This is a genomic window from Mesorhizobium humile (assembly GCF_033977215.1).
In the GTDB taxonomy this organism is placed as follows: Bacteria; Pseudomonadota; Alphaproteobacteria; order Rhizobiales; family Rhizobiaceae; genus Mesorhizobium; species Mesorhizobium humile.
Genome location: NZ_JAVIIV010000001.1, coordinates 279,060 through 335,504, shown reverse-complemented (window position 1 = coordinate 335,504; position 56,445 = coordinate 279,060). Strand labels below are relative to the sequence as shown.

Genomic DNA, 56,445 nt, shown 5'->3' with positions numbered 1-56,445 from the left:
GGTCAGGTTCCGGCGTGCTCCCTGCACACTGCCAAGCGGTAAGCTCTTGTGTCCGGAATTTATTAGTATACAAATGATCTCCAGGTCAAGATGGCAGCGTAAAACGCCTTTCCAAACCAAGGCATATCCGTAGTCCTGGCATTTCGGGTTTCGGCAATGAATGAGAAATTTTCGGCATCGGCGGGAAGTGTCGTTGCCGGCATCGATGTCGGCGGAACCTTCACCGATCTGTTGCTGATAGACGGCAAGGCGGGCGGAAAAGTCCATATCGCCAAGACGCCGACCACGATCGAAAACCAGGCTTTTGGCGTGGTCTCAGCACTTGGCGCGACAGGCTTTCCGATCGACGGCATCGACCTCATCGTGCACGGCACCACGACCACCACCAACGCCGTGCTGGAGCGCCGGCTGGCAAGGACCGGCATGATCACCACGCGCGGCTTTCGCGACGTGATCGAGCTTGGCCGGCGCACAAGGCCGCAGGCCTATGGCATGACGGGCACTTTTGTCCCCGTCATTCCCCGCGACCTTCGGCTCGAAGTATCGGAGCGGGTAGAGGCTTCGGGCGCGGTGCGCATTCAGCTCGACGAAGCCGAAATGCGCGACGCGGTGAAAAAGCTGCTCGACGCCGGTTGCGAGTCGCTGGTCATCCACTTCCTGCATTCCTACGCCAACCCCGCGCATGAGCGGCGCGCAGCCGAGATCGCGGCGGAGCTCTGGCCGAACGGCCACATCACCACTGGACATGCGCTGCTTTCGGAAGCGCGCGAGTTCGAGCGCGGCGTGACGGCGGCCGTCAACGCCTCGGTGCAGCCGATCCTGGAGCGCTATGTCGAACGGCTGCGCAAGGAACTCGGCGCGAAAGGCTACGCGCGCGACTTCCTGATCATGAACGGCAATGGCGGCATGATCTCGGCCCGCTTCGTCACGCTGGAATCGGCCAAGACCGTGATGTCCGGCCCGGCGTCCGGCGTGATCGCCGCCGCCTACACGGGCAAGCGCGCCGGCTTCGGCAATCTCGTCACCTACGACATGGGCGGCACCTCGACTGACGTGGCGCTGATCCGCAATGCGGAGCCCGCGGTGTCGAACGAGATCGAGATCGAATATGCGATGCCGATCCATGTGCCTATGGTGGCGGTGCACACGGTCGGCGCCGGCGGCGGCTCGATCGCGCGCGTCGATGCGGCCGGGCTGATCCAGATCGGCCCCGAAAGCGCCGGCGCCAATCCGGGTCCGATCTGCTACGGGCGCGGCGGCCTGGAGCCGACCATCACCGACGCCAATCTGGTGCTTGGCCGGCTGGCGCCGAAGAAACTGCTCGCGGTCGACAACCCTGTGACCGTTGAACGCGTGACCGGCATTTTCGAGGACAAGATCGGCAAGCGTACCGGCCTTTCCGGCGTCGAGGCCGCGGGTGCCGTGCTTCGGCTCGGCAACATGAAGATGGCGGGCGCCATCCGCATGGTGTCGGTGTCGCGCGGCCACGACCCGCGTGATTTCGCGCTGTTCGCCTTCGGCGGCGCCGGGCCGCTGCATGCGACGGCGCTCGCCCGCGAGCTCGGCCTGCCCCGGGTGCTGGTGCCGGCGCGCCCCGGCATCACCAACGCGCTCGGCTGCGTCGTCGCGGATTTACGCCACGACTTCGTCAACACAATCAACCAGCCGGTCAAGTTGCTCGATGAAGCTGCGCTTCGCGAGGTGTTGGAACGGCACCGAAACGAAGGCGAGGCGCTGATCGCCAAGGAAGCGGTGAAGCCGGACGCGATCCGCGTGACGCATTCCGCCGACATGCAGTTCGTCGGCCAGACACACATCATCAACGTGCCGCTGCCCTCCTCATCGGTTTCACGAGAAACGCTGCAGCTTCTGTTCGAAAAAGCCTATTTCGCGCGCTTCAAGGTCGAGCTGCCGGAGATCCGCGCCAATCTCGTCAACCTCAACACATCGGTCACCGGCGTGCGGCCGCAGATCGACCTGTCGAAGCTGATCGACCCGGCTGGCCGCACGGCGACGCTCGAGGAGGCGCGGCGCGAGATCCGGCCGGTCTGGTATCACGGCACATGGCACGACACGCCGGTCTATGCCCGCGAAAAGCTGCCGCTCGACGCCGTGATCGAGGGACCGGCGATCCTGGAGCAGATGGACGCCACCACCGTGCTCGAACCGGGCGACCGGGCGCGCTCGGACGCCGACGGCAACATCATCATCGACATCGGCGAGGCCTAAGATGGCGAAGCTCGACACGATCACGCTTTCGGTGCTGCAGGCGGCCCTGCAGCAGGTCTGCGACGAGATGGACCTGACCTTTTCCCGCGCGGCCTTCTCGCCGGTCATCGCGGAAGCCAACGACCGCTCGGACGGCATCTATTCGGCGGTCGACGGCTCGCTGATTGCGCAAGGCAGCCAGGGCCTGCCGGTGTTCGTCGGTGTGATGCAGTATTCGACCAAGACCGTGATCGAGATGATCGCCGACGGCCGATGCCTCGCTCCTGAGCCGGGCGACATCTACATCGTCAACGACCCCTATCTCGGCGGCACGCATCTGATGGATGTGCGCTTCGTCATGCCGGTCTACCGGAACGGCAAGATCTTTTGCTGGCTTTCCAACACCGGACACTGGCCGGACATCGGCGGCTCGGTGCCAGGCGGCTTCTCGGCCTCGGCCACCGCGGTCGAACAGGAAGGCTTGCGGCTGCCGCCGGTGAAACTTTTCAAGAAAGGCGTGCTCGACGCGGAAATCTACGCCATCATCTGTTCCAACATTCGGGTCGCCGATCAGCGCATCGGCGACATCCGCGCGCAGGCCGCCGCATTGCTGATCGGTCAGGACAGGCTCAATGAAATCCTGGATCGTTACGGTGACGAAACCGTTGTCGAGGCGATCGCGGAACTGCGCCGCCGCGCGGCGGAGCAGATGCGCGCCTCGATCGCTGCCATTCCGGACGGCGTCTATCGCTCGCAGGCTTTCGTCGATTCCGACGGGGTGGTGAACGAGCCGCTGACCATCGATCTTGCCGTCGAGAAGAAGGGCGATACGCTGACCTTCGACTTTGCTGGCTCGTCGAAACCCTGCGCCGGGCCGATGAACAGCGTGCTGGCGACCACGCTGTCGTCGGTCTACCTCGCCATGCGCCACATCTTCCCGGAAGTGCCGATCAGTGCCGGCGCTTTCGAGCCGCTGAACGTCAAACGGCCGGAAGGCACGTTCCTCGACGCCAAATATCCGCGACCGGTGTCGGGCTGCGCGGCCGAGGTGTCGCAGCGCATCGCCGAAGCGGTGTTCGCAGCGATGGTGCAGGCACTACCGGAAAAGGTGACGGCGGCGCCCGCCGGCTCCAGCGGCAATTTCGCGCTTGGCGGCAACGATCCGGCGCGCGGCCGCGACTATGTCATGTACCAGATCTCCGGCGGCGGCTATGGCGGTAATGCCGACCACGACGGACTAAGCAATGGCTGCTCGACGATCGGCATTTCGAAGTCGCCGCCGGTCGAGATCATGGAGCAGGCTTTTCCGGTGCTCTACCGGCATTATGCGCTGCGCGAAGGCTCCGGCGGCGCGGGCAAGCATCGCGGCGGCTTCGGGCTCGCCTATGAGGTCGAGATATTGCGCGGCGAGGCGCGCGCGTCCTTCGTCATGGATCATGGCCGCTTCGGGCCGCAGGGCGCGTTGGGCGGCCGGGACGGCGCGCCGAACAGCGTGACCGTGTTCCGGGGCGGCGAAGCGCATGTGCCGCCGCATCTTTCGAAAGAGCAGGACATCGCGCTCAAGGCTGGCGACCGCGTGCGCGTCGGCACGCCGGGCGGCGGCGGCTATGGCGATCCGCGACAGCGCGATGCGAAGCTAGTCGCGGAGGATGTCAGGCTCGGCTACTATACGGCCGAGCAGGCCAGGGAGATGTTTGGGGTGGAGGTGTAGGCGACGCGCTGGCGAACATGCCTGCGCCGCTGGATCCGCCTGTTTCGAGGTTAGCTGCAACGCGCATCGCGTCGTCATTCTATGGCGCAGCAAGGAGCGAAGCGACGCGCGCAGACCATAGAATCCATGCCGTTACGCAGAAGCGCCGCTCACGGTGCAGAATTCTGCTCCGCTGCTTTCTTCGGCTGAGGTAACGGCATGGATTCCAGGGTCTTCGCGACGGAGCTTCGCTCCTGCTTCGCCCTGGAATGACGAAGTTGGGGGCTAAGCAAGCTTCGCCAGCAACCTGAGAAAAGTCGCGGCTTCCTTGGCCGTGAGCGGCGCCAGCGTTTCCTCGGTGATGGTGCGGGCTAAAGGGATCAGCCGCTCGATCGCTGCGCGGCCTTCCGGCGTCAGATTGACCAGCAGCCGCCTTTTGTCGACCTCGTGCTTGGAGACTTCGACGAGACCGCGCGCCTTCAGCCGGTCGATGACGCCCTTCACGGTGGCCGCGTCCATCGCGATCAGCGTGCCCAACTGGTTCTGCGAGGTCTCGCCAATATCGTGAAGCTTGGCCAGAGCGGCGAATTGCGGCGGCGTCAGGTCGCCGATCTGCGAGGCGAAGATCGCGACATGGCGCTGATGAGCCTTGCGCAGGATGAAGCCGACCTGGTCCTGCAGATGGTAGTTGTTCTCGTCGCCGTCTTCGGCCTCCACCAGCCGCAGCAGATTGTCCTCGCCGCTCATCTCAGGCCGTCCCATGCCTTGATGTCCTCGGCCGCCAGGCCACCCATGCGGTCGTGGACGCGCGGGCCGCAGGTCATGGCGAGGCAAAACAGGATCTCGTCGGGGCGCGGGCCGTCGCTGATGCCCACTTCCATGGCATCGAAATGGCTGCGCACATAGGCGGCATTGATGTGGCCGAGCGGCACGTCGAGCCGCGAGCCGAAGGCGCCGACCTTCTTCGCCGACGGCACGATCGCCTTGGCGTCACCCAGGCGCTCGCGCATGGCGTAGCCGCCGGGCACATGCCACAGCGCGCCGTGCTCCAGTTCGCCGGCGGAGCCAACGATGGCGCCCTTGCCGTAGCCGTCGATCTTCTTCACATCGCCGCCGAGCGCCGCGATCAGCCTGTCGGAGAGCAGCAGCCCGAGCGGCTTCAAGTCCTCCATCGCGCTCTGCAAATCCTCGACATAGCGGCCGGCGAAGGGATTTTTCACCACAGCCATGGCTGCGGCACGCAAGCGCGGCTCTTTAGCCACGGGGCCGCCATCATGAAAAATCTCCTCGGTCAGGACCGCGACCTTGCGGATCGGAAAGTCAGGCATGGGCAGTTTCCTTCGCTTTATGTTTGTTGGGCGCGGCGAGCGCCACCGAACCACTGATGCGGGCCTCGCCCGCCAGGAACAGCGCCGATGCGGCGATCAGGCCGCGCCGGCGAAAATCTTCGGCGACGGCAAGGCCGTTGTCCAGCGCCCGCGCAATCTCGCCGGGCGTGAGCGCGCCGACGCTCTGCGTCACCAGCATCTCACCGAGATCGCTGTCGGGCGCCAGGTCGCGCGCCGCGGCGCGGGCGATGGCGGGATGTCCAGGCAGGTCGACGGCGTTGGCGATCAGCGTCGCCGCCGCGTCGGCCTCCGCGCCGGTGCGCGCCAGCACCGTGACGGCGTCGGCGATGCCCAGCGAAAACGAGCGCCCGCGCCAGCCGCTGGTGGCTACGCCGCTCACGCCATCCTGAGCACGAATGGTGACACGATCGGCCATGCCATTGCCGGTGCCGGCAATCGCGACCGTCATCGACTGACTTCCACCGAGATGGAGGGCGCAATCGCCGCCATTGTTGACGTAGGCGCGATCGAGCCGGCGGCCGGCGAGCAGGGCCCCAAGAATTTCGTCGGCTACCGAACCGGCAACGGCGGCCATCGGCGTGATGAAGCATTCCGCCAGCGACGTGACGGCCGCTTCCATGCGGCGCGCCGTAGGGCCGGCAAAACTGCGCGGCGCCAGGAAGAAGGCGGGAAGCCGCAGTTCGGGCAGCTCTTCGACCACCTCGATCAGGATCGTCTGAAAGCGGGCGACTGCCTGTTCGTAAGCGGCGCGGCATTCATCCGCATCGCCAAAGGCCTCGACGATCAGGTCGATCGGCCCGTGGTTGAGATGAAGCCGCCTGCCGTCGGCAAGCCAATGCGCCTGCGGGCCGTTCATCAGCCGGCACCATTCGCCGCTGAACGCCGCAGTTGCGCCAGCGGCGGCCAGGGATTGCCGGCCGGCGCGCCGGTGTTGCTGCGCGGGTTGAGATACTCGCCGCCCTTGGCGAGGATATCCTCGACGCTGCGTATCTCGTTTTCGTAGCCGCCGAGCCGGACATAGTCGTCGCGGCGCATGGTGAACTCGATCGGCGCCACCAGCGCCGGCGTCGGCACATAGCCGAAAGCGCCTTCCGGCACGCGGGTGACGTCGACCATCAGCGTGATGCCGCCGCCCGGCCAGACATAGACCGGCGCGCCGCCGACCGTCACATAGGTCTTCAGGCCCTGCACCGAGCGGGTGAGGTTGACCGGGTTTTCGGTTACGCCGGCGCGCAGCGAGCCGCCGGCGCCGCCGATGAAGAGAACCGTGCACAAAGCGGGCTCGCAATTGTCCTCGATCAGGCCGACGGACTTTTGCAGCCGCTCGGGAAATGGCTTTTGGACCGGCTTCAACTGGTCGTCCAGCTCGTAATAGGCGAACTGCTCGCCGGTGGTCGACACCATCAGCATGGACAGGCCGGGACGCGCGCCCTTCTTGGCGTTCCAGTCGCCGAGGATCGACAGCGGGTCGGAGATCGTCGTCCCACCCCAGCCGAGGCCGGGTTCCGAGACCTTGAAATAGCGGCCGGGGGTCGAGCGGCGGCCGACGATCTTTATCCCCGTATCCTCCCAGCCCAGCACCTTGCCGGCCTGGTGCTCGGAAACGACGCCGGTGATGTGGTCGTCGACCACCACCACCTCGTCGACCAGCCCGCGCCATTGCGTGGCGAACATGCCGATGGTGGCCGAGCCGCAGCCGACGCGCATGCGGTGCTCGACCTTGCCGTCGATGACCGGAGCCTTGCCTGCCTCGACGATGACCGTCGCGCCACCGTCGATGGTGAGCTCGACCGGCTTGCGATTGCACAGGTTGAGCAGCGCGTCGCAGGTGGCGCGTCCCTCCGCCTTGGAACCGCCGGTGAGGTGATGAACGCCGCCGAGCGACAGCATCTGCGAGCCATATTCGCCGGTCGTCACATGGCCGATCGCCTCGCCTTGCGAGCGCACGATCGCCGTCTCGTCGCCGATATGGCGATCGGTGTCGATCTTCACCTTGACGCCGCAATAGGAGAAGATGCCCTCGGTGACGACGGTGACGAGATCGACGCCCTCGACCTCCTGGCTGACGATGAAGGGCGCCGGCTTATAGTCCGGATAGGTGGTGCCGGCGCCGATGGCAGTGACGAAGCGACGGCCGGTGTTGACCAGCTCGCCGTTCCAGGCTTCGCCCTCGGCGACGAAAGGCACGACGGCGCCGCCGGTTTCGGCCGCGTGATCGAGGATGGTCAGCGGATCCATACGCACGATGCGGCCGCCGACATTGCCATAGCGGTCGCAGGCGCCGGTGCGGCCATCGGCGATGTAGCACATGACCGGACAGGCATCGCAGCGGATCTTTTCCGCCACCTGCTTCTCGCCAGGATCGTGGGTTTCGAAACGTTCGGCAAGCTCGCTCATCGGCGCGCCTCCTTCTCGCGGATCGCCGCCAGGATGCGGCTCGGCGTCGCCGGCACCTTGGTGACAAGGACGCCGGTGGCGTGGCGGATGGCGTTGAGGATCGCCGGCGCCGTCGGGATCAGCACATGTTCGCCCAGGCCCTTGGCGCCGAAGGGCCCTTCCGGATCCGGAACCTCGACCAGAATATGCTCGACCGGCGGCACGTCGCCGATGGTCGGGATAAGGTAATCGTGCAGGTTCTCGGTGCGGCCGGGGATGTATTCCTCCATCAGCGCCATGCCGATGCCCTGGGCGATGCCGCCTTCGATCTGACCTTCGACCAGCACCGGGTTGATCGCCTTGCCGACATCATGCGCGGCGGTGATCCTGATCAGCTTCACCGTGCCCAGCTTGAGGTCGACCTCGAGCTCGGCGATCTGCGCGCCATAGCCATAGACGGCATAGGGTTTGCCTTGCCCCTTGGCGTCGAGCGGCAGCGTGGGCGGGTCGTAGGTTTCTTCCGCGACGAACACCAGGCCGTCGGCATCGGCCTTTAGCGCCGCAAGATCGATGCGCCGCGCGGCATCGCCTTCGCGGATGGATAGGTTCGCGCCGTCGAGCGTGATCGTCGCTTCGCCAGAGACATTGGCGTAGCGCAGGATCTTTTCGCGCAAGGCGCGACCAGCCTTTTCCGCCGCCTTGCCGGTTACAAAGGTCTGCCGAGAGGCGGATGTTTTGCCGGCGTCGGGCGTGATGGCGGTGTCGGCGCTCTTCAGCCTGAACCTGTCCAGCGGCAGGCCGAGCGCGTCGGCGCAGATCTGGGAGATGACCGTGTTGGAGCCCTGGCCGATATCGACGGCGCCCTGGTGCAGGACAACGTCGCCGAGGGCCGAGATGCCGACCTTGATGGTCGAGGGATTGGGCAGCGAGGTGTTGCCGCAGCCATACCAGCAGGAGGCGACGCCGACGCCGCGCTTGCTTGCCGTGTTGGTGGCGTTGAAGGCCTCCGCCTCGGCCAGTGCACGGGTCCAATGCGGCTGAAGCTGCTCCAGGCACTCGCCGATGCCGACACCGGACTCCAGAAGCTGGCCGGTGACCGTTTCACAGCCGTCGCGCAGGCAGTTCTTCAGGCGGAAATCCAGCCGGTCGATGCCCAGCTTGCCGGCGAGCTCGTCATAGAGCGTTTCCTGCATGATGGTCGCCTGCGGCACGCCGAAGCCGCGGAAGGCGCCGGCGATCGGGCCGTTGGTGTGGATGGCGTAACCGGTGGCGCGGTAGTTCGGCGTCAGATAGGGGCCGGAGGCATGCACCGGCACGCGGTTGGCGACGGTCGGTCCCCAGCTGGCATAGGCGCCTGTGTTGAAATCGCCCTCGAAGACCATGCCGGTGACGCGGCCTTCGGCATCGGCGCCGATGGTCGCCTTCATCTCGGCCGGGTGGCGCTTGGTGGTCGACATCATCGATTCGTTGCGCGTGTAGGCAAGTGCCGCCGGCCGCCCGGTCTTCATCGCCACGAGGCCGATGAGCGGCTGCAGCGAGACATCGAGCTTCGAGCCGAAGCCACCGCCGGTGGCGGTCGGCACGATGCGCACCTTGTCGACGGCAAGGTCCAACACCTTCGCCGTCTCGTCGCGGTCCATGTAAGGCGCCTGGGTGCAGGCAACGACGACCAGCGTGTCGCCATCCATATAAGCGTAGCCGGCTTCCGGCTCGATATAGGCGTGCTCGACGAAAGAGGTCTCGATGGCCCCCGACACGGTGGCGGCCGCGGCTGCGAGCGCTCCTTCAGGATCGCCGCGCTCGACATAGCCGGAGGTGAGCAGGTTCGCCGGGCGGTGGCTGTGGATCAGCTCGGCCCCCTCGGCCTTCGCCTCGCCAGGCTGCAGAATATGCGGCAGTTCCGTCCATGAGATCGGAAAATCCGTCAGGTCGAGATCGACGATCGCCTCGCGTTCGCCCGCCACCAGCGCCACCGCCTCGCCACGCAGACGGGCAAAGCCCTCGGCCAGCGCCGGCTGGTCGGCAAAGGGGCCGATGACGCCGAAGCAATTCTTGCCAGGAATGTCGGTGGCGGTGAAGACGCCGGCGATGCCGGGATGCGCCTTGGTCCAGGCGTCAAGGTCGCCGAAGCTGAAGCGGGCATGATAATGCGGCGAGCGGACGACAAGCACCGCCAGGGCATCGGCCGGAAAGGAATCGCCGCCGAACATCTCGTCGCCCGTGACTTTCGGCACGCCGTCGAGACGGATGGGAGAGGCGCCAACCGCACGCCCGGCTTCGGGCAGACGATGATCGATGCCGTTCATATGCCGCGAGGCGCCCATCACCGCCGCGACGATCTTCCTGTAGCCGGTGCAGCGGCAGAGCACGCCACCCAGCGCGTCCTGCGTCTCGGCCTCGCTCGGCGTGGGGTTGCGTTGCAAAAGCGCGGTGGCCGCGACCAGCAGGCCAGGCGTGCAGATGCCGCATTGCGCGGCGCCATGTTCGAGGAACGAGGCCTGCAGGGCGGACAGTCGGCCATTGGCAAGGCCTTCGACGGTGGTGACGGAAGCGCCGGACACCGAGGCCGCCGGCATCAGGCAGGCGCAGACCGGATTGCCGTCGACCAGCACGGTGCAGGCACCGCAATCGCCAGCATCGCAGCCGACCTTGGTGCCGGTCAGCCGCAGCTCGTCGCGCAAAACCTGCGACAGGCGGCGCACCGGCGGCACCGACACGTTGACAGCAGCGCCGTTGACCTCGAAGGCAATGTCGGCGCGTTCCATGCCGGACTGGGCCATGCCGGATTGGGCCATGCCGGACTGGGCCACCCCGGACTGGGCCACGCCGGATCGGGTCATGCCGGACTGGGCAATGCTCATGCGGCCACCTTGCCTTCACCGGGGTCGATTGCGGCGCGCACCGCGCGAGCGACGATCTCGCGCGCCGCTTGCTCCCGGTACTCGGCGCTGCCGCGCACATCGGCGATCGGCGACAGTTCGTCGATCGGCGCGGACAGCGCCGCTTCGGCGAGTGCCTCATCGATCGGGCGCCCGCGCAGGGCCGCCTCGACGCCGGCGAGACGGCGGGCGACCGCCGAGCAGGAGCCGACGGCGATCGCCGCTTCGGCGACGACGCCATTCTCGACCACGAGCCGCGCCGCGGCCATGGCGATCGAGATGACGAGATAGCGGCGGGCGCCGAGCTTGACGAAGGCTGAGGCGCCGATGCCGGAACGCTTCGGCACGCGAATGGCGGTGACCATCTCGCCGGGCTGCAGCGCCGTGCGACGATTGCCGAGGATGAACGCGCCGAGCGGCAGATGGCGGATGGCTTTCGCCGAGCGCAATTCGATATCGGCGTCGAGCGTCAGCAGCGCCGGTACGCCGTCGGCAGCGGGCGAGGCATTGCAGAGATTGCCGGCAACGGAAGCGACATTCTGGATCTGGACCGAGCCGACCTCGCGTGCGGCCGATTTCAACGCGTCGAATGACGCCGGCAAGGAGTGGCGCACGATGTCGGTCCAGGTCGTGCGGGCGCCGATCCGCCAATGATCGCCCGTCTCGGCGATGCCGCGCAGTTCGGCGAGACCGTTGATGTCGAGGATGTTGTCGCGGAAGGGTTTGGCGCCCTGCGCCGGATAGAAATCCGTGCCGCCGGCCAGAATGCGCCAGCGATCCTCGCCAAGCAAAGCGAGCGCCTCGTCGACCGTGGTGGGTTTCGCGTAACGGATCACGCTTTGCCTTCCCGAAAAAGGGCCTTTCCCAGAGCTTAGGCCTTCCTGTGGCCTCCCGAAGTGCCGGCTTCGGGTCTTCTTGCCGGTCTCCGGACCGGTCAAATTCATTCGTATGCAAATGATATCAGGCCGGTCGCAATTGTCAAAGCCGGAGTTTGCGCCGCCAAGACCTCAACGCGATTGTTATGGCGCCGGAGGTTGACGCCGCCGGCCATCTGGTCAAGGTTCCGTGTCCGGTCGCGTGAGCGGCTTTTTGACTGGAGCCCCAAGCCGGACGAGAGGGCTGAAACGAGAGGGAGCCGCATGGCCGAAGAAGCGCTCATCGTCATCGACCTGCAGAACGATTTTTGTCCCGGCGGCGCGCTGGCGGTTGCCGGCGGCGACGAGATCGTGCCTTTGGTCAACGACCTGATCCGGCGCAGCGAGCATGTGATCCTGACGCAGGACTGGCACCCCGCCGGCCATTCGAGCTTCGCCTCCAGCCATCCCGGCAAGCAGGCTTTCGAGACGATCGAGATGCCCTACGGGCCGCAGACGCTGTGGCCGGATCATTGCATCCAGGGCAGTCTCGGCTCCGATTTCCATTCCGGGCTTGCCTGGACCAAGGCCGAACTGGTGGTCCGCAAAGGGTTCCGCACGGCGATCGACTCCTATTCGGCCTTCTTCGAGAACGATCACACGACGCCGACCGGCCTCGGAGGCTATCTGAAGGAACGCGGCATCGACACGATCACCCTGGTCGGCCTCGCCACCGACTTCTGCGTCGCCTTCTCGGCGCTCGACGCGGTGAAGCAGGGCTTTAAGACAACGGTGCGGCTCGACGCCTGCCGCGGCATCGACCTCAACGGTTCGGTCGAGATGATGCTGAAGCGGATGGACGAAGCCGGCGTGACGCTCGAAGACCATTCGGCGGACTGACCGGGCTGTGGGGAAGGTCCCCCTCACCCGGATTGCCAGCCGAATTGCGAAGGGCAATTCGGGGCAATCCGACCTCTCCCCGAGGGGAGAGGGGATAGCGAGCGCCGGCGCCAACCTCTTCTCCCCCACGGGGAGAAGGTGGCCGCGAAGCGGCCGGATCAGGGGGCTTGTCGCCGCGATAGCGGTGCTGCTTCCAGCGCAGGCATTCGCCGCCGAAATCCACGAGCTGCCCGGCGCCGCGATGTCGCTGTGGTGGGCACTTCCCTTCGCCGGCCTGCTCTTGTCGATCGCGACCGGGCCACTGCTCTTTCATCATGTCTGGGAACATCACTACGGCAAGATCGCCGCCGCCTGGGCCGCTCTGGTGGTCGCGCCGCTGGCGGTCGCCTTCGGCCTTGCTTCGGCAGGCGAAGCGGTGCTGCACACGCTGCTCACCGAATATCTGTCCTTCATTATCCTGTTGTTCGCGCTCTACACGATTTCGGGCGGCATCCTGCTTGCCGGCAACATCCACGGCACGCCGCTCACCAATGCCGGCCTGCTGCTGATCGGCGCGCTGCTTGCCTCGGTCATCGGCACGACCGGCGCCTCGATGATCCTGATCCGGCCGATGCTGCGCGCCAACGACAACCGACCGTTCAACGCGCATGTGGTGATCTTCTTCATCTTCCTGGTCTCCAACATCGGCGGCTCGCTGACCCCGCTCGGCGACCCGCCCTTGTTCGTCGGCTTCCTGCGCGGCGTCGACTTCTTCTGGACCACCGCGAGCCTGTGGCGCGAGACGCTGTTCACCGGCGGACTGGTGCTCATCGTCTTCCTGGCGCTCGATATCGTGCTGCACCGCCGTGAGGGCGGCATGCCGAAGATCAAGGATCCGACGCCTGATTCGAAAGTGCGCCTGCGCGGCCTGGCCAACCTGCCCCTGCTCGCCGGCGTCATCGGCGCGATCCTGCTTTCGGCGAGCTGGAAGCCGGGCATCGGCATCCCGATCCTCGGCGTCAGCCTCGAGCTGCAGAACCTGGTGCGCGACGCCATCATCCTGGCGCTGGCCTTCCTGTCGCTAAAAGTCTCGTACAAGAGCCATCGCGAAGCGAATGGCTTCACCTGGGGGCCGATCGCCGAGGTGGCGAAACTCTTTGCCGGCATTTTCGTCTGCATCGTGCCGGTCATCGCCATCCTGCGAGCCGGCCACGACGGTGCGCTGGCGCCGCTGGTGTCGCTGGTCACCTCCGCCGACGGCCAACCGAACAACCTCGCCTATTTCTGGCTGACCGGGGCATTGTCATCCTTCCTCGACAACGCGCCGACCTATCTGGTGTTCTTCGAGCTTGCCGGCGGCGATGCCAGGCACCTGATGACGGAGGCCGCCTCGACGCTCGCCGCAATCTCGGCCGGCGCGGTGTTCATGGGCGCCAACACCTATATCGGCAACGCGCCGAACTTCATGGTCTTTGCCATCGCCCGGCATCGCGGCTTCAAGATGCCGGGCTTCTTCGGCTATATGATGTGGTCCGGCCTGGTGCTGATCCCGACGTTCTTGATTGCCGGGTTCTTGTTTTTCAGGTGAGCTGGGAAACCATCGCCGGGGAGTGCTTATCCAAGGCAAGCCATTCGTGGGGGCGACAATGACCATTCAAGCTGAAAACCTGCCCTATCTGTCAGCCGGGTTCCTGGACCGCCTGGCGATTTCGACCTCCGACGTGGTCGACGAAATCGAGCGGCAGATCAGCGGTCAGAGGCGGGGCGAGGTGTGGTGCGCGCCGAAGGCGGTGGTGCGGCCGGGCGACGACCGCTACATCATGGCCACACTCGGTGTCGCGACCGAGCCCCGGGTGCTGGCGACCAAATCGCTGGTGGTCAACCCTCGCAATGCCGAGCGCGGACTTGCAACCCTTAACTCGATCGTCACCCTTCTCGACGCCGAGACGGGGCTGCCGCTTGCCGTGGTCGACGGCAATTGGGTGACGGAGAAGCGCACGGCCGGCCTGAGCGCCGTGGCGGCACGGCGACTGGCCCGGGCCGGCTCGACAAGCGTCGCGTTCATCGGATGCGGCGTTCAGGCGCGCGGCCATCTCGAGGTCCTGGCCGACCTTTTCCCTTTGCAGGAGATCAGGGCCTTCAGTCGGGGCAAAGCCAGCCGCGACGCATTCTGTCGTATGGCTGAGATGCGCGGCCTTACCGCGACGTCCTGCGATACCGCCAAGGCGGCGGTCGAAGCAGCAGACATCGTGGTGACGACGGTCACCCTGGTGCCTGAGCCCGCTCCATTTTTGGATGCGCGCTGGCTGAAGGCCGGCGTTTTTGTGACCATGACCGATCTGGCCCTGCCCTGGCTGCCGGAAAGCATGGCTGCCTTCGATCGCATCGTCATAGACGACCTGGCGCAAGAGGCGCAGATGAGCAAACCGATGGTGAAGCCCGAACTCATTGTGGGCGACCTGACAGGTTTGGTTGGAGGCGATGTGCCGGGTCGCCAGAGTGCAGCTGAGCGAACCGCTTTCGCGTTCCGCGGCATCGCGGTAGGCGATCTCGCAATCGCCGGCCTTGCATTTCTGCGCGCGAAATCGGTCGGCGCGCTGGGCGCCTAGAGCGGTTCAGCATTTCACAGAATCGCCGAACCGCTCTATCTCATTGTTTTTACGCAATTCCGGACGGAAAACCGTTTCACACTTTTCCTGGAACTGCTCTAGCCCACGCCGACATAGCGGCGCACGGCTGACGGGTCTGCCCGCAAAGCCTCGACATCGACCGTCTCGCGGTTGCGGCCGTTCTCGATGAAGCAAACCTTGTCGGCGACCGAGAGCACCGCGTCGACGCGCTGCTCGACCAGGATGGTTGAGACGCCTAGATCGCGCAGCTTCGCCACCGTTTCGCGGATTTTGGCGATCATCGACGGCATCAGCCCTTCGGTCGGCTCGTCGAGCAAAAGCACTTGCGGCTCGAGGCAAAGCGCGCGGGCCATCGCCAGCATCTGCTGCTCGCCGCCGGAGAGCGTGCCGGAGCGCTGCCTCAGCCGCTCCCTGAGCAGCGGGAAGAGATCGAGCACGCTCTCGCGGGTCTGCTTGCCCTTGCCACGCGCCATCAGGCCGATCTCGATGTTTTCCGCCACCGTCATCTCGGCGAACAGCCGCCTGCCCTGCGGCACATAGGCGACGCCGGCCTTCGGCACGTCATGCGCGGCGAGCCCGGTCAGCTCCTTGCCGTCCAGCCTGATCGAGCCGGCAGCCGCCGGCACCAGACCCATGATCGCCTTCAACGTCGTCGTCTTGCCGGCTCCGTTGCGACCGAACAGGCACAGCACCTCGCCCTTGTTCAGGGCCAGGTCGAGGCCGTAGAGCACCTGCACCTCGCCATAGAAGCAGTCGAGCCCGGAAATGGTGAGCAATCCGCCATCGGCTCTAACGGACTCAGCCATGGGTCGCTCCGAGATAGGCGTCCTGGACTTGGCGGTCGGCGCGGATCTGCTCCGGCGTGCCTTCGGCGAGGATCTTTCCCGAATTGAAGACGGTGATGCGGTCGGCAAGCTGCATGACCACCGGCATGTTGTGCTCGATCAGGAGCACCGTTGCGCCCTTGGCGATCTCGCGCACCAGCGTGATGAAATTGTCGATCTCGCTGTCGGCAAGACCTTGCGTCGGCTCGTCGAGGATCAGCAGGCGCGGCTTCAGCGCCAAGCCCATCGCGACTTCGAGCAGGCGCTGGTGGCCATAGGAAAGCTGCCCGGCCGGCGTGCCGGCGCGGTCGGCAAGGCCGGTGCGTTCGAGCGCCGCCATGACGCCGGTCCTGACCTGCCCCTTCGTGCGGCCGTCCGTCAGCGTGCGCTGCACCGGCAGCGCGACATTGTCGAAGGCGGTGAGATTGGCGAAGACACTGGTGATCTGGAAAGTATAGGCAACACCCAGGCGAACCCGCTTGTAAGCCGGCATCGTCGTGATGTCGGCGCCGTCGAAGGCGATCATGCCGGAGGATGGCCGGATGCGGCCGGAGAGCAGGCTGACGAAGGTGGTCTTGCCGGCGCCGTTCGGGCCGATGATGGCGCGGATTTCGCCCGGCATCAGCGTGAAGTCGACGCCGTCGACCGCGCGCAGGCCGCCGAACTGGCGCGACAGGCCTTTGGTGGTGAGCAGCGGCATCATGGCAGCCACCCCAGCCAGCGCTCACGAATGCTGCCCATGATGCCCTTCGGGGCAAACAGGACGAGCAGGATGAGCGCCACGCCGACGATCAGGAGATAGGCGGAAGTGAAGCCGCTGGTGATGTCGGTGACGTAATACATGAACAGTGTGCCGATCAGCGGCCCGAGCGTGGTCGCGGCACCGCCGAGCAGCACCCAGAGCAGCGGCAGGATGGAATACTGCACCGAGGCGAAGCTCGATCCGACATAGCCGAACAGCAAGGCATAGGCCGCGCCCGAGGCCGCGCAGATGGCGCCTGAGGCCACGACCGCCGCGAGCTTGTTGGCGACTGTGTCGTAGCCAAGCATTTTTGTCCGTTCCTCATTCTCACGGATGGCGACCAGCACACGGCCGAAGCGGGAGCGGACGATGGCTAAGGTGATGAGAAGCACGACAGAGAACAGCGCCAGCGCGCTCATATAGCGCACGGTCGAATTCGTCAGGTCGATGGAGGCGCCGCCGATCGAAATCACTCGTGACGCCTGCTGGATGACCAGGCCCTGGTCGCCGCCGGTCCAGGCGGCGAAATAGAGGATGAGCAGAAAGAAGACCTGCGCGAACATCATGGTGACGATCATGAACGCCACACCTGAGGTGCGCAGCGCCAGCACGCCGACGGCCAGAGCGAGCAGCGCGCCGCAGGCGACCCCTGCGACGAAGGCTTCCGGCACACCCCAGCCGAGGTGATAGACGGTCAAGCCCGCGCCATAGAGGCCGGCCGAGAAGAACATGGCGTGGCCGAGGCTGAGCAGGCCGACATAGCCGAAGAGCAGATTGTAGCCCATGGCAAAGACCGCCAGCGCCATGATGCGGGCGAACAGGCCCTGGTGGTAGTCCGGCAGGACGAAGTTCAGCGCGAAGAGAAGCGCGATGACGCCGATATGCAGCGCGTAGGTCTTTGCCGGCGAAGCATCCTTCATCTGGACGTGGTCCCGAACAGGCCTTGCGGCCGGAACACCAGCACCATGGCTACCACCAGCGTGGCGATGATCTTGGCCAGGGTCGGCGAGAAGAACATCGAGATGATGCCGTCGGAAAGGCCGATCAGGATGGCGGCGACCACCGTGCCGCGCAGGGAGCCGAGGCCGCCGATGATGACGACGATGAAGGACAAAAGCAGCGGGTCCTGCCCCATCAGGTAATGTGCCTGGCTGATCGGCACGATCAGCACCGCGGCGATCGCCGCCAGCATGGCGCCGATGGCGAAGACGCCGGCATAAACGCGCTCGACCGGAATGCCGAAGGCCTGCGCCGTCTCGCGGTCATATTGCGTGGCGCGCATGATCAGGCCGATCTTCGTGCGCGTCAGCACCAGCCAGGTGATGACGAGCAGAATGGCGGAAGCGGCAACCACCGACAGTTTGTAGCCGGAATAGCCGAACCACGGCAAAAGGATGCGGTAGCTGAAGGGCGGCTCCACCGGGCGCGCTTCCGGGCCGTAGAAGGTCAGCGCCAGCTGCTGGATGATGTAGAGCATGCCGATGGTGGCGACGATGGTGCTCTCGGGGTTGTAGTTGAGCCGGCGCAGCACCAGCCATTCGGCGATCAGCGCGACCAGCCCGACGAGCAAGGGCGCGATCACAAGTGCTGCCACGAAACCGATCGCCGGATGGCCCGAGATTGCCGTCGAGACTGCCCAGGCCAGCACCGCGCCCAGCATGAAGAACTCGCCATGGGCGACGTTGACGACGCGCATGACGCCGAACACCAGCGACAGGCCGAGCGCCGTCAGCGCCAATACGGCGGAGGTGACGAGGCCTTCGAGGGCGGCGAGGAGGAGATGGGGTCCGAAGTGCATGGACTATACGCCAACGGAGGCGCGAGACCCCCCTCTCTGCCCTGCCGGGCATCTCCCCCTCAAGGGGGGAGATTGGCTGTCCCTACCGCTTTCGCCAATCGCAAAGGCCGACAGATGGCCGCCTTCGCATGAGCTGCTGATCTCCCCCCTTGAGGGGGAGATGTCCGGCAGGACAGAGAGGGGGGCCTGGGCGCGCACGCTGGTTGGAATGGCCCTACAGCGCCTGCGTGGTGTAATCCCCTTCCGGCTCGTAGAGGCCGTCCTCGATCTTGGTCTTGTGCACGACCTTGAGCTTGCCGCCTTCGACCTTGGAGATGTTCTGGATGCCGAAGCACTGGTGGATCTTGCCGTTGAAGGTCTTCGGTCCCTGCGGATGTTCCGGCCCTTCGGCGAATTCCTTCAGCGCCTCGGTCGCCTCGACCAGCTTGGCGCGGTCCTCCGGTCCCTTGTAGCCGGCATCTTCCATCGCCTTCTTGACGACGTAGAGCGTCTCCCAGCAGCCAAACATATGCGAGGCGGTGGAAACGTCCTTGGCATCGCCGACGGCAGCACCATTGTCATCGATGCCGACGGCGGCGCGATAGGCTTTCTGCGCGGCGGAATCATCCGGCTGCGCATAGCGCGGCGAGCCTTCCCAGAAATGGCTGCCGTCGAGGAATTCGAGGCCGGGGCTATTGATGTCGGTGGCCTCCAGCGAATCCATGAAGCCGAAGAGCTGCGGCCGTTGCGAACCGTAGAATTCGCCGAGCTCCTTGACGAAGGTGAGCACGGCTGGGCCGACCATGACGTGGTAGATCACCTCGGTCTCGGCCGGGATCTGCGGGAAGTACTTCGTGAAGGAACTCTCTGTCGGCGGGATGGCGATCTGGGCGATCACCTCGGCGCCTTGCGCCTTCAGCGCCGGCGGCAGGTAGTCGCGGTGATCGTAGCCGAAGGCGAAGTCGGGGAAGATCTGCGTCACCTTCTTGCCGGCGTTCGCCGCGATCCACGGCGCCATCGACTGGATCTGGCTTTTCACGTCGGTGATGCCGGGCTGGAAGACGTAGCGGTTGAGCTTGGTGGAGGCGACGTGGTGGCCCTCGCTGACCACGAAATAGGGGATCTTGTTCTCGCCGGCGGCGGGCGCCGAGCCTAACACGACATGCGAGAACAAAGTGCCGAAGACGATGTCGGTCTTGTGCTGCTTGGCGAATTTCGCAACCACCTCGGCGCCGCGCGCCGGATCGGTGCCGTCATCCTCGATCACCAGCTCGACCTGGCGGCCGCTGATGCCGCCGGCATCGTTGATCGCCTTGACGGCGGCGGCGCTCGTCTTCTCATACCAGCGGCCATAGGCGGCGCCGATGCCGGTGCGGTGTGACTGGAAGCCGATCTTGATCGGCGCCGAGCTCTGCGCCTGGCTGTAGCGGACGAAGCCCGGCGCCAGCGCGAGACCGGCACCGGCGGCCATGCCCTTCAGCGCCGTGCGGCGCGACAGCGTCGTCTTGGAGAGGTCGAAAAATCCGTTCTTGTCAGCCATGTCCGTTCCCCTGTTTTTCAGTCTTGACCAGCGATAAGGCGGCTAAACCATCCCCCTTCCGAAGGATGGAAAAATTGCATGTGTACAAACTAAATCACCAAAGCCGCGACGTGGCAAGCGAGCTTACCTGACGGCACCGGAGGCGCGCCCTTGTCTCATCCGGCGGTCGGCGTGGCAAGCAACCAAAGGCCTAATATCGTGTAGGCGATCATCAACAGGGTCAGAGGGAGCTGGCTGAGCGCCGCGCGCGACGGCTGCTTGTACAGACGCCATGCAAGGCCATGCGCGACGAGCACGGCCAACACATGGCCGGCGATGATGACACCCGCCTGGACATTCCACAGCCACCAGGCGGATTCGGCGCCGGCAACGACGCCGGCCTCGACCATCCTGTTGGCCGTGCCGAACAGGTTCCAGCCAAGCGCGAAAGGATCGGACAGCGCGACCAGGGCGTACTGGCCGTCGACCAGCAGCACGGTGAGGTAATGCGCGATGTGGTAGGCAAGCGCGATCGGTACGATCGACCAGACCAGCAGGCCGGCGGCTTTTCCGAACGACTGCGCATCACCGGCGAGGCGCTGGCCGAGAATTACGGCCAACGCGAACACCACCGCGAGCAGGATGAAGGTCAGCACGAGGCCGAAGCTGCCGATGCCGATCAGCGCGGTGCGGCCGGGAAACTCCAGCGGGTTGATGCCGAAGAGACCCAGCCAGAAGAAGGTCTTCGACAGGCCGTCGAAGGATACCGAGGATAGCGCCAGGAGGAGAAAGGCCGTGCCGCTTGGCGGCAGCGCCTCGGCTGCCAGCAGCTTGGCGCCGGGCCAGCAGAGCGAGAGGCGGCCTTCGTGACGCTCAAAGGGCGCAAAGCGGGCGACCATGGCGAAGAAGACAGTCAGGAATTCGCCACGGTTGCTCCAATCGTCGTAGCCGACGACGAGCATGGCGATGAAGCTGGCCAGCCAATAGATGCCCGCAGCGTATGCCAACCGCGCGGGATCGTCGGGGGCGGGATCGATCAGCTCGAACCAGGCGAAGGCGAAGAACAGCACGAAGGCCGGCCAGAAGCCGAGCCAGTTGGGCAGGCGCGACGGCTGTGTTTCATCACCGTGTCGGCCGAAGAGCCGGCTTGCGACGCGCCACGGTCCATACCACGGGTTGAGCCACGGCCATAGGTCGCCAAAGATGCCTTGCAGCAGGGTGAAGCCGGCCCAAAGCAGCGTCCAGACCATCAGCGGCAGCGGGTTGGAAAGCGGATCCCGGCTGCCTATGAGACCGGCGGCGACGAGCAGCGCGAAGCCGGCAAAGGAAAGCAGGCTGATCAGGGTGCGCGGAGCGTCGCTGAAGGTGGACAGCGGCAGGCGCCGGCGCCAGAAATTGTCGAGGGTGGCGGGCGGCAGCAGCGCCAGGACGAGGAAGCTGACGGCGACCGCCAGCGCGCCGCCGACGAGGTAGTAGCCGGTCGGGAGAAGCAGGACGTGGCCGCGGTCCGAGGCGTGGGCGAAGGCGGGGGTGGGGAGGAGGGCGAAGAAAGCTAGAGGGAGGGCTAACCTGTGGCGACGGCGTTCTACGGCCCCCCTCTCTGTCCTGCCGGACATCTCCCCCTCAAGGGGGGAGATTGGCGGTTTCGGCGCCGGCTCCCCTTTTTCAACGTTGGCAATTGGCGAAAGCGGAGGCGACAAGATAATCTCCCCCCTTGAGGGGGAGATGTCCGGCAGGACAGAGAGGGGGGCGAAGGAACTCGACCTATCCAGCCGCGCAGTATTGCTCGACGATGCGGGATACGCACAGGTCACAGGGAATACCCTAAACCTTCACCAGCTGCTCCACCCGCCCCTTCTCGCCGAAGATCCTCAGATACCGCTTGATCTCCTTCTCATCCCCCGTTGCTTTGGCGGGGTTGTCCGACAGCTTCACCGCCGGCCGGCCATTGGCCTCGGTGACCTTGCAGACCAGCGAAATCGCATCGAGGCTGTCAGTTTCAGTCGGCGCGCAGCCTTCGAAATCGTTGGTGAGGTTGGTGCCCCAGCCGAAGGACATGCGCACCTTGCCGCGGAAATGCCTGTAGGTCGCCTCGATGGTCTCGACCTCGAGCCCGTCGGAAAAGATGAGCAGCTTCTGCTTGGGGTCCTTGCCCTTCTTGCGCCACCAGTCGATGATTTTTTCGCCGCCCTCGATCGGCGGGGCGCTGTCGGGGCGGAAGCCGGTCCAGTCGGCGACCCAGTCGGGGGCGTCGCGCAGGAAGGAATCCGTGCCGAAGGCGTCCGGCAGCACGATCAGGAGATTGCCGCCATAATAGCGCTGCCAGTCCTGCAGCACCTTGTAGGGCGCCTCGCGCAGCTCCGCCTCGGAATTGGCAAGGGCTGCAAAGACCATCGGCAGTTCATGCGCGTTGGTGCCCAAGGCTTCGAGGTCGTTGTCCATGGCCAGAAGCACGTTGGAGGTGCCGGTGAAGGCGTCGCCGATGCCTTCCTTGAGCGCCTCCACGCACCAGCGCTGCCAAAGGAAGGAATGGCGGCGTCGGGTGCCGAAATCGGAGATGCGGATACCGGGCAGCGCCTTCAGCCGCTCGGTCTTGGCCCACATCTTGGCCTTGGCGCGGGCATAGAGCACGTCGAGCGCGAACGGCCCATAAGAGCGCATGGCGGCGCGGGAGCGCAGTTCGTTGATGATGGCCAAAGCAGGGATCTCCCAGAGCGTGGTGTACATCCACGGACCCGGGAAGGAGAGCTCGTACTGGCCGTCGCGCCTGGTGAGCTCATAATTGGGCAGCCTGAAACCTTCCAGCCATGCTAGGAATTCCGGCTCGAAGATCTGCTTGCGGCCATAGAAATTGTTGCCGCCCAGCCAGATCATCTCCTTCTTGGAGAAGCGCAAGGTGCGGGCGTGGTCGAGCTGCTCGCGCAACTCTCCCTCGTCGATCTCGTCGGCGAGGCGCACTGAGGTGGTGCGGTTGATCAGCGAGAAGGTGGCGTCGACCTTGGGATACATGCCCCAGATCATCTGCAGCATCAGAAGCTTGTAGAAATCCGTGTCCAGCAGGCTGCGGACGATCGGGTCCAGCTTCCAGGTATGGTTGTAGACGCGCCGCGCTATATCGGTTTTTGCCATGCTTCCTCACCCATAAGGCACGACGCACGGAAACGCAGGCGCCACGCTTCAAGTCCTCGTTCGAGCAATCCCGGATGGAAGACCCTCGCGCGGTTTTCCTGGAATTGCCTCAGCCACCTGCCTCTTAGCACTGTATTTTCGAACGCGCTTGTCGCTTTGCAAGCTGGCCCGACAAAAAGCAGCTATGCAAGTCCAGCCTTCAAGAGGCCGTTCTGGCCCCTATCACCTTTAGTGCCGGGCGTTTTCTCCGGCTGGGCACGCGGCCGGCCACCGGGGCGTCGGCGCGGCCCTCGTCCTGCTCCTTCTCGGCGAACAGCCAGTCGATGAACAGCTGGACGATCGGCGTCGAGCGCATTTCGTTGCGGCAGACGACGTAGAAATCGTCGACCGCCGGCACCGACAATGTAAAGGGCGCGACGAGCATGCCCCTGGCCAGCAAGGCGCGCGCGGTGACGGAATCGCCGAGCGCCACGCCATGGCCGTGCACGGCGGCCTCGGTCGCCATGCGCGCATCGCCCAGATGATGGCGGCGGCCGCGCTCCAGATCGAGCGCGTCGGCGGCGGCGAGCCAGGTGTGCCACTCACGGCCGTCGTCGCCGTGCAGGAAGACGTGGTCGGCAAGGTCGCGGACGCTGCGGATCGGCCGGTTGTTGATCAGCGTCGGGCTGACCACGGGAAAAAGTTCCAGCCCGGACCATTTGCGTATCCAGCAGTCGCTCCAGCTGCCGTCGCCATAATGCACGCAGACATCGATATCCGGCGCACGGATGTCGCGGGCGTCGTTGGACGGGATCAGCGTCAGCTGGATATCCGGATATTGCGCGGTAAAGGAGCCGAGGCGCGGCGTCATCCAGAGCAGCAACAGCGCCGGCACGCAGGATACCGACAACGCGCCGGCGCTTGCCGGCCGCGTCATGCGCTGGGTCGCGGCGGCGATGCCGTCGAAGGCAGCCGAGACCGCCGGCAGGAACTCGGCGCCATGCGGCGTCAGCTTCACGCGCTGACCGGTACGCTCGAAGAGTTTCACGCCAAGCGATTGCTCGAGCGCCTTGATCTGGTGGCTGACGGCGCCATGCGTGACATTCAGCTCGCCCGCAGCCTTGGTCAGCGAGGCGTGCCGCGCCGCGGCCTCGAAGGCGCGCAACGGGTTCAGCGGCGGCAGGCGCTTGGCCATGAAGGGCTCCTACTTTGTGAGATTTTCTCACAGAAAAGACCCTAACAATATCAATTGATTTTTCAATGCGGCTGCCCGACACTTTTGCCCGGAACAGCTTCAAGAGACGTGAAATCCGCAGCGCAGCCGGCGGGCAACGATCCAGCCGGACACCAGGCTGGCTTGGCAAATCGTCCATGCGGACAGCGCTGCAAGCAGGCAAGAAGAGGAGACCGGACATGGGTTACGATCGCGGCAAGCTCGAAGCGTTGCGCCGCAAATATGGCGAGAGCCATGGCGGCGAGATGTTCGACCCGAAATTCCGCAAGGTCGCCGACAAGATCTTCAACAAATCGGGCACGAGGCTGGCGCCCTATTCCGGCATCCCGACCTTCCTCGCCGCACCCTACCGCGAAATCGCCGCCGAGAACCCGGATTTCGGCGACCTGCAGGTGGCGATGATCGGCGTGCCGATGGATCTCGGCGTCACCAATCGTCCCGGCTCGCGCTTTGGACCGCGCGCGCTGCGCGCCATCGAGCGCATCGGGCCCTACAACCATGTGCTGGAATGCGCGCCGACGCATGAGCTGCGGGTCGCCGACATCGGCGACACGCCGTTCCGCAGCCGCTACCGGCTGGAGATCAGCCATGAGGACATCGAAAAGCGCACCAACCAGATCGTCGATGCCGGCGTGCTGCCGCTCTCGGTCGGCGGCGATCACTCGATCAGCCATCCGATCCTGAAGGCGGTCGGCAGACAAGCTCCCGTCGGCATGATCCATATCGATGCCCATTGCGACACCAGCGGGCTGTTCGACATGACCAAGTTCCACCATGGCGGACCGTTCCGCAACGCCGTGCTGGACGGCGTGCTCGATCCCTCGCGCACCATCCAGATCGGTATCCGCGGCTCGGCCGAATATCTGTGGGAGTTCACCTACGAGTCCGGCATGACGGTCGTGCATGCCGAGGAGGTGACCGGGCTCGGTATTCCCGCCATCATCGAGAAAGCGCGCAAGATCGTCGGCGACGGCCCGACCTATATCTCCTTCGACGTCGACAGCATCGATCCGGCCTTCGCGCCCGGCACCGGCACGCCGGAAGTCGGCGGGCTGACGACGCGCGAGGTGCTCGAGCTGCTGCGTGGCCTGAAAGGCCTCAACATCGTCGGCGGCGACGTCGTCGAGGTGGCGCCGCAATATGACTCGACCACCAACACCGCCCATGTCGGCGCCCAGGTCCTGTTCGAGATCCTGAGCCTGATGGTGTTCAGCCCGGCAATCAAGAAGGACTGAGACTGGCATTTCTTTATTTTCACGCAATTCCGAACGGAAGCTATGGCGAAGTCGCCAAGCCTAAACCGGGTCTCACTTTTCCTGGAATTGCTCTACCAACACGGCCGCCGCGCTGGAGCCGGCGGCCGGATGCAACAACAAGCTTCCAGCAGGGGAATAACAATGACTCTTCATGCAAAGTTCAAATCATCCATTGCCGCTGCGATGATGCTCGCCACGGCAGGGTTCGGTCTCGCCACCCAAGCAGCAAAAGCCGACGCCGTCGACGACATCACCAAGGCCGGCGCCATCAATGTCGGCATCTTCTCCGACTTCCCGCCCTTCTCCTCGGCCAGCGCCGACATGAGCATCAAGGGCTATGACATCGACGTCGCGCAGGCGATCGCCGATGCCTTGAAGGTGAAGCTCAACCTGGTCAGCGTCACCGGACAGAACCGCATCCCTTATCTCACAGACAAGCGTGTCGATATATTGATGAGCGTCGGCTACTCCAAGGAACGCGAGCAGGTGATCGATTTCGCCGCCGCCTACGCGCCCTACTATATCGCCGTCATCGGCCCGGCCGCGCTTGCCGTCAAAGGCAAGGAAGACCTTGCCGACAAGTCGATCGCCGTCAATCGCGGCACGCTGGAGGATACCTCGCTCACGCAGGCAGCGCCCGCCTCGGCCGACATCCGCCGCTTCGACAACTACAACTCCGTCATCCAGGCCTTCATCTCCGGCCAGACCCAGTTGATGGTGGTCGGCAACGATGTCGGCGCCCAGGTGCTGGCCAAGCAGGACGCGCTGAAGCCGGAGCAGAAATTCCAGCTGCTCACCTCGCCCTCGCATATCGGCCTCAACAAGAACGAGGATAGGCTGAAGAAGGCGGTGAACGACGCCGTCGCCAAGATGCTGGCCGACGGCAAGCTCGACGAGAGCTCGAAGGCCTGGCTGAAGACGCCGCTCAATCCCGACAACCTCAAGGATTGATCTCTTGAGCGGTTCGGCTCGCACAAAGCGCTGAACCGCTCCGACTGTTCCAACAAGGTCAATCGCCATGGGCTACAGCCTGGACTTCGGCTGGCTTGCGGGTGCCGCGGGCGCGATCGCGCGCGGCGCGGCGACGACGGTTTTGCTGATCGCCGTCACTACGCTGGTGGGAACCGTTCTCAGCATCCTGGGCGCTGCCGGCAAAAGAAACGGCCCCAAGCCGCTTCAACTGGCGATCGCCACATATGTCGAGGTGATGCGCAACACGCCGTTCCTGGTGCAGCTTTTCTTCATCTTCTTCGGCCTGCCCAGCCTCGGCGTCCGGCTCGACCCCATCCTTGCCGCGATGCTGGCAATGACGCTCAACATGGCGGCCTATACGATCGAGATCGTCGGCGCCGGGCTCGACGCCGTGCCGCGCGGCCAGACGGAAGCCGCACTGGCGCTCGGTCTCAGGCCCCGGCAAGTGTTCATCAAGATCGTGCTGCCGCAGGCGCTGAAGGTGATCTACCCGGCGCTGACCAGCCAGATCGTCATCATGATGCTGGAATCGGCCGTGGTGTCGCAGATCGCGGTGCGCGAGCTGACCTATGAGGCCGACATGCTGCAGGCGCGCACTTTTCGCGCCTTCGAGACCTATCTCGTCGTGACCATGGTCTATCTCGGCCTGTCGATGGGACTGCGCCGGCTGCTGGTTGCCGGCGGACGCCGGGCGCTGGGGGCAGGTGTATCATGATCGAATTCACCTTCTGGGACATCGTCCGCAACCTTTTGCTCGCCGCGCGCTGGACGGTGCTGTTGTCGCTCGCCGCTTTCATCGGCGGCGCGCTGGTCGGGCTGGTGGTGCTGTTCTTCCGCATCGCCAAGAACAAATGGGTGAAGCGGATCGCCTCGGGCTACATCGCGCTGTTCCAAGGCACGCCGCTGTTGATGCAGCTCTTTTTGATGTTCTTCGGCCTGCCGATGCTGGGGCTGCGCATCGAGCCCTGGACGGCGGCGGCGCTGGGCTTGACCTTCTTCGCCAGCGCCTATCTGGCCGAGATCTGGCGCAGCGGCGTCGACGCGCTGCCGCGCGGCCAATGGGACGCCGGGGCCAGCCTCGGGTTGCATTATCTGCAGGAGCTCAGGCTGATCATCCTGCCGCAGGCCTTCGCGATCACCCGCGCGCCGACCGTCGGCTTCCTGGTACAGCTCATCAAATCGACGGCGCTGACCTCGATCATCGGCTTCGAGGAGCTGGTCAGGACCTCCAACGCCATCAACAACGCGACCTTCGAGCCGTTCAAGGTCTACGGGCTGGTGGCGCTGATCTTCTTCGCCCTGTGCTTCCCGCTGACGCAATATGCGCGGCGGCTCGAGCGTGTGGCCGCCCGCTAGACCTAGGCAATGCTCGCCAGTGCGCGGGCCATTCGCCACGCAACTGTGATTTGCAGTCCGGCCGCGATGCATTTCACTCTGAGCCTCACCGACCGCTTTCGGGGGAGCATCCGGCGATGTGGACGAAACATCTGGTCGCGCTTGCGGGCCTGTTAGCCCTTTGGACTGCACAGCCGGCCACGGCCGCCGAACCGACACCGGAAAGCGTCAGCATCCCGGCCGACGGCGAGAACCAGCCGGCGAAGCTGGACGCGATGCTGTTCAAGCCGCAGGGACAGGGGCCATTTCCGGCGATCGTCGCCATGCATGGCTGCAGCGGGCTGTGGAGCAGCAAGAACATAGGACTCAGTCCGCGCCATGCCGATTGGGGCAAACGGCTCTCCGCCCTCGGTTACGTCGTGCTCTTTCCCGACAGCTACGGCTCGCGCGACCTCGGCCCGCAATGCAAAAACGACGACCGGCGGGTCGAACCTTTTCGCGAACGCGTGGAAGATGCGAACGCCGCCCGCCGCTATCTGCAGACGCTGCCTTATGTAAAACCCGACGCGATCGCCCTGCTCGGCTGGTCGAATGGCGGCTCCAGCGTGCTCTATACGGTCCGTCCCAAGGACAGGCCCAAGGCTGGCTCGCCGGATTTTCGCGCGGCGGTCGCCTTCTATCCGGGCTGCACCGCCATGGCCGACAAGGGCGATTGGGCGACACGCGTGCCGCTGCTCATCGTGATGGGCGAAGCGGACGACTGGACGCCGGCAGCGCCGTGCAAGCAACTGGCGGACGCCAATCCCGACAAGGTAAAACTCATCCTCTATCCCGGCGCCTATCATGACTTCGACAACGAGGCGCAGAAGCTGCACGAGCTGCATGGCCTGGCCTACACGGCCAATGACAACGGCATTGCCCATGCCGGCCTAAATCCGGCCGCCCGCGCGGCCGCGCTCAAGGACGTGCCGGAATTTCTCGCCGTATTGAAGCAGTAGGCAGCGTGAACCGTCGCCGCTTCAATGCCCGAAGGAGAGCGCCGGCGTGATGCGGTCGCGCCTGAGCCAGCGCGCCAGCAGCAATGCCGCCACCACCGCCAGCCCCGAGGCCAGGCCGATCCATATGCCGACGCCGTTCAGGCCGAAATGGAAGGCGAGCGCCACGCCGAGCGGCAGGCCGACGCCCCAATAGCCGATCGCCGCATAGATCATCGGCACCTTGGTGTCGTGCAAGCCGCGCAGCATGCCGGCCGCAACCGCCTGGGCGCCGTCGAAAATCTGGAACAGCGCCGCGAACATAAGGAACGACACGGCAAGCGTGATCACCCTGGCATTGGCCGGATCGGCGAGATCGATGAAGGCGCTGATCAGCGCATGCGGCCACAGGACCATCACCAGGCCCATCAGCGCCATGAAGGAGACGCCGATGACGAAGGCTGTCCAGCCGGCGCGCGAAACGCCTTCCGGGTTGCCGGCGCCATGCGCCAGGCCGACGCGGACCGTGACCGCCTGGTTGAGCCCGAGCGGCACCATGAAGGAGATCGAGGCGATCTGGATGGCGATCGCGTGGGCTGCCAGCGAATCCGCATCGATCAGGCCCATGAGCAAAGCCGCCGCGTTGAAGATCGTCACCTCGAAGGCGAGGATGCCGGCGATCGGCATGCCGAGCCTGAGCAGGCCGCGAAAACGCGGCCAGTCGGAACGCCAGAAGCGGCCGAACAGATGGTAGCGGCGGAACTTCTTCTCCTTGATCACCACCGCCGCCATGCCGACGAACATCAGCGTGCTGGACAAAGTGGTGGCGAGGCCGGAGCCGGCGATGCCCATCGACTTGACGCCGAGATTGCCGAACATGAACACCCAGTTGAAGACGGCGTTGCAGGCGACCGCGACGAAAACGATGATCAGCGCCCAGCCCGGCCGCTCCAGCGCCGAGATGAAGGAGCGCAGCACGATATAGAAATAGAAGGGCAGCACCGCCCATTGCAGCCAGTGCAGGTAGATGCCGGCTTCCCGCGCGAGCTCCGGCTTCTGGCCCATGGTCAAAAGCACCTCTTCGCCATGCCAGAGGACGAGCCAGATCGGGATCGAGATCAGGATCGCCAGCCATAGGCCCTGGCGCACGGTGCGGCGCAGGTCGCGCACGGAATGACGGCGGCGGCCGAGCTCGGTCGCCATCATCGGCGAGGTCGCCAGCATCAGGCCGAGGCCGAAGATCAGCGGCATGAAATAGAGGTTGGCGCCGAGCGCGCCGCTGGCCAGCGTATCAGGCCCCAGGCGGCCCATCATCATGACGTCGGTCGCGGTCATGGCGGTCTGGCCGAGATTGGTCAGCACCATCGGCCAGGCGAGCGCGATCGTCGCCCTGATTTCCTGACGCCAAAGATTTTCCGGCGCGCGAGCGCCGGCTTCGATCGCAGACATTGTTCCGCTCTTTCAGAACACGGCGCGTCGGCCAAAGGGCCGGAAGCCGTACAACAACGGCGCAAAATGGCGCCATTTGCGTCGCCTTGTGAACGAAATGCGACATGTTGGCAAGGGAGGAGGTCCGGCTAGCGATTGATCCAGCCGGAGCCGGGGAATCCGCGACGCCTCTTTCATTTGCCGGCCGCAGGCTGCTACGGATGCCCTTGGCATGCGCAGCCGGCGCAGCGTGCCGGGAGGAAATGATGCCGTTCAGGCGCAGAAAGAACACCGCCGCGATCCCGCGCACCGTGCCCGCGTTCGAGCACATCGTGACCGAGGCAAGCGACAGTTTCCTGTGGCGGCTGGACGACTATCCGTGGGAGCGCAATGTCTGGAATTTCCACCCCGAATACGAAATCCATCTTCTGCGGAAATCGTCCGGCGTGGTGCTGGTCGGCGACCATATCGGCGAGTTCGGCCCGGGCTATCTGACGATCGTCGGCGGCGGCCTGCCGCATGACTGGGTGACCGCGGTGCAGCCGGGCGAGCTGATCGAAGGCCGCGATATCGTCCTGCAATTCGATCCCGAACGGCTGCGCGGCTCGTCCGGGCTGCTGCCGGAACTGCGCGAGCTGGAACCGTTCCTGGAACGGTCGCTGCGCGGCATGGTCTTCCACGGCCAGACGGCGCTCGACGGCGCCGAGCTGATGGAGCGGATGGGAGAGGTGCATGGGCTGGCGAGGTTCCGCCTGTTCCTCGAACTGCTCGACCTTCTGGCCACCACCGACGAATACGCGCTTTTGTCGTCGCCGGATTTTTCCCCGCTTCTCGACGCGGAATCGCTCGATATCATCCAGCGCTCGCTGACCTATCTGTTCCAGCACTTTGCCGAGGATTTGAAGCTGCCGGACGTGGCTGCATTGGCCGGGATGAGCGAAAGCACATTCTCACGCTTTTTCCAGAAGAACACCGGCAACTCCTTCAGCGACCATGTCGCCAAGCTCAGGCTCTGGCAGGCCTGCAAGCTGCTCGCCGACACCGAGATCCCGATCACCGACATCTGTTTCCAGGTCGGCTACATGAACATCTCGAACTTCAACCGCGCCTTCCTGCGCAAGCACAAGATGACGCCTTCCTCCTACCGCAAACTGTCGCGGCAACGGCTGACGATGCGAGCCTGATCTGGCCGGGGTCCGACCACTTCTGATGGCACTGATACTCGTGTGACGGGCAGACTCTGCCTGTGCCATTTTTTGCGCCGCACAATGCATAAAAGTACAGGTCTGCTGCAACGGGGCTTCTAGTCTCGCCCCTTCCAACTCCTCATTTTGGCGGCGGGTCGCAGTCATGCGGGCGACGGTGAGGATCGCTTAGCCCACAGACTTGCTTGTTGCTGGAGGAGAAACATCAATGAAATCAACCCGGCTCGCTGCCAGCCTCGGTGCAGCTTTCGTGCTTTCCGCTTCCGTATCAACCGCAGCACTTGCCCAGGCGCCGGCCTGCTCGGCACCGGTCAAGGTGCTGGCGCAGCCGCGCGACGGCCTGACGCTTCTGGAGGACTCCAAGGATGAGTTCAAAAAACTCTCCGGCGCCTCCTTCCAGATCGATTACCTCAACGAGAACGACCGCCGCGCCAAGTCGCGCGCCGACGCCTCCACCGTCGGCAACTACAACGTCTACTATGTCGACGAGGCCAATGTGGCGCTGTTCGCGTCTTCCGGCTGGATCGCGCCTCTGACCGATTATTACCCGGCTGACTACGACTATGCCGATTTCGACCCGGGCCGCCAGAAGGTCGCCACCTATGACGGCAAGGTGTGGTTCGCGCCGCTGACCGGCGGCGGCGACCTGATGGTCTATCGCAAGGACGTGCTGGAGGCCGCCGGCATCCAGCCGCCGAAGACAGTGGATGACCTGATTGCCGACGTGGCCAAGCTGAACGACCCCGACAAGGGCATATACGGCATCGCGCTGCGCGGCGCGCGCGGCTCGGGCGCCAATGTCTGGCGCTGGATGCCGTTCTTCAAGGCCTATGGCGGCAAGTGGTTCGACGGCGACAAGCCGGCTTTCAATTCGGACGCCGCCGTCAAGGCGACCGAGACCTATTTGAAGCTGTTCAAGGACTCGGCGCCCGGCACACAGACCGGCAGCTGGGATGAATCGACCGGCGCTTTCCTGTCCGGCCAGGTCGCCATCCTCGTCGAATCGACGCCGCTGTCGGGCATGGCGGTCGACCCGAAGACCTCGCAGGTTGTCGGCAAGGTCGGCTTCCTGCCGCCGCCCTCGCCACTGCCCGGCGGCGGCTACGGCCATGGGCTCGCCATCGGCACCAAGGCCAATGCGGATGACGCCGCGAAGAAATGCGCCGGCCTGTTCATCGCCTGGGCAACGTCCAAGGAAAATGAAAAGCGCCGGCTCGACGCGCATCAGTTCGGCGAGTTGAACCGCACCAGCATCCTCACCAGCAAGGAATTCGCCGACATCTACGGCGCCGATCTCGGCAAGGCGCTGGCCGATACCGGCAAGGTGACGGCAGTGAACTTCTGGCAGGATCCGCGCTGGCCCGATCTCGGCGACCGCTGGGGCATTATCCTCGAAGAGCTCGTCACCGGCACGCGCACCGACATCAAGGGCGGCCTCAACGAGCTCGAGGCCTATGCCAACGAGTTGGTGAAGAAGAAGTAATCCTCCCGCCCGTGGCGCGCGGTCCACGGCATTCGAAGGAATGCCGGATCTGCGCGCCGCGGGACCTTCGCCAGACAGCAGCACCAATCCGAGGATAGGCAATGCGCCGACGCTCTTCCCTGCCGGTCACATTTCTGGTTCCGACCTTAGCCATCCTGCTGGTGCTGTCGATGGTGCCGACGCTCTACGCCGTCGTCATCGCCTTGCAGAACCGCGAGCTGAGCACGACGGGCTATTCCTGGGTCTGGTTCTCGAACTTCGCCGATCTCTTCCTCGACCGCCGCTTCCTCAACGCCGTCTGGGTCTCGGTGAAATGGGAGATCGTCACCGTGGTGACGACGATGGTGGTGGCGATCGGGCTGGGCGTGCTGATGTTCGAGGTGGCCGGCCCACGCCTGCGCAATTTCTATTGCCTCTTGTTCATCATCCCGGTGCTGTTGCCGCGCGTCTCGGCCGCCTTCGTCTGGAAGTTCGCCTACCACCCGCTCTACGGCATCGCCACCTATCCCTACCGGCTGCTGACGGGCGGCCTCATCTTCGACCCGCTGTCCAAGCCCGGCACCGCGCTGTTCGCCGTCGCCTCGGTCGATGTCTGGCAATGGGGGCTGTTCTTCGCCGTCATCGTGCTGAAGCTGCTCGAAACCCTGCCGCCGCAACCGATCGAGGCGGCCCGGCTCGACCACGCCAAGCGCTGGCAGATCCACGCCTATGTCACCCTGCCGATGCTCAAGGCGCCGCTGATCAGCCTGATGTTCGTCAAGATGATCGAGTCGCTGCGCTCCTTCGACCTGATCTATGTGATGACGCGCGGCGGTCCCGGCGTCGCGACCGAGACGCTCGACATGTACGCCTTCTCGCAAGGCTTCATCGAGTCCGGCAAGGTCTCCTACGCTTCGGCGATGGCGGTGCTGATGATGATCGCAACCGTCATCACCTTCACCATGCTTTGGAAGCGGGTGCAGGCATGAAACAATATCGATTGAGACCGGGCCGCCTGATTGCGAAAACCGTCCTGGCGCTGGCCGGATTCCTGGCCGTGTTCCCGCTTGTGTGGACGGCGCTCAATGCGCTGAAGAACAATGTCGACATCATCACCCGCGTGCCGAAGGTGATCTTCACGCCGACGCTCGCCAATATCAGCTACATCCTCGGCCGCGACAGCGTGCTGACCGGGCTCTACAACTCGGTCGTCGCCTGTGGCTCGGCGGTGCTGGTCGGCATCGTGCTGGGGTTGCCGGCGGCCTATGCGGTGGCGCGCTATCCCAATCGCTTTGCCGGCGACATCCAGTTCTTCGTGCTTTCGCTGCGCTTCCTGCCGCCGGTGGCGGTGGCCATCCCGCTGATGGTGATCTGGCTGCAGGTCGGGCTCTACGACACTTTGCCGGCGCTGATCGTCACTTATTCGCTGCTGACCATCTCGGTGATCATGTGGCTGGCGATTCCTGCCTTCCAGGGCGTGCCTAAGGAGATCGAGGAAGCTGCCTTCGTCGACGGCTACGGCGCCTATTCGGTGTTCTGGCGGATCGCGCTTCCCGTGGCGGCGCGCTCGCTCATAGGCGCCATCGCCTTCAGCTTCGTGCTGGTCTGGAACGAGTTCCTGATCGCGCTGATGCTGTCGAGCTCCAACGCCAAGACGCTGCCGATCGTCGCTTCGGAACTCTCCCAGCAAGGCATGAACGTGCCGTGGGGCATCCTCAACGCCTCGGTCGTGCTGCTGTCGCTGCCACCGCTGCTGTTCCTCGGCGTCTTGAGCGGCTTCCTGAATTCCGTTTTCCGGCAAAAGAAAAGTTGAAGTGAGGCTTATCCCGATGCGAGCACTGGTGCTTGAGAAAAAAGGCGAACTGTCGCTGCGCGAGATCGCGTTGCCGCAAGATGTCGGGCCGGACGACGTCAGGATCGCCATCCATACGGTCGGCGTCTGCGGCAGCGACGTGCACTACTACACGCATGGCGCCATCGGCAGCTATATCGTGCGCCAGCCCATGGTGCTCGGCCATGAGGCGTCGGGCACGATCGTCGAGGTCGGCGCCAATGTCACGAGCCTGAAGGTTGGCGACCGCGTCTGCATGGAACCCGGCGTGCCTAACCTTTCATCACGCGCGACGAAGCTCGGCATCTACAATGTCGATCCGGACGTCCGTTTCTGGGCGACGCCGCCGGTGCATGGAGTGCTCGCGCCCTACGCCGTGCACCCCGCGGCCTTCACCTACAAACTGCCGGACAATGTCTCGTTTGCCGAAGGCGCGATGGTCGAGCCCTTCGCCATCGGCATGCAGGCGGCGGCGCGCGCCCGGATCGTGCCGGGCGATGTCGCCGTCGTCGTCGGCTGCGGCCCGATCGGCATCATGATCGCGCTCGCGGCGCTGGCGGGCGGTTGCTCCAAGGTTCTGATCTCCGATTTTTCCGCCCCCAAATTGGAGATCGCCGCACAGTATACCGGCATCGTGCCGGTCAATATCGGCGAGCAGTCCCTGGTCGAGGCGGTGCGGTCGGCGACCGACAATTGGGGCGCCGACATCGTGTTCGAGGCGAGCGGCAGCCCGAAGGCCTTCGCCAATCTGTTCGACATCGTGCGGCCGGGCGGCGCGGTGGTGCTGGTCGGGCTGCCGGTGGAAACGGTCGAGCTCAATGTGCCGGCGGCGATCTCCAAGGAAGTGCGCATCGAGACCGTGTTCCGCTACGCCAACATCTTCGATCGTGCCCTGCAGTTGATCGCCTCCGGCAAGGTCGACCTCAAGCCGCTGATCACCGGCACCTATGATTTTTCCGAGAGCATCAAGGCGTTCGAGCGCGCCGCGCAAGGCCAGCCGCAGGACGTGAAGCTGCAGATCCTGCTGACCGGCGAGAAGGATTAAGGGATGTCCGCGATCACCTGCTCCCATGTCGACAAGGCCTATGGCGCCACGTCCGTCATCCGCGACCTCAACCTCGCGATCGAGGAGCATGAATTCGTCGTGTTCCTAGGGCCCTCCGGCTGCGGCAAGTCCACGCTTCTGCGGATGCTGGCGGGTCTGGAAGACATCAGCGGCGGCGAGGTGTCGATCGGCGGCAAGGTGGTGAACGATCTCGATCCCGGTGACCGCGGCATCGCCATGGTGTTCCAGAACTATGCGCTCTATCCGCATATGACGATTTTCGACAATGTCGCCTTCGGACTGAAGCGGCAGAAGGTGCCGGCGGCCGAAATCAAGAAGCGCGTCGAAGCCGTCGCGAAGACGCTTGGCCTCGAACCCTATCTCGGCCGCAAGCCGACCGAGCTTTCCGGCGGCCAGCAGCAGCGCGTGGCGATCGCGCGCGCCATGATCAAGACGCCGAAAGTTTTTCTCTTCGACGAGCCGCTGTCCAACCTCGACGCCAAGCTGCGCAACCATATGCGGGTCGAGATCGCCAGGCTGCACCAGTCGCTGAAGACGACAACCGTCTATGTCACGCATGACCAGCTCGAGGCGATGACACTGGCCGACCGCATCGTGCTTCTGAAGGACGGCGTGATCGAGCAGATCGGCTCGCCGGCGGAGATCTATCGCCGTCCCGGCAATCTGTTCGTCGCCGGCTTCATCGGCACGCCGAACATGAATTTCATCGAGGCCATGGTCGGCCGGAAGGGCGATGGCTGGACGCTGACCGGCGCCGGGACGGTGCTATCGCTGCAAGGCGGCGACTTCCATCTGCAGCATGGCGATCGCGTGGTGCTCGGTATCCGGCCCCCGGATCTGAAGACGGCGGAAGCCGGCACAGGAAACCTGTTGCAAGGCACCGCCGACCTCATCGAGTTCCATGGCAATGACGCGCTGGTGACGTTCGGCTCCGGTGGCAAGGAGATCAGCGCACTGGTGCCGGCCCGCGAATGCCCTGAGCAGAGCGCGCCTGTCCGCTACACGTTTGACGAGGACAGCATCCATCTGTTCGCCGCCGAGACCGGCAAGTCGCTGCGCCGACAATAAGACGGCCAGAGCGTCGCTGGAAGCGCTCTACCCGATCGCGTCGAGCATCTGCCGCTGGCGGTGCATTTCGAGGAAGATCCGGTAGTCGCGGTCGAAGCGGGCGCCGGCTTCCTTGTTGGGCGCGCGGGTCTTGCCGCCCTGCTGCATGGCGACGCAGGCCGCGTTGAGGTCGCGATAGAGCCCGGCGGCGGTCGCCGCCACCATGCCGGTGCCGAGCAGCACCGCCTCGTCGGCCAGCGGCTCGACCACCGTGCAGCCGGTTGCGTCGGCATAGAGCTCCATCAAAAGCGGGTTCTTGGTGTGGCCGCCGGTGACATGCAGCGTGTCGATCAGATAGCCGTTCTCGTTCAGCGCCTCGAGCACATGGCGCACGCCGAGCGCGATGCCGACGGCGGTGCGCCAGTAGAGCTTGCACAGGCTGTCGAAGGAGGCGTCGAGCGTCAGGCCGCTGATGACGCCGACCGCGTGCGGGTCGGCGAGCGGCGAACGGTTGCCGTGGAAATCCGGCAGCACATGCAGCCTTGCAGCAAGCGCATCGCCATCCTCGGCGCGCAGCTCGGCGACACGCCGGGCGATCTTCATGTGCATGGCCGCGTCCGGCTCGCCGCCGGCGCCATGCCAGCGGATGATATGGTCGAGCAGCGCGCCGGTGGCCGACTGGCCGCCTTCCGAGAGCCACAGCGTCGGCAAGGCCGCGCCGTAATAGGGACCCCAGACGCCGGCGAAGGGCTGCGGGTCGAGCGACATCGCCATGACGCAGGACGATGTGCCGGCAATGAGCGCCAGATGCCGGCTGATGTCCTTCTCGTCGCCGGCAAAGCCGCCCAAAACGCCGAGCGCGCCGGCATAGGCATCGATGACGCCGGCGCCCACGCGGCATTTCTCGGTCAGGCCGAGCGCGGCGGCGGCTTTCGCCGTCAGCGGTCCGATATCGGCGCCGACCGGGCTTGCCTTTTCCGGCAGATTGCCGTGCTCGAAAAGATCGCCGAGGCCGACCAGCTCGAAGAAATCGTGCCGCCAGCTTTTTTCCTCGTGGGCGAGATAGGTCCACTTCGCCGTCAGCGTGCATTGCGAACGGGCGAGCGAGCCCGATGCCTTCCAGGTCAGGAAATCGGCAAGGTCGAACAGATAGCCGGCTTCATTCCATGTCTTCGGCAGATGACGCTTCAGCCACATCAGCTTCGGCGTTTCCATCTCGGGCGACATCACGCCGCCGATGTAATCGAGAACGGCGTGGCCGCTCGTCGTGCATTCGTCGGCCTCGGCGATGGCACGGTGATCGAGCCAAACCATCGTGTCCCAGCGCTTCTCGCCGCTGACCGAGACGCTGATCTGGTTGCCTTGCCTGTCGCGCGCGACCAGCGAGCAGGTCGCGTCGAAGGAGATCCCGGCGATATCGCCGGCGGCGACGCCGGATTTCTGCAGGGCGGACCGCACGGATTTGCACACCGCCGACCAGATATCTTCCGAATCATGCTCGGCATGATCGGGCTTGGGCTGATGCATGGCGATCGGATGATCGGCGCGGCCGAGCAGGTTGCCCTCGGAGTCGAGAATGCCCGCGCGAGCGCTCCCGGTGCCGACATCGACCGCGCAAACGAAACTTTTCGTCAAGATGCTTTTACTCTCGCTCCCAGGCCTGCAATCAGATCGGGCAATTGCAGCATGTCAGCGAATATAAAGTCCGGTTCCGTCGACGCAAGCCGCGCTTTGAGGGCGGGATTGGAGGCATGCGAGCCGCCGGTGAAAGCGAGGACGCGCATGCCCGCCGCGCGGGCGGCGGCAACGCCGGCGGGACTGTCCTCGATCACCAGGCACGCGCGCGGATGCGCCCGCATGCTGGCGGCGGCGTGCAGGAACAGGTCGGGCGCCGGCTTGCCGCGCTCGACCATGCTGGCGCTGAACAGATGCGGCTCCAGCAAGGGGAGCAGGCCGGTGACGTCGAGCGCGTAGCGGATGCGCTCCAGCGTGCCGGACGAGGCGACGCAGCAAGGCAGGCCGAGCTTCGGCAGCACCTCCTTGACGCCCGGGATCGGCTTCAACTCCTCGCGGAATTTGCGCATCAGGTCGACGCGCATGGCGGTCAGATGCTGGTCGTTGATCTCCAGCCCGAACTCTTGGCCGAGGATCTCGCGCACGCTCTTCATGCTCTTGCCGAGGAAATGCTCGTAGGCGGCGTCCTCGCTGACCGTGCCGCCGGCGAGCTCGATCATGCCAAGCAGCGCCGAGACCGAAAGCGCCTCGCTGTCGACCAGCACGCCGTCACAGTCGAAGATGACCAGCTCAGGCGTCATCGCGGCGTTGCTTCCAGCGCGGTTAGATCAGGATAACGCTTCGTTGGATCGTCATCCTGATCCAACTTTTTGTCGGAGCGTGATCTTTGCCGAAAACCGGTTCCCACTTTTTGGGATCACGCTCTAGAGCTTGCCGGCGAGATAGCGCGTCAGGGTTTCGCGCGCGCCGTTCGCCCACAGCGCCTTCAAGGCATGGGCGAAGGCCTCGGCGAAGACGGGCGAGCGGCCGACATCACCATAGATGTCCTCCATCGCCAGCCAGGCCTTCGGATCGCCCTTCGCCGCCTTCGCGGTGGCCTGCATGCGATCCCAGCTGGGATCATTCGGCTCGATGACGGCGCCGCTGTCGGTGGTGCCGAAACAGTAGCGGCACCAGAGTGCGGATTCCAGCGCGAGGCCGGCGACGCCCGTGCCAGCCTTCAGCCGGTCGGCGATCGTCGGGATGATGAATTTCGGCTGGCGGTTGGAGCCGTCGAGGCAAAGCCGGCGGATGGTGTCGCCGATCTTGGGGTTGGAGAAGCGGCGCTCGATGAGCTGGTAGTACTCCTCCAGATCGGTGTTAGGCACCGGCGGCACGGTCGGAATGATCTCGTCATGCTCGAGCTTCGACAGGAAGGCGCGCACCAGCGGCTCCTGCATGCCTTCATGGACGAAATGGATGTCCATCAGCCCCGCCGGATAGGCGATCGTGGCGTGGCCGCCGTTGAGGATGCGGATCTTCATCAATTCGTAGGGCGAGACGTCCTTGACGAATTGCACGCCGACCTTTTCCAGCGCCGGGCGGCCGGCGGTGAAATGATCCTCCAGCACCCATTGCTTGAACGGCTCGCAGAACACCGGCCAGTTGTCCTCCAGCCCGAAATCGTCGGCGAGGATCTTGCGCTCACGGTCGCTGGTGGCCGGCGTGATGCGGTCGACCATGCCGTTCGGGAAGGCGACCTTGTCTTCCACCCATTTGGCGAGGTCCTCGTCGATCAGCCGGGCTAGGCCGATGACGCCGTCGGAGGTGACGTGGCCGTTATGGGGGATGTTGTCGCAGGACATGACGGTGAACGGCACGATGCCGTCGGCGCGCCGGCGCAGCAGCCCGGCAAGGATGATGCCGAAGACGGTCTTCGGCACGGCCCCAGGCTGCGCGTCGGCGACGATGTCGGGATGAGCCGGGTTGAACTTGCCGGAGGCCGGGTCGATGAAATAGCCGCCTTCGGTGATGGTCAGCGACACGATCTTGATCGCCGGATCGGCAAGCCGCTCGATGATCGCAGCGGCATCGCCGGGCGTCAGGAAATCGATCATGGCGCCGGTGACACGGGCGCTCATATGACCCTGGTCCTGCTCGACGACGGTGGTCAGCCAGTCCTGTTCCTGCAGCTTGGAACGGCCGATCTTCTCGCCTTCGAACACGCCGGCGCCGATCAGCGCCCAGTCATGGCCCTCGCCGGTGCCGAACAGGTCGTCGAGGTAGACCGCCTGGTGCGAGCGGTGGAAGTTGCCGACGCCAAAATGGACGATGCCGGCCTTCAGGACGGAGCGGTCATATTTCGGGCCGGCGACCTTGGCCGGCAGCCTGGCGAGGTTCGAGGAGGAGAGTTTCACGGTCATCTCATTCACCCTTTGGCCGATCTGCAGCCCGACTGTTAACGCCTCCTTCGGGAGAGCGAGGATGAGGGGCAACACCCGGTGTTCCAGTATGCTGCCCCTCACCTGCCCCGCGGCGTCTTCTCCGGAGGAAGAAGAGAAGCGCCTCCCCCCTCAACCCATCCCCGTCAACTCATCCATTGGCCGCCATCGACATTGTAGGTCTGGGCGACAATGTATTCGGCCTCGTCGCTGGCGAGGAAAACCGCCATGCCGGCGAGATCTTCCGGCTTGCCCATGCGGCCGTAGGGAACGCCTTCGCCGACCAGGCGCTTCTTCTCGCCCTTCGGGCGGTTCTCGTATTTGGCGAACAGCGCATCGACCTGGTCCCACATGTCGCTGTCGACGACGCCGGGCGCGATGCCGTTGACGTTGATGCGATGCTTGATGAGGTCGAGACCCGCCGACTGCGTCAGCGAAATGACGGCGGCCTTGGTGGCGCAATAGACCGCGACCAATGGCTCGCCGCGGCGGCCGGCCTGGCTCGCCATGTTGATGATCCTGCCGCCCTTGCCGCGCGCGATCATCGAACGGGCCGCCGCCTGCAGCATGAACAGCGTGCCGGCAACGTTGACGGAGAACAGCTTTTCGTAGCTTGCCTTGGTGATCTCGACGATCGGCGCGAGATCGAAGATCGCAGCGTTGTTGACCAGCACGTCGAGCCCACCGGTCTTCGCTTCGACCGCCTTCACCGCCGCCTCGATCGAAGACTGATCGGTCACGTCGAGTTGGACAGCGTAAGCTTGTGGACCGATCGCTTTCGCCGTCGCTTCCGCCGCTTTGAGGTCGATGTCGGCAATCGCCACCGTCGCGCCTTCGCGCGCATAGGCCTCGGCGAAAGCCCTGCCGATGCCGCGCGCCGATCCGGTGATCAGCGCCGATTTGCCTTTCAACCTCACTGTCCCGTCCTCACTTTGCCGTCGTCACTGGGCCAGCGCCTTGCCGTCGGCGCCGAAGCGATGCAGCTTGGTCTTGTCGGGGGTCAGGTAGACGGTGTCGCCGTGCTTCACCGCGACCTCGCCGTCGGCGCGGACATTGATCGTGCCGATGCCGTCGGTCTGGACATGCAGGAAAGTGTCGGAGCCAAGATGCTCGGCAACGCCCACCGTCGCCTTCCAGTCGCCGGCCGTGGTCGAGATGTTCAAGTGTTCGGGCCGGATGCCGATGGTCTTGGCGCCGTATTTGTCCGCTGGCGCGCCTTCGATGAGGTTCATCTTGGGCGAGCCGATGAAGCCGGCGACGAAGAGGTTCTTCGGCGTCTTGTAGAGTTCCATCGGCGAGCCGACCTGCTCGATGTTGCCGGCGTTGAGCACGACGATCTTGTCAGCCATGGTCATGGCTTCGACCTGGTCGTGGGTGACGTAGATCATCGTCGTCTTCAGCTGATGGTGCAGCTCGCTGATCTCCAGCCGCATGGTGCCGCGCAGAGCCGCGTCGAGGTTGGACAGCGGCTCGTCGAACAGGAAGGCCGAGGGCTGTCGCACGATGGCGCGGCCGATGGCGACGCGCTGGCGCTGGCCGCCGGAGAGCTGGCCGGGGCGGCGCTCGAGGTAGTTGGTGAGGTTGAGCACGCGCGCGGCGTCCTTCACCTTCTTGTCGATGGTCGCCTGGTCCTCGCCGGCCATCTTCAATGGGAAGGCGATGTTCTTGGCGACCGTCATGTGCGGATAGAGCGCGTAGGACTGGAACACCATGGCAAGCTTGCGCTTGGCCGGCGCCTCGCGGGTGACGTCGCGGCCATCGATCGAGATGGTGCCGCCGCTGGTATCCTCGAGCCCGGCGATCAGCCTGAGCAGCGTGGACTTGCCGCAACCCGATGGGCCGACGAACACGACGAACTCGCCGTCCTCGATGTTGAGGTCGATGTTCGGAATGATCACCGTCGACCCGAAGGACTTGGAGACGTTCTTGAGCGTGATGTTTCCCATGGTTTCCTCCCGGGGATGGTCTTCGTCGTCCGCCGCTTGGGCGCTCTTACTTCACGGCGCCAAAGGTCAGGCCGCGCACCAACTGCTTCTGGCTGAACCAGCCCATGATCAGGATCGGCGCGATCGCCAGCGTCGAGGCCGCGGAGAGCTTGGCCCAGAACAGGCCTTGCGGACTGGAGAAAGAGCTGATGAAGGCGGTGAGCGGCGCGGCATTGGTGGTGGTGAGCCGGATGGTCCAAAACGCCTCGTTCCAGGCCAGGATGATGTTCAAGAGCATGGTCGAGGCGATGCCGGGAACAGCCATCGGCGTCAGCACATAGATGATCTCGTTCCACAGCGAGGCGCCGTCCATGCGCGCCGCTTCCAGGATCTCGCCCGGTATCTCGCGGAAATAGGTGTAGAGCATCCAGACCACGATCGGCAGGTTGATCAGCATCAGCATGACCATCAGGCCGATGCGGCTGTCGAGCAGGCCGGTGTCGCGGAAGATCAGGTAGATCGGGAAAAGCACTGCGACTGCCGGCATCATCTTGGTGGACAGCATCCACATCAGGATGTCCTTGGTGCGCTTGGTCGGCGAGAAAGCCATCGACCATGCCGCCGGGACCGCGACCAGCAAGGCCAGAATGGTCGAGCCGACCGAGAGCAGCACAGAATTGAAGAAGAACTTGAAGTAGCCGCTCTGCGCCTGCACCTCGGAATAGCTCTCGAAGGTCCCGGAGGGGATCAGGTTGAAGCCCTGGATCGCCTCCTGCTCCGACTTGAACGAGGTGATGATCGTATAAAGGATCGGAAAGAAGATCAGCAGGGCGACGATCCAGGCCGCGGCCGTGGCGATGGTCTTGTGCTGGGTGGTGACTGCGCGGGCCATCTTGTCCTCCCTATTTGTCCAGGTTCTTGCCGACGGCGCGCATGGCGAAGAAGGCAACGATGTTGGCCAGAATGACGGCGATCACGCCACCGGCGGATGCCTGACCGATTTTGAACTCCAGCAGCGCCTTCTGGTAGACGAGGAAGGGCAGATTGGTGGAGGCGTAGCCCGGGCCGCCATTGGTGGTGACCAGTATCTCGGCATAGACCGAGAGCAGGAAGATCGTCTGGATCAGGATGACGACGGTGATCGCCCGCGACATGTGCGGCAGCGTCAGATACCAGAAGCGGCTGAGGAAGCCGGCGCCGTCCATCTCGGCCGCTTCCTTCTGCTCGCCGTCGAGCGACTGCAAGGAAGTGAGCAGGATCAGCGTCGCGAAGGGCAGCCACTGCCAGGCGACGATGAGGATGATGGCGGTCAGCGGATGCTGGCCGAACCAGTCGATCGGCTCGGCGCCGAAGAAGCGCGCGATATCGGCGAAGACGCCGTATTGCGGGTGCATGATCATGTTCTTCCAGACAAGGGCCGCGACCGGCGGCATGACGAAGAACGGCGAGATAACCAGGATGCGCACGATGCCCTGGCCCCAGATCGGCTGGTCGAGCAGCATCGCCAGAAGGATGCCGCCGACAACGGTGATGACCAGCACGCTGACGACGATGGTCAGCGTGTTGAGGATCGAGGAGAGGAAGGCCGGGTTGGAGTAGAACAGCGCGTAGTTGGAGAAACCGACGAAGCCGTCACGGATCGGGTTCAGCGGATTGTACTGCTGGAACGAGAACCACAGCGTGAAGACGAGCGGCACGATCATCCAGACAAACAGCAGGATCACCGATGGCGCCATCATGAAGCGCGCAAGCGAACGGGTTTGCTGAGTAGCCATGACGGTCACCCTCCCAAGGTCAGCCGGATTAAGAGTTGTGCCAGAATTTTCCTGGTTTTGAGAAGTGGCCGCCCGAACTGGGTTTCGGGCGGCCACCTGCCGGTCATGATGCGCGACCGGCGTTCGGCACCGGGAGGAGCCTTACTTGATGTAGCCGCCTTCGGTCATCGCCGCGGTGGCTGCGTCCTGGGCCTGCTTCAGCGCATCGTCGACGCTCGACTGGCCGGCAAGCGCTGCCGAGAAGAGTTGGCCGACGGTGGTGCCGAGGCCCTGGAATTCAGGAATGGCGACGAACTGCACGCCGACATAGGGCACCGGCTTGACGGTCGGATGCGTCGGGTCGGCGGCGTTGATGGAGTCCAGCGTCATCTTCGCGAAAGGCGCTGCCTTCTGGTACTCCGGATTGGCGTAGAGCGAGGAGCGCGTGCCCGGAGGAACGTTGGCCCAGCCTTCCTTCGAAGCGACCAGCTCGGCATAATGCTTGCTGGTTGCCCAAGAGACGAACTTCTCGGCAGCGGCGGCCTTCTGGGTGCCGGCGGGGACCGCCAGCGACCATGCCCACAGCCAGTTGCCGCGCTTGCCAAGACCATTGTCGGGCGCCAGCGCATAGCCGACCTTGTCGGCGACCTTCGAGGCCTTCGGATCGGAGACGAAGGACGCGGCGACGGTGGCGTCGATCCACATGCCGCACTTGCCCTGCTGGAATAGCGCCAGGTTCTCGTTGAAGCCGTTGGACGAAGCGCCTTCCGGGCCGTCGGCCTTCATCAGGTCGACATAGAACTGCAGCGTCTTCTTCCACTCGGGCTGGTCGAACTGCGGCTTCCAGTTCTCGTCGAACCAGCGCGCGCCGAAGGAGTTCGACATGGCGGTCAGGAAAGCCATGTTCTCGCCCCAGCCGGCCTTGCCGCGCAGGCACACGCCGTTCACGCCGTTGGCGCGGTCGGTCATCTTGTCGGCGGCCTGCTTGATGAAGTCCCAGGTCGGCGCGTCGGGCATCTTGAGGCCCGCCTTCTCCATCAGGTCCTTGCGGTACATGACGAAGGAGCTTTCGCCGTAGAAGGGCGCGGCATAGAGCTTGCCGTCGACCGAAAGGCCGCCGGCAATGGCCGGGATGATGTCCTTGACGTCGTAGTCGTCGCCGAGCTTGTCGAGCGGCAGCAGCCAGCTCTGCTTAGCCCAGATCGGAACCTCGTAGGTGCCGATGGTCATGACGTCGTACTGGCCGCCCTTGGTGGCGATGTCGGTGGTGACGCGCTCGCGCAGCACGTTCTCTTCAAGCGTGACCCAGTTGAGCTGGATGTCGGGGTTGGCCTTGGTGAAGTCGTCCGTCAGCTTCTGCATGCGGACCATGTCGCCATTGTTGACGGTGGCGATGGTGATGGATTCGGCGTGCGCGGCGAAAGCGAGAGCGCTTGCCGACAACAGGCCCAGGGTGAGCGTGCGAAGTTTCATCAAATTCCTCCCATAAACCAAGATGAGCATTTGCCTTGGCTTTGAGCAATTACTCACTTGCCGTGATTTATGTCAACCCTGAATCTATGCTGCAACGCAGCAGAAATGACGCTACGTGACCCGGCCCGGCGACGCGGCCGGTCACTTTGGCGGTGGAAGGTACGGGCAGTCGGCTTAAGGGCAGGCGATCTCGGCCAGGATCCAGTCGCGGAAGGCGCGGATCTTCGGCACGTTGCGGCGTGCCGTCGGATAGACCAGCCAATAGGCATGGCCGTCGTCGCCAACCAGATCGAAGGGCTGGACCAGGCGACCGTCGGCGATCTCGTTCTTGAACAGGGCCCTGGTCAGGATCGCCACGCCATGGCCAGCCATCGCCGCGTTCGCCTCATAGGCCTGCGCGCCCATGCTTGAGCCCGGCCGTTTGGCGAGATCATGCCCGCTCACGCCGGCGGCCTCGAACCATTGCGTCCACCAGATGTCGCCGGGGTCGAGGATCGGCAATCGCAGCAGATCCGCCGGCTCCTTGACGCCGCCGATGCTCGCCGCGAGCTTGGGGCTAAGCATCGGGGTGAAATCGGCGTCGAGCAGCTTGTGCGCCTCGAGGCCCGGCCATTTGCCGCCGCCCGAGCGGATGGCGAGATCGACATCCTCGCGCGCGAAATCGGTCAGGCGGCTCGACGTGTCGAGCCGCACGGCAAGTGCCGGATGGGCGATCTGGAACGAGCCCAGATGCTGCGCCAGCCAGTTCGAGGCGAAGGTCAGCACGGTGGTGACGCAGAGCAGGCCGTCGGCGCCGCCGCGCGCCGCGGCATAGGCCTGGCCCAGGATGGCGAAGGCCTCGCTGACGGCGGGCGCCAGGCGCTGGCCCGGCTCGGTCAACTCGATCTGCCGTGGACGGCGCAGGAACAGTGGCGCGCCGATGCGCTCCTCGAGCAGCTTGATCTGGTAGCTGGCAGCCGCCTGGGTCATGCCCAATTCCTGCGCCGCCTTGGTGAACGACAGGTGCCTTGCCACCGCTTCGAACACCCGGATCGCCTGCAGTGGCGGCAGCGGCGCAAGCTGCGGAGAGCTGAGATCGGGCATAAGGCCTCCTTATGGGTCATGATCGAGGTTTAATTGGAAGCACGAACCGGCCAACCCGATATCTGGGGTCGACGATCAATTCAGTTCAAGCGCTAGAGCGCTTCGCCGTTTCACGGAAACGGCAAATCGCTCTAACTCTTTGATTTTACGCAATTCCGGACGGAAAACCGCTCACACTTTTCCTGGAATTGCTCTAACGAAGGCTGACGATCATGGTCACGGTTCAGGAAAAACTCGTTTCCACCCCGGCACGCGGCTGGCTTTTCACGCTCGTGCGGGAATTTGCACGGTTTTCGGGCCGCAGGCGCGGCTATATCGATGTTCGGGAACTATCCGAGCATCTGCAGCGCGACATGGGTTTTCTCGACGGCAACGACCCGCGCGGCCCTTCGCAATAGCCGGCTCTTTTTATGGGCAGTCAGCCGGCAAGCAAGGCTTCGGCCGTCCGTTCGTCGGTGATGAGGCCGTTGACCAGCCGCCGATTCACGGCGGCCAGGATGCCCGGCAGCTTGCGCTCGCCCATGGCCAAAGCGATGACCAGCGACCGTTCCCGCGACGGCAGCGCGGCGGAAGAGACGCGGTCGTTGGTGATGCCTTCGATCATGCGGCCTTCGCGGTCGAAGACCCACCCGACGATCTCGGCAATGCCGCCGGCCTTCTGCAGCGCCTTCAGCTCGCTTTCGGAAATGAAGCCGTCCTCGTAGAGGGGTGCCCTAGGCCCGAGATCGCCGATGCCGACAAAGGTGACGTCGGCCTCGGCCGCCAGCGCCAATGTAGGCTGGATCATCGGCTGGTTGAGCAGCATCTCGCGCTCTTCCGGCGAGGACGCGATGACCGGCAGCGGCATCGGGAAGGACCGCGCCTTGACGCGGTCGGCCATGGTGAAGATGACGTTGTAGAAAGCGGCCGAACCGTCGGGCGAGATGTTGCCGGTCAACGACACGACCTTGTGCTGCGGGCATTCCATCGGCGGCAGCTGCTCGATCGCCGCCTTCAGCGTGCGCCCGGTGCCGATCGCCATGACGATGGGCGCCTCCGAGCGCAGCCGGCGTTCGATTTCGGCCGCTGCAGCCTCGGCGATGCCGATCGTCGTCGAGTTCGATGTCGGGTCGCTCGGCACCACCTCGACAAGGTCGAGCGCGAAGCGTGACTTGAGCCGCGCGGCAAGATCCAGGCAGTTGGCGATCGGATGATCGACGCGCACCTTGATCAACCCCTCCGACATGGCGAGCGACACCAGCCGCTGCGCCGTCTGCCTGGAGATACCAAGCTTGGCCGCGATCTGGTCCTGCGTGTTGCCGGCAACATAATAAAGCCAGCCGGCGCGCGCGGCGTCGTCCAACCTGGTGCTGCCGGTTTCCTGTCGCGAATTCACGTCCTGCCTCCAGCCCGCGCGATGCTGAAACGGGCGCCATAGCTTACAGCGAATATGCCAGCGCGCAATTGTCTATCGAAAGGGCAATTGCTTGGGAGTGTCGCAGGCTGCCGAAGGACCAATCCGCCGCTTGCCCAACCATTTGCCGACTGGACGGTTTATCTCAACCGGGAAACCCATTAAGGGGATCGGCGAAGGGAGCCGCGCATGACGCCGAAAGCCGTTTTCTGGGATATGGACGGAACGCTGGTCGACAGCGAGCCGCTGCATGAGGCGGCGCTTGTGGCGGCGCTGCGCAGCGTCGGCGTCGCGCCGCCGGTCGATCTGCACGAGCGTGTGCTTGGCGTCGCCGCATGGCCGGTCTACGAGATGCTGCGCGACGAGTTCGGCCTTGGCCTGCCCTTCGACGACTGGATCGTGCGCAAATATGATCACTATCTGCCGCTGGCCGAAACGCTGAAGCCGCGCCCGGGCGCGATCGAAGTGTTCAACGAATTGCGCGCGCTCGGCGTCGAGCAGGCGGTGGTGTCCAACTCCGACCGGCTGATCGTCGATGCCAATCTGCGCGCCGTCGGCCTCATCTATCCGGGCATGATGACGGTCAGCCGCAACGACGTGATCGACGGCAAGCCGCTTCCCGAACCCTTCCTGCGCGCCGCCTATCTCGCCGGCGTCGATCCGGCGGATGCTTTTGCCGTCGACGACAGCCTGACCGGCGCCATGGCCGGGCTGGCGGCGGGCATGAAGACGATCTTCTGGCCGGAAGCGCCGATGGAAGGTCCGCCCGGCGCCATCGTCATCAACAGCGCGGCGGAATTGCGGGCGCAGCTCGGACTCTAATTCCGGGCCGCCCCGTCCGCCCTTCAGCTTGGCGCGTGCATTGTCTAATGCCGCGCTGATCGACCTCCACTCCGTCTCGGCTTCGCCGAGCCACCTCTCCCCCGATCGACGGGGTAGAGGAAAGCGCCAAGCTTTTTGCCGTCAACGCTCGTCCAGCAACGCTCCCTTCCTTTCCCTCCGGGGGGGGAAAGGTGGCGCTGCGAAGCAGCGACGGATTGGGGGAACCACGTGGCAATCAAGCCTCGGCCCCGATCAGTCGCGCCAGTCACAGAAGATGCGCATAGCGTAACTGGGGGAGAAGGAACAAGCCGAAGTCAATTCCTATAGACCGGCTCTTCCTCGTCGAGGATCGCCTTCAGCTCGGCGAGATGGCGCTCGGCCTGGCCGGGATAGTCGTCCATCTCGCGCGCGGTCTTCTCGGCGATCTCGTCGGAGAGCGTGCGCAGCGGGCGGCCGGTCCACAGCGCCTTGATGTAGGTCTCGGCGGCGCGCTCGAAATAGAACATGCGGTTGAAGGCGTCGGCAACAGTGTCGCCGATGACCATGACGCCGTGATTGCCCATGACCATCACCTTGACCTTCGGGTCGGTGAGAAGCTGCGAACAGCGCTCGCCCTCCTCCTCGAAAGCCAGGCCGCCATAATTGGCATCGACGACATGGCGATTGAAGAACATGGCAGAGTTCTGGTCGACCGGCGGCAGCGTCGAATCGGCGAGCGAGGCGAGCACTGTGGCGTGGATCGAATGGACATGCATGGCGCAGCGCGCATGCGGGACATTGCGATGGATGGCGCCATGCAGGCCCCAGGCGGTCGGGTCCGGCGCGTTGGGGCCGGACAGCGTTTCTGGATCGTTGGCGTCGATCAGAAGCAGGTCGCTCGCCTTGATGCGCGAAAAATGCACCTGGTTGGGGTTCATCAGGAATTTCGTGCCGTCCTCGTTGACGGACAGCGAGAAGTGGTTGGCCACCGCTTCATGCATGTTGAGCCGGGCGGTCCAGCGGAAGGCGGCGGCGAGATCGACCCGCTCCTCGTAATAGGGCAGGTTGCTCAGCGGTTCCTTGTGCAGGCGGGCAAGGCTCATCGAAAATCCTCCTGTTTGGGTGAGAATGCCGTGCCTGACGGCTGCCAGCAACCGCAAACTGGTAGGTCAGCGGTTCAGGCGGCAGGCCGTTCCGATTGCAGCCCGCCCTGCTCGACGATGAAGTCGACGACCTCCTTGAGACCCTTGCCCCGCGACAGATCGGTGAAGCCGAAGGGCCGCTTGCCGCGCATGCGGCCGGCATCGGACTCCATGACGTCGAGGTTGACGTTCACATAGGGCGCCAGATCGCTCTTGTTGATGACCAGGAAATCCGAACGGGTGATGGCCGGGCCGCCCTTGCGCGGGATTTCCTCGCCCTGGCAGACCGAGATGACATAGAGGGTGAGATCGGCGAGGTCGGGCGAGAAGGTGGCGGCGAGATTGTCGCCGCCGGATTCGATGAAGATGATGTCGAGGTCCGGGAACTTTTTGTTCAGCTCGGCGATCGCCCGCAAATTGATCGAGGCGTCCTCGCGGATGGCGGTGTGCGGGCAGCCGCCGGTCTCGACGCCGACAATGCGCTCTTCAGGCAATGCTTGTAGCCGCGCGAGCATCATCGCATCTTCCTTGGTGTAGATGTCGTTCGTGACGACGGCGATGGAGAAGTCGTCGCGCAACGCCTTGCAGAGCTTTTCGGTCAGCGTGGTCTTACCGGAGCCGACCGGGCCGCCGATGCCGATGCGAAGAGGACCGTTTTTCGACGTCATGCCGGGAACTCCGTGATGGCAAGGATTGCGAAGCCCAGCCCGATCAGCAGGCAGAGCGGCGAATAGAGACGCTGGTCGAGCCGCGCGAAAGGCTGCTCGGGCGCAAGCCGGCGCCACCAGAGCGTGAAGCCGGCAATGCCGCGACCGAGGAAGACGAGGCCGATCATCAGCGCCGTGGCGGCCAGGCCTTCTCTTGGAAAGGGCGTGGCAAAGACGCCGGCGAGCGCCACCGGCCAGAGCGTCGCCAATGCCAGGCAAGCGGCGACGGCGAAGCTCGCGACCGTCGAGGGCATCTCGTCGACGCCACGGAAGCCGACGACGGCGCGCGCGCAGGATGCCTGGTCCGTACCCGGCCAGATGCCGCCTATGCCCCAGTAGACATGCAAGGTGGTGATCAAGAGCAGGACGAAAGAGAGGATGACAGCAAGGACGGTCATGAGCGGAACAGCCGCGAATATTGCGTTTCGTGGCTCATCGCCGCTATGTCGGACATGAAGGCCGCGCCGCCCAGATCGTCCAGACTGGAAGCTGCGGCGCGCGATGCGGTCGCCAGCGCCAGAGGTTCGAAGCCGGCTAACAATGTGACGGCGTCGACCTGGCCGACGACGCCGAGCCTGATCGCCGCCTGCACGAGATTGGAGAAGAAAGCCTGCAGGAAGGCGGACAGCGCTTGCGAAAGATCGATGCCGCTGCTGCCGGCAACGGCGGCGACCGCAACGCAATAGGGGCAATCGGCCGGCAAACGCTCCAAAGCCGGAGACGACCAGGCAGACGCCGCCCGCAGAAAGGCCGCGCCCTGCAGCATGGTTTCCATGTGCCGCTCCCGCGACCCGGCAAGCGCTTCGGCCAGCGCGGCAACTTCGCCGAGACCGCCACCGTCGCGGGCACGCCGCCAGCTTTCGGCGAAGAGCACGGCGTCGTTCCAGCCCGACCCCAGCTCGACCAGCGTCTCCAGCCAGCCGGCGAGATCTTTCCGATCAGCGATCAGTCCGTCATGCACGGCGCGCTCGAGCCCATGACTGTAGGCGAAGCCTCCGACCGGAAAGGCCGGCGACAGCCAGGCCATCAGGCGCAGCAGCGCGACGGTGGTAGGCTGCTCAGTCATGGCGATGGTGGTGACCATGGTCGTGGTGGTCGTGATCATGATGCTCGTGGCCGTGCTCATGATCGTGATGGTCATGGTCATGCGAGTGGTCATGGTGGTCATGATCGTGGTGATCATGCGAATGGCCGTGGTCGTGGCCATGGCCGGAATACGCGCCGCGCACCGGGCTGAACGGTTGCGAAACCTCGCTTACCGTGGCGCCGAGGCCTTCCAGCATCGCCTTGATGACATGGTCGCGCAGGATGAGGATGCGGTCCGCCTCGATCGCCGCCGCGAGATGGCGGTTGCCGATGTGCCATGCAAGCTCGGTGAGATGAACCGCGTCGCGGGCGCGGATGTCATAGACCTCTTCCGGCGCCGCGACGATCTCGAGCTGGCGGCCGTCCTCCAGCACCAGCCGGTCGCCATTGGCTAAAGCGACCGGTTCGGGCAGGTCGACCAGCACCTTGTCGCCGCTCGCGGTCTCGATAGCACGTCGGCGCAGATGCCGCTCGTCATGCGGCAGCACGGCCTTGTCGTAGGGCTTCGCTGCCCCGGCTTGGCCGGCTGCAAGAACCGACACAGCGCGCGGGAACTTGGTGAAATCGGTGTTGATGTTGAGCTTCATTTCATGGCTCCGCCATTAGAGCGCCGCGCGTCCTCTTGGACGCGCAAAAGGACGCTCTAACACTTTTTGAATCTATGCATCGTGCTTTCCGAAAATCGATTCCGATTTTCGGGCCGATGCATTGGCTTGGGCGCGGGCACGAGCGGGTCGCGACAGCACACGGTCGAAATAGGCATCGACCCGTTCGGATTCGATCGGGAAACGGCCGGCGCGCGCCCAGCCGCCCATGTCGCCGAGCAGTACATCGACAGCGGAAAACCGGTCGCCCAACGCAAAGGGCCTGTCGCCGAGCCGGCGGTCCAGCGCCTTTATTTCGGATGCGAAGTCATAGGCCGCGGCTGGCCCGACATCCACACGCACGTCCCTGGGCAAAAGAAAGCGATGGCGCAGCTTGTTCCATAGCGGCGCTTCCAATTCGCTCTGGGCGAAATGCATCCAGGAATCCATCTCGGCGCGGCCGGCAAGGCCGGGAGTGGCGCCCATGCCCTGCTCCGCGTGCTTGTCCGCCAGATAGACGCAGATCGCCGCCGAATCCGTAATCTCAAGGTCGCCGTCGATCAGGATCGGCACCTTGCCGGAAGGATTGAGCGCAAAGGCCTCGGGCGAGCGCAATTTGACCTCGACGAACTCGTAGGGCTGCCCGAGTTCCTCGAGCATCCAGAGCACCCTGCTGACGCGGGAGCCGCGCGATCCGACGGCCTTGTACATGATTGAATCCTGCATCTCCCAATCCTAGACCAACGCAGGCATCGGCCCAATCCCACTTAGACGATGGTGTCGAACAGCCGCAGGATGAACGATATCTGGTAGATCAGCGTCGCCGCGACGAAGGCGATATGGAAGCGGCGGTCGCGGACCAGGATCGCAGCGACGCAGAGCGCGACGAAGACCGGTGTGCGGAACAGATACTCATTGCCGAAACGGGCGAAATGCTCCGGCCCCTTCAGCAGCGTGTCGACCACATCGAGCAGATAGGTCGCCGCCAGAAGGCCGAAGAACCAGGCACGGCGCGAGTAGAAATAGTCCTCGTAGGAAGTGTAATCGAGCATTGAATCCGGGAACAGCAGCGCGCAAAGCAGGAACAGCGTGATGGCGTAGAAGATGATGAAAAGGTATTTTCCGAAGGTCCAGTTCTCGATGGCGTAGAGCCCGAACTCCCACCACCAGAAATGCACCAGCATCAGCAGCACCGAGCCGACCCAGGCGAGATGCACCGCGTAGATCCGGTACTGGCCGGGATGCTGGACGATACGGGCGGTTCCCGAAAGCAGCCGGGTGACGCCGAGGCCGATCACCATGCCCATGACGATGCGGATATGCGGAAAGATATCGTGCGGAGAGGCGATTTCGGTAGCCATGGCCTTAGCTGGGAATGCGGAAGAGAGACACGGGTAGGTCAGTCTCGCAGGAAATCCATCGAAAGCGGTCCGCCGGGCCAAAATCGGTCGTCGAGCGCTTGCTTGGCCGTGAAAGAAGGTTCAATCGGGAAGTGCGACTTTCTTAATCCCGTTTCTCGCACTGCAACGGGCAAAGCGTCTTTGTACGCCTCTTCGAAAACTTGAGCGGGAAATCGGCGAAGGCTTGGGCTGTCCTTGACGATATTGCCAATCCAGGTGCGTTGCTCGGAGATTGATGCCTGCCAGCTGTGGCATCTGTGCCCCGGCTGAAATTCCCATTTCAGGAGATGCGCAATCAATACCTCCATACGGCTGCGAATCTCGCGCCTGTCCCTCCTCCCCAAGCTCTCGATCTCCTCGGCCAAATTCTCGCGGTCAAGCTCGGAAAGACGTCCTTCGCGCAGCAGGGCGCCCTGCTCCGCACACCACTGGACGAAGTCCGCTTCGTAGGGCGTCGACGCCCTGAGACGATCAATCCTGTTCATCTGCGCATCATGCCCCAATTCGCGAAAATCGCAAAGAAATGCCGCACAGGACAGGTGGACATTCAAAACAGGAAATACCGCTGCGCCATAGGCAGCACGGTCGCCGGCTCGCAGGTCAGCAGCTCGCCGTCGGCGCGAACCTCATAAGTTTCCGGATCGACTTCGACATGCGGCGTCGCGTCGTTGAGCACCATGGAGCGCTTGCCGATGCCGCCGCGCGTGTTCTCGACCGCGATCATCGCCTTGTCGACACCCAGCCTGCCCTGCAGTCCGGCGTCGAGGGCGGCCTTCGAGACGAAGGTGACCGATGAATTGGTCAGCGCCTTGCCATAGGCGCCGAACATCGGCCGGTAGTGCATCGGCTGCGGCGTCGGGATCGAGGCGTTGGGATCGCCCATCGGGGCCGCGGCGATCGAGCCGCCGACCAGCACCATCTCCGGCTTGACGCCGAAGAAGGCCGGATTCCACAGCACCAGATCGGCGCGCTTGCCGACCGTGATCGAGCCGATCTCCTTCGATAGGCCATGCGCGATGGCCGGATTGATGGTGTATTTGGCGATGTAGCGGCGGACGCGGAAATTGTCGTTGTCGCCGGTCTCGCCGGGCAGCGCGCCGCGCTGGCGTTTCATCTTGTCGGCGGTCTGCCAGCAGCGGATCGCCACCTCGCCGACACGGCCCATGGCCTGGCTGTCGGAGGAGATGATCGAGAAGGCGCCGATGTCGTGCAGTATGTCCTCGGCGGCGATCGTCTCCTTGCGGATGCGGCTTTCGGCGAAGGCGATGTCCTCCGGGATCGACGGCGACAGATGATGGCAGACCATCAGCATGTCGAGATGCTCGGCCAGCGTGTTGACCGTGTAGGGCCTGGTCGGATTGGTCGAGGACGGGATGACGTTGGGCAGGCCGCAGACCTTGATGATGTCGGGCGCATGGCCGCCGCCGGCGCCTTCGGTGTGGAAGGCGTGGATGGTGCGGCCCTTGATGGCCGCCACCGTGTTCTCGACGAAGCCCGATTCGTTCAGCGTGTCGGTGTGGATCATCACCTGCACATCGTAGGCGTCGGCGACCGACAGGCAGCAGTCGATCGCCGCCGGCGTCGTGCCCCAGTCCTCATGCAGCTTCAGCGAGCAGGCGCCGGCCAGCACCATCTCTTCCAGCGCCGCCGGCTTTGACGCGTTGCCCTTGCCGGACAGGCCGATGTTCATCGGGAAGGCATCGAAGGATTGGATCATGCGCGCCATGTGCCAGGGGCCGGGCGTGCAGGTGGTGGCTAAAGTGCCATGCGCCGGGCCAGTGCCGCCGCCCAGCATCGTGGTGACGCCGCTCATCAGCGCTTCCTCGATCTGCTGCGGGCAGATGAAGTGGATATGCGCGTCGAAGCCGCCGGCGGTCAGTATCTTGCCTTCGCCGGCGATGATCTCCGTGCCCGGGCCGATGATGATGGTGACGCCAGCCTGCGTGTCCGGATTGCCGGCCTTGCCGATCGCAGCGATGCGGCCGTCCTTGAGGCCTATATCGGCCTTGACGATGCCGAGGAGCGCGTCGACGACCAGCGCATTGGTGATGACGGTATCGACCGCGCCGCCCGCCCGCGTGACCTGGCTTTGGCCCATGCCGTCGCGGATGACCTTGCCGCCGCCGAATTTCACTTCCTCGCCATAAACGGTGAGGTCTTTTTCGACCTCGATAAACAGCTCGGTGTCGGCAAGCCGCACCTTGTCGCCGACCGTCGGTCCATACATCTGCGCGTAGGCGACACGGCTAATCCTGGCCATCAGCGATTGCTCCCGAAATTCAGCTTGCCAAAACCAACGTTGTTTGGGCGCGGGCTGCACATTGTCGCCACCCAATGGTCACGCAATGACCCGCTCGGCGACACCTTGAGCGCCCATTTGGACGTTCCTCTCGGGCGCTTGAGGCGGGCGAAACCACTCCAAAACCGATGGAAGGAATATCCATGCGCAAAGCGATAGTTCTCGCCGCGACCGCCACCCTGATGATGGCGGGCGCCGCGAATGCCCAGCAGCAGCCG

General features: G+C 64.5%; 53 protein-coding genes (1 of these 53 cut by a window edge). 19 read left to right on the top strand and 34 right to left on the bottom strand.

The features are described 5' to 3' along the window. Nucleotides 1-156 precede the first annotated feature (156 nt). Nucleotides 157-2,229 carry a hydantoinase/oxoprolinase family protein gene (locus tag RFM52_RS01630; protein ID WP_320294104.1) on the top strand — a complete coding sequence of 691 codons (2,073 nt, stop codon included), beginning with the start codon at nt 157-159 and terminating at the stop codon, nt 2,227-2,229. 1 nt (nt 2,230) lies between these two features. After that, entirely contained in the window at nt 2,231-3,919 is a 1,689-nt protein-coding gene (locus RFM52_RS01625; RefSeq protein WP_320294103.1) for a hydantoinase B/oxoprolinase family protein, read from the top strand. 264 nt (nt 3,920-4,183) lie between these two features. Here the strand turns inward: RFM52_RS01625 and RFM52_RS01620 are convergent, their stop codons facing one another. From RFM52_RS01620 to RFM52_RS01595, 6 genes are all read right to left on the bottom strand, one after another. Continuing rightward, a complete protein-coding gene (locus tag RFM52_RS01620; protein ID WP_320294459.1) occupies nt 4,184-4,645 on the bottom strand; it encodes a MarR family winged helix-turn-helix transcriptional regulator in 462 nt (153 codons plus the stop codon). Next, nucleotides 4,642-5,226 (bottom strand): amino acid synthesis family protein, encoded by a 585-nt coding sequence (locus RFM52_RS01615; protein WP_320294102.1) that lies wholly within the window; start codon nt 5,224-5,226, stop codon nt 4,642-4,644. The genes RFM52_RS01620 and RFM52_RS01615 overlap by 4 nt, the downstream gene beginning before the upstream one ends. Continuing rightward, nucleotides 5,219-6,103 carry a UPF0280 family protein gene (locus tag RFM52_RS01610; protein WP_320294101.1) on the bottom strand — a complete coding sequence of 295 codons (885 nt, stop codon included), beginning with the start codon at nt 6,101-6,103 and terminating at the stop codon, nt 5,219-5,221. Before RFM52_RS01610 ends, RFM52_RS01615 begins: the two co-directional genes overlap by 8 nt. Next, nucleotides 6,103-7,644, bottom strand: coding sequence for a 6-hydroxynicotinate reductase (locus tag RFM52_RS01605; protein WP_320294100.1), 1,542 nt, complete (start codon nt 7,642-7,644; stop codon nt 6,103-6,105). Before RFM52_RS01605 ends, RFM52_RS01610 begins: the two co-directional genes overlap by 1 nt. After that, on the bottom strand, nt 7,641-10,388 hold the full coding sequence (locus RFM52_RS01600; protein WP_320294458.1) for a molybdopterin-dependent oxidoreductase: 2,748 nt from the start codon (nt 10,386-10,388) through the stop codon (nt 7,641-7,643). Before RFM52_RS01600 ends, RFM52_RS01605 begins: the two co-directional genes overlap by 4 nt. Nucleotides 10,389-10,480: 92 nt before the next feature. After that, nucleotides 10,481-11,338 carry an FAD binding domain-containing protein gene (locus RFM52_RS01595; RefSeq protein WP_320294099.1) on the bottom strand — a complete coding sequence of 286 codons (858 nt, stop codon included), beginning with the start codon at nt 11,336-11,338 and terminating at the stop codon, nt 10,481-10,483. Nucleotides 11,339-11,641: 303 nt separating this feature from the next. Here RFM52_RS01595 and pncA point away from each other — a divergent pair, with 303 nt between their 5' ends. From pncA to RFM52_RS01580, 3 genes are all read left to right on the top strand, one after another. Next, entirely contained in the window at nt 11,642-12,256 is a 615-nt protein-coding gene (pncA, locus tag RFM52_RS01590; RefSeq protein ID WP_320294098.1) for a bifunctional nicotinamidase/pyrazinamidase, read from the top strand. A gap of 241 nt (nt 12,257-12,497) precedes the next feature. Next, on the top strand, nt 12,498-13,823 hold the full coding sequence (locus RFM52_RS01585) for a sodium:proton antiporter (protein ID WP_320294457.1): 1,326 nt from the start codon (nt 12,498-12,500) through the stop codon (nt 13,821-13,823). A 58-nt stretch (nt 13,824-13,881) separates the two neighbouring features. Continuing rightward, nucleotides 13,882-14,844 carry an ornithine cyclodeaminase family protein gene (locus RFM52_RS01580; RefSeq protein WP_320294097.1) on the top strand — a complete coding sequence of 321 codons (963 nt, stop codon included), beginning with the start codon at nt 13,882-13,884 and terminating at the stop codon, nt 14,842-14,844. A gap of 98 nt (nt 14,845-14,942) precedes the next feature. Here RFM52_RS01580 and RFM52_RS01575 read toward each other — a convergent pair whose 3' ends face one another. From RFM52_RS01575 to gcvA (RFM52_RS01540), 8 genes are all read right to left on the bottom strand, one after another. Then, on the bottom strand, nt 14,943-15,671 hold the full coding sequence (locus RFM52_RS01575; protein ID WP_320294096.1) for an ABC transporter ATP-binding protein: 729 nt from the start codon (nt 15,669-15,671) through the stop codon (nt 14,943-14,945). Then, nucleotides 15,664-16,392: an ABC transporter ATP-binding protein gene (locus RFM52_RS01570; protein ID WP_320294095.1), complete on the bottom strand. Its 729-nt coding sequence runs from the start codon at nt 16,390-16,392 to the stop codon at nt 15,664-15,666. Before RFM52_RS01570 ends, RFM52_RS01575 begins: the two co-directional genes overlap by 8 nt. After that, nucleotides 16,389-17,351, bottom strand: coding sequence for a branched-chain amino acid ABC transporter permease (locus RFM52_RS01565; protein ID WP_320294094.1), 963 nt, complete (start codon nt 17,349-17,351; stop codon nt 16,389-16,391). The genes RFM52_RS01570 and RFM52_RS01565 overlap by 4 nt, the downstream gene beginning before the upstream one ends. Continuing rightward, the gene (locus RFM52_RS01560) at nt 17,348-18,229 is read right to left on the bottom strand and encodes a branched-chain amino acid ABC transporter permease (protein WP_320294093.1); all 882 of its coding nucleotides are present in this window, start codon (nt 18,227-18,229) and stop codon (nt 17,348-17,350) included. The genes RFM52_RS01565 and RFM52_RS01560 overlap by 4 nt, the downstream gene beginning before the upstream one ends. A 214-nt stretch (nt 18,230-18,443) precedes the next feature. Continuing rightward, nucleotides 18,444-19,748, bottom strand: coding sequence for an ABC transporter substrate-binding protein (locus RFM52_RS01555; RefSeq protein ID WP_320294092.1), 1,305 nt, complete (start codon nt 19,746-19,748; stop codon nt 18,444-18,446). 155 nt (nt 19,749-19,903) lie between these two features. Next, entirely contained in the window at nt 19,904-21,343 is a 1,440-nt protein-coding gene (locus RFM52_RS01550) for a hypothetical protein (RefSeq protein WP_320294456.1), read from the bottom strand. A 208-nt stretch (nt 21,344-21,551) separates the two neighbouring features. After that, nucleotides 21,552-22,856: a nicotinate phosphoribosyltransferase gene (gene pncB, locus RFM52_RS01545; RefSeq protein ID WP_320294091.1), complete on the bottom strand. Its 1,305-nt coding sequence runs from the start codon at nt 22,854-22,856 to the stop codon at nt 21,552-21,554. 199 nt (nt 22,857-23,055) lie between these two features. Then, nucleotides 23,056-24,030, bottom strand: a complete 975-nt coding sequence (gene gcvA / locus RFM52_RS01540; protein ID WP_320294090.1) for a transcriptional regulator GcvA — start codon at nt 24,028-24,030, stop codon at nt 23,056-23,058. A gap of 218 nt (nt 24,031-24,248) precedes the next feature. Here gcvA (RFM52_RS01540) and speB point away from each other — a divergent pair, with 218 nt between their 5' ends. The 5 genes from speB (at nt 24,249) to RFM52_RS01515 (ending at nt 28,630) form a co-directional block, all read left to right on the top strand. Then, a complete protein-coding gene (gene speB, locus RFM52_RS01535; RefSeq protein ID WP_320294089.1) occupies nt 24,249-25,304 on the top strand; it encodes an agmatinase in 1,056 nt (351 codons plus the stop codon). A gap of 162 nt (nt 25,305-25,466) precedes the next feature. After that, the gene (locus tag RFM52_RS01530) at nt 25,467-26,276 is read left to right on the top strand and encodes a transporter substrate-binding domain-containing protein (protein ID WP_320294088.1); all 810 of its coding nucleotides are present in this window, start codon (nt 25,467-25,469) and stop codon (nt 26,274-26,276) included. Between the two features lie 67 nt (nt 26,277-26,343). Further along, entirely contained in the window at nt 26,344-27,012 is a 669-nt protein-coding gene (locus RFM52_RS01525; RefSeq protein ID WP_320294087.1) for an amino acid ABC transporter permease, read from the top strand. After that, entirely contained in the window at nt 27,009-27,653 is a 645-nt protein-coding gene (locus tag RFM52_RS01520; protein ID WP_320294086.1) for an amino acid ABC transporter permease, read from the top strand. Before RFM52_RS01525 ends, RFM52_RS01520 begins: the two co-directional genes overlap by 4 nt. Nucleotides 27,654-27,769: 116 nt before the next feature. Next, complete coding sequence (locus RFM52_RS01515; RefSeq protein ID WP_320294085.1) at nt 27,770-28,630, top strand: dienelactone hydrolase family protein; 861 nt, start codon at nt 27,770-27,772, stop codon at nt 28,628-28,630. A 21-nt stretch (nt 28,631-28,651) separates the two neighbouring features. On the opposite strand, the gene RFM52_RS01510 is transcribed toward RFM52_RS01515, so the two are convergent. After that, entirely contained in the window at nt 28,652-30,055 is a 1,404-nt protein-coding gene (locus RFM52_RS01510) for an MATE family efflux transporter (RefSeq protein ID WP_320294084.1), read from the bottom strand. A gap of 245 nt (nt 30,056-30,300) precedes the next feature. On the opposite strand from RFM52_RS01510, the gene RFM52_RS01505 reads away from it, so the two are divergent. The 6 genes from RFM52_RS01505 to RFM52_RS01480 all read left to right on the top strand — a co-directional run bounded on the left by RFM52_RS01505 (nt 30,301) and on the right by RFM52_RS01480 (nt 36,666). Continuing rightward, nucleotides 30,301-31,218: an AraC family transcriptional regulator gene (locus RFM52_RS01505; RefSeq protein WP_320294455.1), complete on the top strand. Its 918-nt coding sequence runs from the start codon at nt 30,301-30,303 to the stop codon at nt 31,216-31,218. Nucleotides 31,219-31,447: 229 nt separating this feature from the next. Continuing rightward, the gene (locus RFM52_RS01500) at nt 31,448-32,722 is read left to right on the top strand and encodes an ABC transporter substrate-binding protein (RefSeq protein WP_320294083.1); all 1,275 of its coding nucleotides are present in this window, start codon (nt 31,448-31,450) and stop codon (nt 32,720-32,722) included. Between the two features lie 101 nt (nt 32,723-32,823). Further along, nucleotides 32,824-33,690 carry a carbohydrate ABC transporter permease gene (locus RFM52_RS01495; RefSeq protein ID WP_320294082.1) on the top strand — a complete coding sequence of 289 codons (867 nt, stop codon included), beginning with the start codon at nt 32,824-32,826 and terminating at the stop codon, nt 33,688-33,690. Next, on the top strand, nt 33,687-34,514 hold the full coding sequence (locus tag RFM52_RS01490; RefSeq protein WP_320294081.1) for a carbohydrate ABC transporter permease: 828 nt from the start codon (nt 33,687-33,689) through the stop codon (nt 34,512-34,514). Before RFM52_RS01495 ends, RFM52_RS01490 begins: the two co-directional genes overlap by 4 nt. A gap of 16 nt (nt 34,515-34,530) precedes the next feature. Further along, nucleotides 34,531-35,577 carry an NAD(P)-dependent alcohol dehydrogenase gene (locus tag RFM52_RS01485; protein ID WP_320294454.1) on the top strand — a complete coding sequence of 349 codons (1,047 nt, stop codon included), beginning with the start codon at nt 34,531-34,533 and terminating at the stop codon, nt 35,575-35,577. Between the two features lie 3 nt (nt 35,578-35,580). After that, on the top strand, nt 35,581-36,666 hold the full coding sequence (locus RFM52_RS01480; protein ID WP_320294080.1) for an ABC transporter ATP-binding protein: 1,086 nt from the start codon (nt 35,581-35,583) through the stop codon (nt 36,664-36,666). 27 nt (nt 36,667-36,693) lie between these two features. On the opposite strand, the gene RFM52_RS01475 is transcribed toward RFM52_RS01480, so the two are convergent. The 9 genes from RFM52_RS01475 to gcvA (RFM52_RS01435) all read right to left on the bottom strand — a co-directional run bounded on the left by RFM52_RS01475 (nt 36,694) and on the right by gcvA (RFM52_RS01435) (nt 46,815). Continuing rightward, nucleotides 36,694-38,280 (bottom strand): FGGY-family carbohydrate kinase, encoded by a 1,587-nt coding sequence (locus RFM52_RS01475; RefSeq protein WP_320294079.1) that lies wholly within the window; start codon nt 38,278-38,280, stop codon nt 36,694-36,696. After that, complete coding sequence (locus RFM52_RS01470; RefSeq protein WP_320294078.1) at nt 38,277-38,960, bottom strand: HAD family hydrolase; 684 nt, start codon at nt 38,958-38,960, stop codon at nt 38,277-38,279. Before RFM52_RS01470 ends, RFM52_RS01475 begins: the two co-directional genes overlap by 4 nt. 123 nt (nt 38,961-39,083) lie before the next feature. Continuing rightward, nucleotides 39,084-40,562, bottom strand: a complete 1,479-nt coding sequence (locus RFM52_RS01465) for a mannitol dehydrogenase family protein (protein WP_320294077.1) — start codon at nt 40,560-40,562, stop codon at nt 39,084-39,086. Between the two features lie 164 nt (nt 40,563-40,726). Further along, nucleotides 40,727-41,497 (bottom strand): L-iditol 2-dehydrogenase, encoded by a 771-nt coding sequence (locus RFM52_RS01460; protein ID WP_320294076.1) that lies wholly within the window; start codon nt 41,495-41,497, stop codon nt 40,727-40,729. Nucleotides 41,498-41,521: 24 nt separating this feature from the next. Continuing rightward, on the bottom strand, nt 41,522-42,526 hold the full coding sequence (locus tag RFM52_RS01455; protein WP_320294075.1) for an ABC transporter ATP-binding protein: 1,005 nt from the start codon (nt 42,524-42,526) through the stop codon (nt 41,522-41,524). Between the two features lie 46 nt (nt 42,527-42,572). Next, nucleotides 42,573-43,397: a carbohydrate ABC transporter permease gene (locus tag RFM52_RS01450; protein ID WP_320294074.1), complete on the bottom strand. Its 825-nt coding sequence runs from the start codon at nt 43,395-43,397 to the stop codon at nt 42,573-42,575. Between the two features lie 10 nt (nt 43,398-43,407). Then, nucleotides 43,408-44,280: a carbohydrate ABC transporter permease gene (locus RFM52_RS01445; protein WP_320294073.1), complete on the bottom strand. Its 873-nt coding sequence runs from the start codon at nt 44,278-44,280 to the stop codon at nt 43,408-43,410. Nucleotides 44,281-44,421: 141 nt separating this feature from the next. Beyond that, complete coding sequence (locus RFM52_RS01440; protein WP_320294072.1) at nt 44,422-45,732, bottom strand: ABC transporter substrate-binding protein; 1,311 nt, start codon at nt 45,730-45,732, stop codon at nt 44,422-44,424. A 174-nt stretch (nt 45,733-45,906) separates the two neighbouring features. Further along, entirely contained in the window at nt 45,907-46,815 is a 909-nt protein-coding gene (gene gcvA, locus RFM52_RS01435; RefSeq protein WP_320294071.1) for a transcriptional regulator GcvA, read from the bottom strand. A 212-nt stretch (nt 46,816-47,027) separates the two neighbouring features. Here gcvA (RFM52_RS01435) and RFM52_RS01430 point away from each other — a divergent pair, with 212 nt between their 5' ends. Then, complete coding sequence (locus tag RFM52_RS01430; protein WP_127883346.1) at nt 47,028-47,213, top strand: hypothetical protein; 186 nt, start codon at nt 47,028-47,030, stop codon at nt 47,211-47,213. Nucleotides 47,214-47,233: 20 nt separating this feature from the next. On the opposite strand, the gene RFM52_RS01425 is transcribed toward RFM52_RS01430, so the two are convergent. After that, nucleotides 47,234-48,190, bottom strand: coding sequence for a sugar-binding transcriptional regulator (locus RFM52_RS01425; protein ID WP_320294070.1), 957 nt, complete (start codon nt 48,188-48,190; stop codon nt 47,234-47,236). Nucleotides 48,191-48,397: 207 nt separating this feature from the next. On the opposite strand from RFM52_RS01425, the gene RFM52_RS01420 reads away from it, so the two are divergent. After that, complete coding sequence (locus RFM52_RS01420) at nt 48,398-49,030, top strand: HAD family hydrolase (protein WP_320294069.1); 633 nt, start codon at nt 48,398-48,400, stop codon at nt 49,028-49,030. A 314-nt stretch (nt 49,031-49,344) separates the two neighbouring features. Here RFM52_RS01420 and RFM52_RS01415 read toward each other — a convergent pair whose 3' ends face one another. The 9 genes from RFM52_RS01415 to ureC form a co-directional block, all read right to left on the bottom strand. Continuing rightward, the gene (locus RFM52_RS01415) at nt 49,345-50,112 is read right to left on the bottom strand and encodes a class II aldolase and adducin N-terminal domain-containing protein (protein ID WP_320294068.1); all 768 of its coding nucleotides are present in this window, start codon (nt 50,110-50,112) and stop codon (nt 49,345-49,347) included. A gap of 74 nt (nt 50,113-50,186) precedes the next feature. Next, nucleotides 50,187-50,819 carry an urease accessory protein UreG gene (ureG, locus tag RFM52_RS01410; protein WP_320294067.1) on the bottom strand — a complete coding sequence of 211 codons (633 nt, stop codon included), beginning with the start codon at nt 50,817-50,819 and terminating at the stop codon, nt 50,187-50,189. Next, entirely contained in the window at nt 50,816-51,256 is a 441-nt protein-coding gene (locus tag RFM52_RS01405) for a DUF3995 domain-containing protein (protein WP_320294066.1), read from the bottom strand. Before RFM52_RS01405 ends, ureG begins: the two co-directional genes overlap by 4 nt. Further along, the gene (locus tag RFM52_RS01400) at nt 51,253-51,963 is read right to left on the bottom strand and encodes an urease accessory protein UreF (RefSeq protein ID WP_320294453.1); all 711 of its coding nucleotides are present in this window, start codon (nt 51,961-51,963) and stop codon (nt 51,253-51,255) included. Before RFM52_RS01400 ends, RFM52_RS01405 begins: the two co-directional genes overlap by 4 nt. After that, the gene (locus tag RFM52_RS01395) at nt 51,917-52,531 is read right to left on the bottom strand and encodes an urease accessory protein UreE (RefSeq protein WP_320294065.1); all 615 of its coding nucleotides are present in this window, start codon (nt 52,529-52,531) and stop codon (nt 51,917-51,919) included. Before RFM52_RS01395 ends, RFM52_RS01400 begins: the two co-directional genes overlap by 47 nt. 72 nt (nt 52,532-52,603) lie before the next feature. Continuing rightward, nucleotides 52,604-53,254: a glutathione S-transferase family protein gene (locus RFM52_RS01390; RefSeq protein ID WP_320294064.1), complete on the bottom strand. Its 651-nt coding sequence runs from the start codon at nt 53,252-53,254 to the stop codon at nt 52,604-52,606. Between the two features lie 41 nt (nt 53,255-53,295). Beyond that, complete coding sequence (locus RFM52_RS01385) at nt 53,296-53,889, bottom strand: hypothetical protein (RefSeq protein ID WP_320294063.1); 594 nt, start codon at nt 53,887-53,889, stop codon at nt 53,296-53,298. A gap of 38 nt (nt 53,890-53,927) precedes the next feature. After that, a complete protein-coding gene (locus RFM52_RS01380; protein WP_320294062.1) occupies nt 53,928-54,413 on the bottom strand; it encodes a DUF29 domain-containing protein in 486 nt (161 codons plus the stop codon). Between the two features lie 62 nt (nt 54,414-54,475). Continuing rightward, nucleotides 54,476-56,188, bottom strand: coding sequence for an urease subunit alpha (gene ureC, locus RFM52_RS01375; RefSeq protein ID WP_430699224.1), 1,713 nt, complete (start codon nt 56,186-56,188; stop codon nt 54,476-54,478). Nucleotides 56,189-56,370: 182 nt separating this feature from the next. On the opposite strand from ureC, the gene RFM52_RS01370 reads away from it, so the two are divergent. Then, nucleotides 56,371-56,445, top strand: partial view of a hypothetical protein gene (locus tag RFM52_RS01370; protein ID WP_320294061.1) — the 5' portion only. Its footprint extends 303 nt past the window's final position; the window shows 75 of its 378 coding nt (coding positions 1-75); the start codon lies at nt 56,371-56,373; its stop codon lies off the right edge, out of view.

Coding starts and splice junctions, on each gene's coding strand:
- RFM52_RS01390 (WP_320294064.1), bottom strand. CDS start 53,254: ATGCAGGATTCAATCATGTACAAGGCCGTCGGATCGCGCGGCTCCCGC.
- RFM52_RS01455 (WP_320294075.1), bottom strand. CDS start 42,526: ATGGGAAACATCACGCTCAAGAACGTCTCCAAGTCCTTCGGGTCGACG.
- RFM52_RS01380 (WP_320294062.1), bottom strand. CDS start 54,413: ATGAACAGGATTGATCGTCTCAGGGCGTCGACGCCCTACGAAGCGGAC.
- RFM52_RS01465 (WP_320294077.1), bottom strand. CDS start 40,562: ATGACCGTGAAACTCTCCTCCTCGAACCTCGCCAGGCTGCCGGCCAAG.
- RFM52_RS01530 (WP_320294088.1), top strand. CDS start 25,467: ATGACTCTTCATGCAAAGTTCAAATCATCCATTGCCGCTGCGATGATG.
- RFM52_RS01430 (WP_127883346.1), top strand. CDS start 47,028: ATGGTCACGGTTCAGGAAAAACTCGTTTCCACCCCGGCACGCGGCTGG.
- speB (WP_320294089.1), top strand. CDS start 24,249: ATGGGTTACGATCGCGGCAAGCTCGAAGCGTTGCGCCGCAAATATGGC.
- RFM52_RS01610 (WP_320294101.1), bottom strand. CDS start 6,103: ATGAACGGCCCGCAGGCGCATTGGCTTGCCGACGGCAGGCGGCTTCAT.
- RFM52_RS01565 (WP_320294094.1), bottom strand. CDS start 17,351: ATGAAGGATGCTTCGCCGGCAAAGACCTACGCGCTGCATATCGGCGTC.
- RFM52_RS01405 (WP_320294066.1), bottom strand. CDS start 51,256: ATGACCGTCCTTGCTGTCATCCTCTCTTTCGTCCTGCTCTTGATCACC.
- RFM52_RS01605 (WP_320294100.1), bottom strand. CDS start 7,644: ATGAGCGAGCTTGCCGAACGTTTCGAAACCCACGATCCTGGCGAGAAG.
- pncB (WP_320294091.1), bottom strand. CDS start 22,856: ATGGCAAAAACCGATATAGCGCGGCGCGTCTACAACCATACCTGGAAG.
- RFM52_RS01585 (WP_320294457.1), top strand. CDS start 12,498: ATGTCGCTGTGGTGGGCACTTCCCTTCGCCGGCCTGCTCTTGTCGATC.
- RFM52_RS01505 (WP_320294455.1), top strand. CDS start 30,301: ATGCCGTTCAGGCGCAGAAAGAACACCGCCGCGATCCCGCGCACCGTG.
- RFM52_RS01510 (WP_320294084.1), bottom strand. CDS start 30,055: ATGTCTGCGATCGAAGCCGGCGCTCGCGCGCCGGAAAATCTTTGGCGT.
- RFM52_RS01485 (WP_320294454.1), top strand. CDS start 34,531: ATGCGAGCACTGGTGCTTGAGAAAAAAGGCGAACTGTCGCTGCGCGAG.
- ureC (WP_430699224.1), bottom strand. CDS start 56,188: ATGGCCAGGATTAGCCGTGTCGCCTACGCGCAGATGTATGGACCGACG.
- pncA (WP_320294098.1), top strand. CDS start 11,642: ATGGCCGAAGAAGCGCTCATCGTCATCGACCTGCAGAACGATTTTTGT.
- RFM52_RS01625 (WP_320294103.1), top strand. CDS start 2,231: ATGGCGAAGCTCGACACGATCACGCTTTCGGTGCTGCAGGCGGCCCTG.
- ureG (WP_320294067.1), bottom strand. CDS start 50,819: ATGACGTCGAAAAACGGTCCTCTTCGCATCGGCATCGGCGGCCCGGTC.
- RFM52_RS01495 (WP_320294082.1), top strand. CDS start 32,824: ATGCGCCGACGCTCTTCCCTGCCGGTCACATTTCTGGTTCCGACCTTA.
- RFM52_RS01385 (WP_320294063.1), bottom strand. CDS start 53,889: ATGGCTACCGAAATCGCCTCTCCGCACGATATCTTTCCGCATATCCGC.
- RFM52_RS01400 (WP_320294453.1), bottom strand. CDS start 51,963: ATGATCACGACCACCACGACCATGGTCACCACCATCGCCATGACTGAG.
- RFM52_RS01470 (WP_320294078.1), bottom strand. CDS start 38,960: ATGACGCCTGAGCTGGTCATCTTCGACTGTGACGGCGTGCTGGTCGAC.
- RFM52_RS01555 (WP_320294092.1), bottom strand. CDS start 19,748: ATGGCTGACAAGAACGGATTTTTCGACCTCTCCAAGACGACGCTGTCG.
- RFM52_RS01550 (WP_320294456.1), bottom strand. CDS start 21,343: ATGTCCGGCAGGACAGAGAGGGGGGCCGTAGAACGCCGTCGCCACAGG.
- RFM52_RS01575 (WP_320294096.1), bottom strand. CDS start 15,671: ATGGCTGAGTCCGTTAGAGCCGATGGCGGATTGCTCACCATTTCCGGG.
- RFM52_RS01450 (WP_320294074.1), bottom strand. CDS start 43,397: ATGGCCCGCGCAGTCACCACCCAGCACAAGACCATCGCCACGGCCGCG.
- RFM52_RS01480 (WP_320294080.1), top strand. CDS start 35,581: ATGTCCGCGATCACCTGCTCCCATGTCGACAAGGCCTATGGCGCCACG.
- RFM52_RS01440 (WP_320294072.1), bottom strand. CDS start 45,732: ATGAAACTTCGCACGCTCACCCTGGGCCTGTTGTCGGCAAGCGCTCTC.
- RFM52_RS01500 (WP_320294083.1), top strand. CDS start 31,448: ATGAAATCAACCCGGCTCGCTGCCAGCCTCGGTGCAGCTTTCGTGCTT.
- gcvA (WP_320294071.1), bottom strand. CDS start 46,815: ATGCCCGATCTCAGCTCTCCGCAGCTTGCGCCGCTGCCGCCACTGCAG.
- RFM52_RS01570 (WP_320294095.1), bottom strand. CDS start 16,392: ATGATGCCGCTGCTCACCACCAAAGGCCTGTCGCGCCAGTTCGGCGGC.
- gcvA (WP_320294090.1), bottom strand. CDS start 24,030: ATGGCCAAGCGCCTGCCGCCGCTGAACCCGTTGCGCGCCTTCGAGGCC.
- RFM52_RS01580 (WP_320294097.1), top strand. CDS start 13,882: ATGACCATTCAAGCTGAAAACCTGCCCTATCTGTCAGCCGGGTTCCTG.
- RFM52_RS01615 (WP_320294102.1), bottom strand. CDS start 5,226: ATGCCTGACTTTCCGATCCGCAAGGTCGCGGTCCTGACCGAGGAGATT.
- RFM52_RS01420 (WP_320294069.1), top strand. CDS start 48,398: ATGACGCCGAAAGCCGTTTTCTGGGATATGGACGGAACGCTGGTCGAC.
- RFM52_RS01445 (WP_320294073.1), bottom strand. CDS start 44,280: ATGGCTACTCAGCAAACCCGTTCGCTTGCGCGCTTCATGATGGCGCCA.
- RFM52_RS01520 (WP_320294086.1), top strand. CDS start 27,009: ATGATCGAATTCACCTTCTGGGACATCGTCCGCAACCTTTTGCTCGCC.
- RFM52_RS01415 (WP_320294068.1), bottom strand. CDS start 50,112: ATGAGCCTTGCCCGCCTGCACAAGGAACCGCTGAGCAACCTGCCCTAT.
- RFM52_RS01525 (WP_320294087.1), top strand. CDS start 26,344: ATGGGCTACAGCCTGGACTTCGGCTGGCTTGCGGGTGCCGCGGGCGCG.
- RFM52_RS01490 (WP_320294081.1), top strand. CDS start 33,687: ATGAAACAATATCGATTGAGACCGGGCCGCCTGATTGCGAAAACCGTC.
- RFM52_RS01620 (WP_320294459.1), bottom strand. CDS start 4,645: ATGAGCGGCGAGGACAATCTGCTGCGGCTGGTGGAGGCCGAAGACGGC.
- RFM52_RS01515 (WP_320294085.1), top strand. CDS start 27,770: ATGTGGACGAAACATCTGGTCGCGCTTGCGGGCCTGTTAGCCCTTTGG.
- RFM52_RS01630 (WP_320294104.1), top strand. CDS start 157: ATGAATGAGAAATTTTCGGCATCGGCGGGAAGTGTCGTTGCCGGCATC.
- RFM52_RS01600 (WP_320294458.1), bottom strand. CDS start 10,388: ATGGAACGCGCCGACATTGCCTTCGAGGTCAACGGCGCTGCTGTCAAC.
- RFM52_RS01560 (WP_320294093.1), bottom strand. CDS start 18,229: ATGCACTTCGGACCCCATCTCCTCCTCGCCGCCCTCGAAGGCCTCGTC.
- RFM52_RS01395 (WP_320294065.1), bottom strand. CDS start 52,531: ATGAAGCTCAACATCAACACCGATTTCACCAAGTTCCCGCGCGCTGTG.